The 57,671-nt window shown below is 68.7% G+C and carries 43 protein-coding genes and 1 pseudogene (1 of these 44 running past the window's edge); 30 read left to right on the forward strand and 14 right to left on the reverse strand.

Annotated features, from left to right (window positions below):
- Positions 1 to 516 (reverse strand): annotated as a pseudogene (locus tag VFZ09_RS00730) (hypothetical protein); the annotation flags it as partial.
- 105 nt (positions 517 to 621) lie between these two features.
- Between VFZ09_RS00730 and VFZ09_RS00735 the strand changes: the two are divergent.
- The 4 genes from VFZ09_RS00735 (at position 622) to VFZ09_RS00750 (ending at position 4,932) form a co-directional block, all read left to right on the forward strand.
- Positions 622 to 2,106 carry a class I SAM-dependent DNA methyltransferase gene (locus VFZ09_RS00735; protein WP_329725486.1) on the forward strand — a complete coding sequence of 495 codons (1,485 nt, stop codon included), beginning with the start codon at positions 622 to 624 and terminating at the stop codon, positions 2,104 to 2,106.
- Between the two features lie 115 nt (positions 2,107 to 2,221).
- Entirely contained in the window at positions 2,222 to 2,998 is a 777-nt protein-coding gene (locus VFZ09_RS00740; protein ID WP_329725487.1) for an enoyl-CoA hydratase-related protein, read from the forward strand.
- Between the two features lie 119 nt (positions 2,999 to 3,117).
- Complete coding sequence (locus VFZ09_RS00745; protein WP_329725488.1) at positions 3,118 to 4,203, forward strand: SGNH/GDSL hydrolase family protein; 1,086 nt, start codon at positions 3,118 to 3,120, stop codon at positions 4,201 to 4,203.
- 27 nt (positions 4,204 to 4,230) lie between these two features.
- Positions 4,231 to 4,932 carry a hypothetical protein gene (locus VFZ09_RS00750; RefSeq protein WP_329725489.1) on the forward strand — a complete coding sequence of 234 codons (702 nt, stop codon included), beginning with the start codon at positions 4,231 to 4,233 and terminating at the stop codon, positions 4,930 to 4,932.
- 109 nt (positions 4,933 to 5,041) lie between these two features.
- Here VFZ09_RS00750 and VFZ09_RS00755 read toward each other — a convergent pair whose 3' ends face one another.
- The 6 genes from VFZ09_RS00755 to VFZ09_RS00780 form a co-directional block, all read right to left on the reverse strand.
- Positions 5,042 to 6,670, reverse strand: coding sequence for a S8 family peptidase (locus VFZ09_RS00755; RefSeq protein WP_329725490.1), 1,629 nt, complete (start codon positions 6,668 to 6,670; stop codon positions 5,042 to 5,044).
- 46 nt (positions 6,671 to 6,716) lie between these two features.
- Entirely contained in the window at positions 6,717 to 7,514 is a 798-nt protein-coding gene (locus VFZ09_RS00760; protein WP_329725491.1) for a hypothetical protein, read from the reverse strand.
- Positions 7,515 to 7,600: 86 nt separating this feature from the next.
- Positions 7,601 to 8,731, reverse strand: a complete 1,131-nt coding sequence (locus VFZ09_RS00765) for a Hint domain-containing protein (RefSeq protein ID WP_329725492.1) — start codon at positions 8,729 to 8,731, stop codon at positions 7,601 to 7,603.
- A 279-nt stretch (positions 8,732 to 9,010) separates the two neighbouring features.
- Entirely contained in the window at positions 9,011 to 10,153 is a 1,143-nt protein-coding gene (locus tag VFZ09_RS00770) for a hypothetical protein (RefSeq protein ID WP_329725493.1), read from the reverse strand.
- 278 nt (positions 10,154 to 10,431) lie between these two features.
- Positions 10,432 to 12,411: a HEAT repeat domain-containing protein gene (locus VFZ09_RS00775; protein WP_329725494.1), complete on the reverse strand. Its 1,980-nt coding sequence runs from the start codon at positions 12,409 to 12,411 to the stop codon at positions 10,432 to 10,434.
- 160 nt (positions 12,412 to 12,571) lie between these two features.
- A complete protein-coding gene (locus VFZ09_RS00780) occupies positions 12,572 to 14,374 on the reverse strand; it encodes a pre-peptidase C-terminal domain-containing protein (RefSeq protein WP_329725495.1) in 1,803 nt (600 codons plus the stop codon).
- A 182-nt stretch (positions 14,375 to 14,556) separates the two neighbouring features.
- On the opposite strand from VFZ09_RS00780, the gene VFZ09_RS00785 reads away from it, so the two are divergent.
- From VFZ09_RS00785 to VFZ09_RS00795, 3 genes are all read left to right on the forward strand, one after another.
- Entirely contained in the window at positions 14,557 to 16,569 is a 2,013-nt protein-coding gene (locus VFZ09_RS00785) for a membrane dipeptidase (RefSeq protein WP_329725496.1), read from the forward strand.
- Between the two features lie 135 nt (positions 16,570 to 16,704).
- Positions 16,705 to 17,481: a hypothetical protein gene (locus VFZ09_RS00790; protein ID WP_329725497.1), complete on the forward strand. Its 777-nt coding sequence runs from the start codon at positions 16,705 to 16,707 to the stop codon at positions 17,479 to 17,481.
- A 69-nt stretch (positions 17,482 to 17,550) separates the two neighbouring features.
- Entirely contained in the window at positions 17,551 to 18,309 is a 759-nt protein-coding gene (locus tag VFZ09_RS00795; RefSeq protein WP_329725498.1) for a hypothetical protein, read from the forward strand.
- Between the two features lie 57 nt (positions 18,310 to 18,366).
- Here VFZ09_RS00795 and VFZ09_RS00800 read toward each other — a convergent pair whose 3' ends face one another.
- Positions 18,367 to 19,839, reverse strand: a complete 1,473-nt coding sequence (locus VFZ09_RS00800; protein ID WP_329725499.1) for a hypothetical protein — start codon at positions 19,837 to 19,839, stop codon at positions 18,367 to 18,369.
- A gap of 336 nt (positions 19,840 to 20,175) precedes the next feature.
- Between VFZ09_RS00800 and VFZ09_RS00805 the strand changes: the two genes are divergently transcribed.
- Entirely contained in the window at positions 20,176 to 21,468 is a 1,293-nt protein-coding gene (locus tag VFZ09_RS00805) for a hypothetical protein (protein WP_329725500.1), read from the forward strand.
- Positions 21,469 to 21,584: 116 nt separating this feature from the next.
- On the forward strand, positions 21,585 to 23,036 hold the full coding sequence (locus VFZ09_RS00810) for a hypothetical protein (RefSeq protein ID WP_329725501.1): 1,452 nt from the start codon (positions 21,585 to 21,587) through the stop codon (positions 23,034 to 23,036).
- A 55-nt stretch (positions 23,037 to 23,091) separates the two neighbouring features.
- Here VFZ09_RS00810 and VFZ09_RS00815 read toward each other — a convergent pair whose 3' ends face one another.
- On the reverse strand, positions 23,092 to 23,883 hold the full coding sequence (locus VFZ09_RS00815) for a hypothetical protein (RefSeq protein WP_329725502.1): 792 nt from the start codon (positions 23,881 to 23,883) through the stop codon (positions 23,092 to 23,094).
- 120 nt (positions 23,884 to 24,003) lie between these two features.
- Between VFZ09_RS00815 and VFZ09_RS00820 the strand changes: the two genes are divergently transcribed.
- The 7 genes from VFZ09_RS00820 to VFZ09_RS00850 all read left to right on the forward strand — a co-directional run bounded on the left by VFZ09_RS00820 (position 24,004) and on the right by VFZ09_RS00850 (position 32,971).
- Positions 24,004 to 26,232 (forward strand): sensor histidine kinase, encoded by a 2,229-nt coding sequence (locus tag VFZ09_RS00820; protein ID WP_329725503.1) that lies wholly within the window; start codon positions 24,004 to 24,006, stop codon positions 26,230 to 26,232.
- Between the two features lie 9 nt (positions 26,233 to 26,241).
- Positions 26,242 to 26,898, forward strand: a complete 657-nt coding sequence (locus VFZ09_RS00825) for a response regulator transcription factor (RefSeq protein ID WP_329725504.1) — start codon at positions 26,242 to 26,244, stop codon at positions 26,896 to 26,898.
- Positions 26,899 to 26,978: 80 nt separating this feature from the next.
- Positions 26,979 to 29,786 carry a protein kinase domain-containing protein gene (locus VFZ09_RS00830; RefSeq protein ID WP_329725505.1) on the forward strand — a complete coding sequence of 936 codons (2,808 nt, stop codon included), beginning with the start codon at positions 26,979 to 26,981 and terminating at the stop codon, positions 29,784 to 29,786.
- Between the two features lie 37 nt (positions 29,787 to 29,823).
- Positions 29,824 to 30,678: a hypothetical protein gene (locus VFZ09_RS00835; protein WP_329725506.1), complete on the forward strand. Its 855-nt coding sequence runs from the start codon at positions 29,824 to 29,826 to the stop codon at positions 30,676 to 30,678.
- A gap of 120 nt (positions 30,679 to 30,798) precedes the next feature.
- Complete coding sequence (locus tag VFZ09_RS00840) at positions 30,799 to 32,388, forward strand: PAS domain S-box protein (RefSeq protein WP_329725507.1); 1,590 nt, start codon at positions 30,799 to 30,801, stop codon at positions 32,386 to 32,388.
- A complete protein-coding gene (locus tag VFZ09_RS00845; RefSeq protein WP_329725508.1) occupies positions 32,385 to 32,837 on the forward strand; it encodes a response regulator in 453 nt (150 codons plus the stop codon). Before VFZ09_RS00840 ends, VFZ09_RS00845 begins: the two co-directional genes overlap by 4 nt.
- Positions 32,838 to 32,842: 5 nt before the next feature.
- Positions 32,843 to 32,971 carry a hypothetical protein gene (locus VFZ09_RS00850; RefSeq protein WP_329725509.1) on the forward strand — a complete coding sequence of 43 codons (129 nt, stop codon included), beginning with the start codon at positions 32,843 to 32,845 and terminating at the stop codon, positions 32,969 to 32,971.
- Between the two features lie 30 nt (positions 32,972 to 33,001).
- Here the strand turns inward: VFZ09_RS00850 and VFZ09_RS00855 are convergent, their stop codons facing one another.
- Together VFZ09_RS00855 and VFZ09_RS00860 are read right to left on the reverse strand one after the other, a co-directional pair.
- On the reverse strand, positions 33,002 to 35,353 hold the full coding sequence (locus VFZ09_RS00855) for a hypothetical protein (protein WP_329725510.1): 2,352 nt from the start codon (positions 35,351 to 35,353) through the stop codon (positions 33,002 to 33,004).
- A 42-nt stretch (positions 35,354 to 35,395) separates the two neighbouring features.
- Entirely contained in the window at positions 35,396 to 36,622 is a 1,227-nt protein-coding gene (locus tag VFZ09_RS00860; RefSeq protein ID WP_329725511.1) for a discoidin domain-containing protein, read from the reverse strand.
- A gap of 147 nt (positions 36,623 to 36,769) precedes the next feature.
- Between VFZ09_RS00860 and VFZ09_RS00865 the strand changes: the two genes are divergently transcribed.
- The 8 genes from VFZ09_RS00865 (at position 36,770) to VFZ09_RS00900 (ending at position 49,447) form a co-directional block, all read left to right on the forward strand.
- Positions 36,770 to 37,525, forward strand: coding sequence for an ABC transporter ATP-binding protein (locus VFZ09_RS00865; RefSeq protein WP_329725512.1), 756 nt, complete (start codon positions 36,770 to 36,772; stop codon positions 37,523 to 37,525).
- A 5-nt stretch (positions 37,526 to 37,530) separates the two neighbouring features.
- Positions 37,531 to 38,334: an ABC transporter permease gene (locus VFZ09_RS00870; RefSeq protein ID WP_329725513.1), complete on the forward strand. Its 804-nt coding sequence runs from the start codon at positions 37,531 to 37,533 to the stop codon at positions 38,332 to 38,334.
- A gap of 193 nt (positions 38,335 to 38,527) precedes the next feature.
- Positions 38,528 to 41,137, forward strand: a complete 2,610-nt coding sequence (locus VFZ09_RS00875; RefSeq protein WP_329725514.1) for a hybrid sensor histidine kinase/response regulator — start codon at positions 38,528 to 38,530, stop codon at positions 41,135 to 41,137.
- Positions 41,138 to 41,184: 47 nt separating this feature from the next.
- Entirely contained in the window at positions 41,185 to 43,293 is a 2,109-nt protein-coding gene (locus VFZ09_RS00880) for a M13 family metallopeptidase (RefSeq protein ID WP_329725515.1), read from the forward strand.
- A gap of 84 nt (positions 43,294 to 43,377) precedes the next feature.
- Positions 43,378 to 45,684: a VIT and VWA domain-containing protein gene (locus tag VFZ09_RS00885; protein WP_329725516.1), complete on the forward strand. Its 2,307-nt coding sequence runs from the start codon at positions 43,378 to 43,380 to the stop codon at positions 45,682 to 45,684.
- Positions 45,685 to 45,741: 57 nt separating this feature from the next.
- The gene (locus VFZ09_RS00890) at positions 45,742 to 46,689 is read left to right on the forward strand and encodes an ornithine cyclodeaminase family protein (RefSeq protein WP_329725517.1); all 948 of its coding nucleotides are present in this window, start codon (positions 45,742 to 45,744) and stop codon (positions 46,687 to 46,689) included.
- Between the two features lies 1 nt (position 46,690).
- On the forward strand, positions 46,691 to 47,899 hold the full coding sequence (locus VFZ09_RS00895; RefSeq protein ID WP_329725518.1) for an FAD-dependent oxidoreductase: 1,209 nt from the start codon (positions 46,691 to 46,693) through the stop codon (positions 47,897 to 47,899).
- A gap of 15 nt (positions 47,900 to 47,914) precedes the next feature.
- Positions 47,915 to 49,447: an aldehyde dehydrogenase family protein gene (locus VFZ09_RS00900; RefSeq protein ID WP_329725519.1), complete on the forward strand. Its 1,533-nt coding sequence runs from the start codon at positions 47,915 to 47,917 to the stop codon at positions 49,445 to 49,447.
- A gap of 26 nt (positions 49,448 to 49,473) precedes the next feature.
- Here the strand turns inward: VFZ09_RS00900 and VFZ09_RS00905 are convergent, their stop codons facing one another.
- Complete coding sequence (locus VFZ09_RS00905) at positions 49,474 to 50,550, reverse strand: hypothetical protein (protein WP_329725520.1); 1,077 nt, start codon at positions 50,548 to 50,550, stop codon at positions 49,474 to 49,476.
- Between the two features lie 62 nt (positions 50,551 to 50,612).
- Here VFZ09_RS00905 and VFZ09_RS00910 point away from each other — a divergent pair, with 62 nt between their 5' ends.
- The 4 genes from VFZ09_RS00910 to VFZ09_RS00925 all read left to right on the forward strand — a co-directional run bounded on the left by VFZ09_RS00910 (position 50,613) and on the right by VFZ09_RS00925 (position 53,824).
- Complete coding sequence (locus VFZ09_RS00910; RefSeq protein ID WP_329725521.1) at positions 50,613 to 51,500, forward strand: DMT family transporter; 888 nt, start codon at positions 50,613 to 50,615, stop codon at positions 51,498 to 51,500.
- Between the two features lie 47 nt (positions 51,501 to 51,547).
- Positions 51,548 to 52,138: a hypothetical protein gene (locus VFZ09_RS00915; RefSeq protein ID WP_329725522.1), complete on the forward strand. Its 591-nt coding sequence runs from the start codon at positions 51,548 to 51,550 to the stop codon at positions 52,136 to 52,138.
- Between the two features lie 225 nt (positions 52,139 to 52,363).
- Positions 52,364 to 52,957, forward strand: a complete 594-nt coding sequence (locus VFZ09_RS00920) for a hypothetical protein (RefSeq protein ID WP_329725523.1) — start codon at positions 52,364 to 52,366, stop codon at positions 52,955 to 52,957.
- Between the two features lie 33 nt (positions 52,958 to 52,990).
- Positions 52,991 to 53,824 (forward strand): hypothetical protein, encoded by an 834-nt coding sequence (locus tag VFZ09_RS00925; RefSeq protein WP_329725524.1) that lies wholly within the window; start codon positions 52,991 to 52,993, stop codon positions 53,822 to 53,824.
- 8 nt (positions 53,825 to 53,832) lie between these two features.
- Here VFZ09_RS00925 and VFZ09_RS00930 read toward each other — a convergent pair whose 3' ends face one another.
- Both VFZ09_RS00930 and VFZ09_RS00935 read right to left on the reverse strand, forming a co-directional pair.
- Positions 53,833 to 54,702 carry a GNAT family N-acetyltransferase gene (locus VFZ09_RS00930; RefSeq protein ID WP_329725525.1) on the reverse strand — a complete coding sequence of 290 codons (870 nt, stop codon included), beginning with the start codon at positions 54,700 to 54,702 and terminating at the stop codon, positions 53,833 to 53,835.
- Positions 54,703 to 54,708: 6 nt separating this feature from the next.
- A complete protein-coding gene (locus tag VFZ09_RS00935) occupies positions 54,709 to 55,467 on the reverse strand; it encodes an FKBP-type peptidyl-prolyl cis-trans isomerase (protein ID WP_329725526.1) in 759 nt (252 codons plus the stop codon).
- A gap of 114 nt (positions 55,468 to 55,581) precedes the next feature.
- Between VFZ09_RS00935 and VFZ09_RS00940 the strand changes: the two genes are divergently transcribed.
- A complete protein-coding gene (locus VFZ09_RS00940; protein WP_329725527.1) occupies positions 55,582 to 57,612 on the forward strand; it encodes a CHAT domain-containing protein in 2,031 nt (676 codons plus the stop codon).
- Positions 57,609 to 57,671, forward strand: partial view of an AAA family ATPase gene (locus VFZ09_RS00945; protein WP_329725528.1) — the beginning only. The gene runs 2,373 nt beyond the window's last position; the window shows 63 of its 2,436 coding nt (coding positions 1–63); the start codon lies at positions 57,609 to 57,611; its stop codon lies beyond the right edge, outside the window. The genes VFZ09_RS00940 and VFZ09_RS00945 overlap by 4 nt, the downstream gene beginning before the upstream one ends.

Raw genomic sequence — 57,671 nt, forward strand, 5'->3', positions numbered from 1 at the left:
ACGCAGGAAGGCCTCATAGGGAGCCTGGGGGAGGGTGGCCGAGAGCACCGGGCCGGTGGACTCCACCTCCTCCTTCCACATGCCCTCGCCCCGCCGCAGTGTCAGCACCACCTCGCCCCGCTGTCCCTTCACGTACCGGTAGAGCGCCCACTCCACCAGTCCGCGGAAGCGCTCGGCGTCCTCGTCCTGTGCCTCGGCACCGCTGCCTTCATGCGTGTGCAGCCCGAGCAGCCGCACCCGCTCGCCTTCCACGTGGAGTCCGAGTGCCAGCCATGCCCCTTTGCGCTCCAGCCCGCGCGCGGCTTCCCAGGCCCGGACACGCACCTCCCGTGTCCCCTCCAGCACCTCGGCGGCGGGGAGTGCCCGGGCCCCCGTTCCCGAGCCTGACTTCCTGAACGCGGGCGCCCGCGGGCCCGGTGACTCCAGGGCGAAGCCCATGCGGGCGCTCGGGTGAGCGCGGCACGCGGCCAGTGTCACCAGCATCACGGCTTGAAGAAGAATCGAGGGCGTCTTCATGGGCGCGGCATGGGGCGGCGCAGTCTACCCGCTGTCCGCATACGGCGTAGGAGGTGCGGCATGCCGCCCCGTCTGATAGGACCCGGTGCCGAGCGAGCACACTCCATGAGCAACCCTTCCCAGCAAATCGTCCAGAGGCTCTGGAACTACTGCAACGTCCTGCGCGACGACGGCCTGTCCTACGGCGACTACGTGGAGCAGCTCACCTACCTGCTCTTCCTGAAGATGGCCCACGAGCAGACGCGGCCTCCGTACAACCGCGAGTCTCCCGTCCCCAAGGGCTATGACTGGCCGAGCCTCATCTCCAAGGACGGGGACGCGCTGGAGACGCACTACCGCCACATCCTCGAGACGCTGGGCAGGAAGAAGGGGATGCTGGGCCTCGTCTTCCGCAAGGCCCAGAACAAGATCCAGGATCCCGCCAAGCTGCGCCGGCTCGTCGTGGATCTGCTCGACCGCGAGGAGTGGATGACGCTCGACGCGGACGTGAAGGGCGACGCCTACGAGGGCCTGCTGGAGAAGAACGCCCAGGACACCAAGAGCGGGGCGGGGCAGTACTTCACGCCGCGTCCCCTCATCCATGCCATCGTCGAGGCGGTGGCGCCCCAGCCGGAGGAGACCGTCTGCGATCCGGCCTGCGGCACCGGCGGCTTCCTCCTCGCCGCGCATGACTTCATCGCCCGGAACAAGCTGGACCGCGACCAGAAGAAGCACTTGAAGAAGGAAGCGCTCCACGGCTGGGAGATCGTCCCCAACACCGCCCGCCTGTGCGCCATGAACCTGCTGTTGCACGGCATCGGTGATGACGAGACCCCTCCCATCCGGGTGGAGGACTCGCTCAAGGGAGATCCGGGCGATCGCTTCGACGTCATCCTCACCAACCCGCCGTTCGGCAAGAAGTCGAGCGTCACGGTGGTGAACGAGGAGGGGGAGCAGGAGCGCGAGGCGCTCACCATCGTCCGGGACGACTTCTGGGCCACCACGAGCAACAAGCAGCTCAACTTCGTTCAGCACGTGAAGACGCTGCTGAAGGAGAACGGCCGGGCGGCGGTGGTGGTGCCCGACAACGTCCTCTTCGAGGGCGGGGCGGGGGAGACGATCCGGCGCCGGCTGCTGCACGACTGCGACGTGCACACCCTGCTGCGGTTGCCCACGGGCATCTTCTACGCGCAGGGCGTCAAGGCCAATGTGCTCTTCTTCGAGCGCAAGCCCGCCAGTGAGAAGCCCTGGACGCGGAAGCTGTGGATCTACGATCTGCGGACGAATCAGCACTTCACGCTGAAGACGAACCCGTTGGATCGCGGGGACCTGAAGGACTTCATCGAGTGCTACAAGCCGGGCAACCGGCAGGCCCGCCGGGCCACGTGGTCCGAGAAGAAGAACCCCACGGGCCGCTGGCGGGAGTACACCTATGAGGAACTGCTCCAGCGCGACAAGGTGAGCCTGGACATCTTCTGGCTCAAGGACGAGAGCCTGGAGGACTCGGCGAACCTGCCGGATCCGGATGTCATCGCCGGGGAGATCGTCGAGGACCTGCGCACGGCCCTGGAGCAGTTCGAGGCCATCCAGACGGACATGGCGCGCCGCTGAGCACGGTGCGAGTCCGGACAAGCCGTCGTTTCCACCTTGTCAGGCCCCGTCGAGTCGCCGCAGTCTGGGGGGCACGGATTCGCGGCCCGGCACAGGGCCCGGCAAGGGAGGGCACATGGCGGAGTTCAAGGTCGACGCACGAGGACCCATCGAGATCTGGACCATCGACGGCGAGGGGCGGCGCAACGCCATCAGCCGGGCGATGCTCCAGGAGTTCGAGGAGATGGTGACGCGCGTGTCCCGCGGGCACGACACCCGGGCGGTGGTCATCACCGGGGCGGGGGACAAGGCGTTCTGCGCGGGCGCGGACCTCAAGGAGCGCGGCACCATGAGCGAGCCCGAGGTGCGCGCCTTCCTCGACGGGCTGCGGCGCACCTTGCGCTCCCTCGAGAAGAGTGACTGCGTGTTCATCGCGGCCATCAACGGGGCGGCGTTCGGCGGGGGCACCGAGCTGGCGCTCTCGTGCGATCTGCGCGTGGCGGCCCCGGCGGCCGAGCTCGGACTCACCGAGGTGAAGCTGGGCATCATCCCCGGCGGTGGCGGAACGCAGCGGCTGGCGCGCCTGGTGGGGCCGGGCCGGGCCAAGGATCTGATCCTCACCGGCCGGCGGCTCAACGCGGCCGAGGCCTTCAGCATCGGCCTGGTGAACCGGCTGGCGCCCGAGGGGCACCTGCTGGACACGGCCTACTCCATGGCCGAGAGCATCGTGGAGAACGCCCCCATCGCCGTGGCCACCGCCAAGCACGCCATCGACGAGGGCCTGTCGCTCGAGCTGGACGAGGCGCTCGCCCTGGAGCTGCGCCACTACGAGAAGGTGCTCGCCACCGAGGACCGGCTCGAGGGCCTCAAGGCCTTCGCCGAGAAGCGCAAGCCCTCCTACAAGGGCCGTTGACGCACTGCCCCGGAAAACAGTCTAGGCATTATATTCTGCTTTCCATCGAAAATCCTTTTCACTCCGGGTAGAACGGAGGGCGCTTTCCGTTCCGGAAGCGGAGTGAAAAGGAGAAGCGCATGTCCGTTCGTTCCCAGTTGTCGAGCGCCGTGGTGGCCGTGGTCACGCTGGCGGGTGGCGCCGCCGCCGCCAGCACCATCAACCAGAACACCGCGTGGACCATCAATCGCCCCAACGCGGCCGCGACCTACCGGGTCGTGGCCTACGGGGACTCGCTCTTCGCGGGCTACAACGGTGCCCCCTACAGCGTGGCCCGGCGTGCCGCTCCCTACGTGGATGGCGAGTACCTGTCCACGAAGTGGAACGCCCACATCGAGGTCATCCGTCGCACCAAGTCCGGCGCCAGGGCCGACGACATCTACAACAACAAGATCGTCGCCGAGCGCTCGTACATGCAGGCGAGCAACACCCGCGCGGTGATGTTCGAGATGTGTGGCAACGACTACCTCCAGGCGCGCTCGGCCTTCATGCAGCAGACGGGCACGTGCAGCTACTTCGAGCTGGACTCGGCCCTCTTCAACTGCACCCTCTACATGGAGCGGGCCATGCAGGCCATCAACACCTACGCCACCTCGGCCAAGGTGAAGATCATCTCCACCATCCACTACCCGGGCTTCGACGCGGACAACGTGCTCACCCCCTGCACGGACTCCACCACGGGCACCCGGGTGAACAAGCGCGCCAGATTCCTGCCCTACCTGGCCAAGAGCAACTGGCGGGCCTGCAACCTGGCGGAGAAGTATGGCTTCAAGTGCGCCGACTCCTTCGCCGAGTACATGGCGGCCGACTACGACTCCAACGGCGACGGGCTGATCGACCGCGACGCCATCCGCTACCGCCCGGGCGAGACCGAGGCGAGCTACGTCCACCGCATCACCACCACCCTGGGCTCCACGCTGCGCGACGCCAACTTCCACCTCGCCAGCCCCGGCGTCAGCTACGACTACATCCAGTCGGACAACACCCACCCCACCTACTACGGCTCCAGCACCATCGGCATCAACACCTCCGGGAATGGCTCGGGCTCGGGCGCGTCTGACTTCAGCGACAGCCAGTTCCTCAACGGGAAGAACCCGGTGTGGAACACGTCCGGCCACGAGCGCATGGGGTGGATCATCTCCACCTTCGATCCCCCCGCGCCCTGACCTTCACGAGCTCCGGAGACATTCCCCATGATTCGCAATTCCATCCATTCTCCTCTGTATGTTCTGGGTTTGATGCTGACGGCTTGCGGGCCCGTGCCCGAGTCCTCGGAGCCGGTGGAGCCGGAGGCGCTCGGCGTGGCCAGGTCCGCCATGTGCTCCAGCTCGGCCGTCACCGGCCTGACGCTGTCGGGAGTGAGCACCTACGCGGGGGAGATGGCGGCGGCGGGAACCTATGCGGTGTCCTACCCGGCCAACGCGGCGTTCGTGGCGTTCTTCATTGACGGGGTCGAGCAGGCGAGCGGGAGGGCGAGCGGCGGCGCCACGGGCACCTGGTCCTTCAGCAAGTCGCCTGTCACCTGCGGCACGCACTCCTTCAAGGTGACGGCCTGGCCCATGGTCGTCTCCAGTGATGGCTCCTGGACCGCGTGCACGGGCAACCCCAGCATGACGATCACCCAGAGCGTCTCCGAGCCCTGCCCGGGCAAGTGCGAGATCAACGGCAGGACCTATTCCAACGGGCAGGTCAACCCCTCGAGCGGGTGCCAGATCTGCGACGTCACCCAGAGCCAGACGTCCTGGTCCTTCTACAGCGCCGGGTATGTCAACAAGAACGGGTACTGCAAGTCGCTCGTCAGTGGCGGGGCGGTGTGCGCGGGCACCTCGTCGAAGGTGGGTGAGCCCTGCACGGTCAACTCCGACTGCTGGTTGAGCTGCTCCGAGCTGCTCTGAGGACCGGGTCCGCGGGCATTCCAGCCGCAAATGAAAGAGGCTCCCGCTCGAGAGCGGGAGCCTCTGGGGTTCCGCCCCCTGGAAGCAGGGGGCGGGAGGGCACAACGGCTCAGTACTGGCCCTTGAGCGTGGTGCTGTAGGCGGTGAAGCCGCGCAGCTGCACGAACCAGTTGACCGTCTGGCTGGAGGCGCCGAGGCTGAAGGTGCAGGTCTCGTTGTTTCCGGCGCGCAGCGGACGGCAGTTGTAGACGTGCGTCTCCGGAAGGTCGCCGGCACGCACGTACATGTCTGCATCACCCGTGCCACCGGAGATGGTGAAGACCAGCGTCCGCGAGGTGGTGCTCGGCGGGACGGCGAGCACGTAGTTCTTGATGCTGTTCGCGGCACCGGAGACGGCCACCGCCACACCATTGGAGAGCGGGGTGGACGGGGGCTTCTTGTAGAGGAGCCGGTTGGGGGAGCCAGTGCCGGGATCGGTGACGAGGTTCTTCAAGCTGTCGTCGATCAGCCGCTGCTTGATGCTCGAGGCCGGCACGCCCTGGGACAGGAGGATCGCCGCCAGGCCCGTCACGTGCGGCGCGGCGAACGAGGTGCCGCTGTTGGCATAGCCAGCCGACCCATCACTGAGCAGCGAGGGGACGTCCACGCCGGGGGCGAAGAGGTCCACGCAGGGGCCGTAGTTGGAATAGAGTGCCCTACCGGCCTCCGTCAGGGCGTTGGGATCGGGGAACATCCGCCGGTCGTTCTTGTCCGTCGCCGCCACCACGATGATCTTCTTGGCGGGGGTGTTGTTGGGCGAGATGTTGCAGGCGTCGGTGCCAACGCTTCCGCTGCCCGGCTGCGGCAGCGTGTTGCCCGCCGCCGACACGAGCACGATTCCCGGCTTGTCCGCGAGGGCGGCGGCGGCCGTGTCGATCGAAATGCTGGGGAACGTGTTGACGCTGAGGTTGACGACGGCCGGCGTCTGGGCATTGGCCACGAGCCAGTTCAGGCCCTCGTTGAGGTGGGCGGTGTCGATGAAGCCCGTGTCGTTGGCCACCTTCACGGAGTGCAGCCGCACCCGCTTGGCAACGCCATACGTGTGGCTCCCGATGATGGCGGCGACGAAGGTGCCGTGGCTCTGCGGCGAGGAGTCCGCGCTGCCCACGCCCATCTCGTCCCAGGCGATGAAGGCCGAGTCGACGCGGGATTCGAAGTTGAACTCGTCGAGGGCGAACTCATCGCTCTGGCCCGAGACGCCCGTATCGACGACGTAGACGTGGGTGCCCTCGGCGGTCTGCTCGTAGGCATACGTGTTGTTGTAGGCCCGCGTCCCCTGGTCGATGCGATCCAGGTTCCACGGCGCGCCCGTCTGCGGGTTCGCCGGGAGGGGCGCGGACAGCATGACGGCGGCGTTCTCCTCCACGGACGCGACGAGCGGATGCTCCGCCAGCGCCAGCGCCTGGGCCTCGGTGGCGCGGATGTGGAAGCCGCGCATGGCGTGCTCGTACGTGTTGAGGATCTCCACGCCATGCAGCCGGGCGAGCTCCGCCCCCTGCCTGGCCACCGGCGGCAGCGCGGCGTTGGGCTTCTCCTTCAGGACGACGATGTACTCCCCCTGTACCGCCCTGCCCGCCTGCGCCCGGAAGAACTTGCCCTGGATCACCGGCGCGGCGGCCTCCTGGGGCTGCGCCGCCATCGCGCTACCCGCGGCCAGTGTCAGGCCGGCCGTCATCAACAATCCCTTCAAGTGTCTCATCTTCTCTCCTGTTGCTCGAAAAAACGGGTTGAACGGGGACTTCTCCTCAAGGCGTGCGGGCCCGCTGCGCCTGAAGGCTCATTTCCTTCTCCTTCGCCACGATTCCCTGCGCGCGCGTGGCGATGTACTCCATGAGCTTCTCGAGCCGCGTTCCCCGGGCGGACTCCGCCAGGGCCAGGGCACGCTCGGGATCCTGCCGGTAGAGGAGCTCGAACAGCTCGAACTTCGTCGCCGCCAGCGAGCGCTTCACGTCCGGCGCCATGTCCGGGCCAAAGGAGTCCTCGAGGATGATGCGCTCCACCTCGGACAGCAGTGGCTTGCGCTCGGGGTTCTCCTTCCACGCGAGCGCCTCGCGCAGATAGTCCACCTGCATCAGGCGCTTGACGTTGGCCGGCATCGAGTCCTTGGCGGACTCGGGGTGGAGCAGGGACTGCCGCGTCTGCTCGTACATGGCCCTGTCCGCCAGCAGCGCCTGGTAGTCCTTGCGGCCGTTGGAGTCGAGCAGGACGTGCTCGCGGAAGTAGTCGAACTGCGCGAGCTTGGGCTCCGTCTTGAAGATCTTCTGCTTCATCAAGTCGGTGTTGGTGGTGAACTCCCCATGCTCTCCCTCCTCACCGGGGATCTCCTCGGGGGCCGCCAGCAGCTCGGGAGGCTGGGGCAGGGCAGCGGGCCGGGCCTGCGCCGCGGGCGGCGCAGCCGAGGCCTGCACCGGGGAAGCGGGCGGCAGCGGAGCGGCCGTCTCGCGCGCGGCGGCTGGCGGCGCGTCTCCCCGGGTGAGCCACATCGCGGTGAGCCCGAGCACCCCGAGTCCCGCGACGACGAGCATGTTCTTGATGGCCTTCATCGGACTTCGGACCTCATGAGAGCGGACGCTGGAGAATCAGGCGGTGGCGCCGGCCCGCCCGGGGGCCGGCGTCTGCGGACGGCTCGTTACGGAATGACCTCGGCCGGCATCCCCCGGTAGAGGATGATCCGGTTGATGTAGGCCACCTCGTCGTTCTGGAAGCGCACGGAGCCCACCAGGTAGTCCTGCGCCACCAGCACGTTGGACACCAGGTCCGTCGTCTCCGGGGCGATGTTGTAGACCTTGCCGTAGTGGAGCGTCTTCTGGACGTCCACGATGGGATCCAGGCTGCCGTCGCTCTTCACCAGCTCGTCGCCCACCTTGAGCGTCTGCGCCTGCACCATCCGGCCCTCACCGTTGATGACCGGGTGCTCGTGCGTGACGCGCAGCTGGCCACCGGACCGGGTGGTGATGACGTAGATGGTGTGCTCCGCGTCGCGGATCTCCTTGGTGTAGCTGTAGGTGCGGTTCTGCTGCAGCTTGAGGTTGTCGAGCGTGGAGTCCGAGGAGAGGGTGATCAGATCCTCGCGCAGCCCGTTGAACGCGTCGAGGATGGACACGTACCCGTCCGAGAAGAGGATCCGCTGCTCGGGGGTGTAGCACGCCGACTCGCAGTAGCCGTTCACGTGCACGGGCGTGGTGGTGGGGATCTGGCCGTTCTTGTCGGTGTAGAGCTGGCAGGTCGCCTGCGCGCGCACCGCCGGATCGGACGACATCACATTCGGGTGGGGGAAGAGCTGGACGTTGTCCTGGGCCTCGATCACCGACGTGGTGCTGAAGGTGGGGTAGAGCGCCCGGCCCTTCTTGCGCCACGAGTCCCGCAGCCAGTAGTAGTACCCGCGGGAGTCCTGGTACTGGTAGGTGGGCCCGGACAGGTACAGCGCGAACATGGTGCTGTAGTTCACCTTGAATTCGTAGAGCGGGCCGGTGAACGCCCCCTCTCCCGTGGGATTGCGGATGGGATCCGACTCCCGGTAGTCCTTCAGCGTCCCGCCGGTCGCGGCGGCCTGCGCCGTATCGAACCAGGCGGCCGGATCTCCCACGTTCTGGATGGTTCCGCACTTGCGGGCCCACTCCACGCGCCACTCCGCCTTCTGGTTCGTATCCACGTTGTCGACGGTGCAGCGCGTCGAGATGATGACCTGCGCCTCCGCCTGCATGGGCAGCAGCACCGCGGCCGCCGAGATGACGATGCCACCCCAGATTGTCTTAGTCATACGCATGTCCTCACTGGGCGCCTTGCCCTCAACCGGGGGCAGGCCCTTGCTTGCCAGTACCGCTTCATGCGGCACGCGAGTCTTCCGAGTGCTCCCTCTGGACTCGACCGCTCGAGTCCCCGGAGTGGCAGCATACCTCAGTAGTCGCTGATATTGGATTATGCACGATTTCCGTGGTGTTGTCTTGCGTCCCCAGAAAAAAAAAACGGCCCCGCGAGAGCGGAGCCGTTTGTCGTTGAGACCGGCCCGGGAAGCGGGCCGGCCCACGGGCTACGGGAATCAGCAGATGCCGAGGTTGAGCGACCCGAAGATGTTGAGCAGGCTGATGTTGCGCGTCCAGCCCGGCCAGGAGGCGATCTTGATGGTCCAGGTCTTCTTGAAGAAGAGGATCTTGACCTTCACGAAGCCCTGGAGGGTACCGGACAGGTAGTTGAGCTGGAGGTCGGACTTCAGCTTCCAATCCAGCGTGCAGAGGGGCCAGAAGAGCTCGCCCACGGCGGGCAGGTTGACGTTGATCAGGCGCAGGTCGGAGGACACGCCGAAGCTGGCGATCACGATGTTGACGCCGGCCGAGGCGGACACGTTGGCGGAGCCACCGGCCGTCGCCGTCAGGCGGGCCACCGTCGGGCCGACCTCACCGGTCAGGGAGAAGCGGGCGGCGCCGGACAGGGAGGCGCGCACCGTCACGGGCACGGGGCCGATCATGAACGTCTTGGAGACGTCGAAGAAGGTGCGGCTCCAGTTGAGCGGCGCGGGCGCGAAGGTGGCGTAGAGGTTGGTGGACCAGATCGTCTGGCCCATGGCGTACAGCGCGGCGGTGCCGCTGTTGCTGCCGCCCTGCTGGCCGTTGATGTAGGCGCGGGCGCGGACGAGCTCCTTCTCGACGTTGAAGGCCTTGCCATACACATAGCCCTCGGCGAGCGCCTCGACCGTCTTGGGCGTGGTGGTGGCCGTGGTGGCCTTGATGAAGGCGTTGATGACGTAGCCGGCACCAAAGATGTTGTTACCGACCTTCTCGTTCTTGTTCCAGCTCTTCTCGAAGACCTGGGCGGTCTGGGTCGTCGGCTGGCCCTCGGTCGGGGGCGGCACGAACTGGGTGGTGGCCTCCGGGATGACCGCCTGGAGGTAGTTCACGTCGCGCAGGCCGTCCGAGAAGTCGAAGTACACCGGCGCGTTCAGGATGCGCGACTCGTCACTGACGACGGTGTCCTGCTCGGGCGTCGAGTAGACCCGGGTCGGGCTGAACGGCATGACGACCGTGTCCCAGGGCACCGTGTTGTTCATCACGTAGCTGGAGGGATACACGGCGGCCGGATACTTCGGCTCCACCACGTACGTGCTCGAGTCGGTGAACTGCGCGGCGGCCAGGGTGGGAGCGGCTACCGCTACCAGCGCGGCAAAGCGAAAGGCAGTCTTCAACATGGATAGTCTCCAATTCCCGTCAGCGGGGAACGAAACTATTACCCGGAGTGCGGGCGAAAAAAAAGCCCTCCCTTTCATTTTCTCTCGGAATACAGGAGTTCCATATCGCCCGGAATGGTCTGGAAATCATCTGGTTGATATGTTTTAAATCATCTGGCTGATATGTTTTACGGTGGTGATGCAGTATTCTACTGCATTTGGAATCCGATGGCAAAAACAAAACCGCCGGCGGGGGGCCGGCGGTTTCGGAGGGGGGAGGCGGAGCGGAGAGGAGGCGGCTACGGCGTGGCGGGGCCCGCCTGCGGGACGGGAGTGGCGGGGGTGTTGACGTACATGAGGGCCATCTGCCGGATATCCGCGTTGGGATCGTTCTGGCTGGACCAGGCAATCAGGGCCATGGCCTCGGGCAGCACGCCGCGCACGGCGCCCAGGAGGCGGATGACGTCGGCGCGCACGCCATCCACGGCGTCCTTGCGCAGGGCCTGTCCCAGGGCGGGGAGCAGGGGCGGTAGGGGCCGGTAGCTGGCGGAGAAGACGGCGGCGCGGCGGACCTCGGAGGCGGGATCCGCGAGGAGGTACTGGGACAGGAGTTGGTCGGCGTCGGTGCCGGGCACGTTGCGCAGCGCCTCGATGGCGGCCGTGCGGATGCGCGGATCCGGCGAGCCGAGCGCCTCCTGGAGGGTGGACATCATGGTGGGCGAGCGGGTGTTGCCCAGGGCCCGGAGGGCCAGCGCCTGCTGCTCCGGGGTGGAAGCCGTGCGGTAGCTGTTGTTCAGCTCGAAGACGAGCGACTCCGCGTCGCGCGCGTTGTCATCCCCCATCTGGTAGGCGGCGTTGCCGAGCCCCAGGACGGCGGTGTCGCGCAGCATCGGATCCGGGTTGCGCGTCATCTCGCGCAGCGCGTCCACACCCTGGCGGTTGGGCTCACCCGCCATGCCCATGGCGGCCACGGAGTCCATGCGGATGTCATGGGGGAGGGAGCCATCGCCCATGACGGTGGACAGGGCCTGGATGGACTCCTTGTTGCTGGCCGCGGACAGCGCGCCGAGCATGGGGCTGGCCGCGTCCGGCTCCATTCCGGAGCGGATGATCTCCGGGACCTTGAGGGCCTCGCCCGGCTGGAGCATGAAGAGCGCGCGCATCTGCTCCAGCGCCCGCGCCCGCGCGTCGTCGCGCTCGAGCGGATCCTTGGGCAGGGTGCGCAGATCCTTGACCAGCGTGTCGAAGTTCTTGCCGCCCAGCACCTGCCGGTACTGGTCCAGCGGATCCTGCTGCACGCCACCGAAGCTGGCCATGGGCGCGGAGCTCAGGGCGCCCTGGCGCGCCTTGAAGGAGTTGAAGAGCGAGGGATCGTACATGCGCTGCTGCAGGCGCAGGCGCAGGGTGTTCTCATAGGTGGCGGCCATCAGCTCATCCGCCGAGTCCACGTCCAGCTGCTCCGTGGCGTCCACGGAGCGGGCCCACAGATCCTTCTCCAGCTCGAAGGTGGCGCCCGCGCGCACCTTGAGGCTGATCTTCCCCGACATGGGCTCGAGGCCCTGGGGGGTGATCAGATGGGTGTAGGACTTCTTGTTCTTCTCGAAGCGCTCGGGCGTCTGGCGCACGTACTCGGCCACGTAGCGGCCGGTGGTGTCGAGCTCCTCGGTCTTCCAGGTGTCCTGGGGGACGCCGGCCACCACGAACTGGGAGCCCGCCACGAGGGCGCGGTGGATGCCGCGCACCAGCGAGTCCGCGTCGTTCTCGAAGTGGGTGAGCACCACCATGCCCGTCTTGTCCATGGAGAAGAAGAAGGGCAGCTCCATGGCCCGGGTCATCGCCTCGCGGGCGTCGGGCGCCACCGGGTTGCCCTCGACGAGGACGGACAAGGTGGACAGCTTGAGCTGCACGCGGGCGTCCACCCGGGTCTCGGTGGCGGAGACGACGCCCACGTTCCACTCGCCCTGGAGGTTGAACTTCATCTCCGGCATGGTCTGCGCGTCCGCCCGCTTCTTGCGGAAGGCGATCTTCTGGTCGGCGCTCAGGGAGTAGCGGTAGAGCGTGCCGGGGACCCAGGCGCGCGTGCCGTCCGCCGTCTTCTGGGCGGGCGGGGCCGGCGTGGCCGCGGGCGTCTGGGCCGCGGGCGCGGGCTGGGAGGGGCGGACCGCTTCCTGGGGAGGCGCGGGCTGCTCCGGCCTGGACAGGCCCCACCAGGCGCCCAGCCCGCCCAGCAGGACGAGCGGTATCAACAGCAGCATGGTACGTGAACGCTTCCCAGACATGATGGCTCCCCTGATTTCTGCGGCCCCGTGCGGCGGGTTTCCCCGTCTACCACGGTTTATTCGCTTATAGGGAGGACGACTGGGAGGGAAATCGATTGCACGCACCGTCAGGGCAGGGGAGCGGCGGCGCGAGGGCCACCGCCCCCCAGGGGGCCGGAGACTACGGCCGGACGTAGGTGATGTTCAGGTTGTAGGTGGAGCTGGTGCTGACGCCCCGCACCATGATGTAGGCCTTGTTGGGGGCCCCCGGGGGGACGAGCACGTTGCACGTCTCGGAGGCGCCGGAGAGGGCCGGGCGGCAGTAGTAGCTGGTGGTGGTGGGGTAGGCCCCGAAGCTCACGTAGAGGTTCGGGTTGCCCGTGCCGGTCATCACCACCTTGAAGTAGGTGCCGGGGGCCACATCGTACGCGCCGTGGTAGGCGTTCTGCCCCTGGGACAGGGTGCCGCTGGCCGTGCCGGACGCCGGCCCGCTGGGCATGGGCTTGGTGTAGGAGATCTCCAGGGAGTACGTGTCGCCGCCCAGGAGGGTGGCGACGGAGGAGGAGCCCTTCACCATGATGTAGGCCTTGGTCTGGCCCGCCGGGACGAGCACGTCACACGTCTCGACGGCGCCGGAGAGGGCCGGGCGGCAGTAGTAGCTGGTGAGCGTGGGGTACGCGCCGAAGCCCACGTAGAGGTCCGGGTTGCCCGAGCCGGTCATCACCACCTTGAAGTAGGTGCCGGCGACCACCTCGTAGGCGCCGTGGTAGTCATACTGGCCCGAGGACAGGCTGCCGCTGGCCGTCTCGGTGATGGTACCGGTGGTGGTGGGCTTGGTGTACATGAGCGCCAGGGTGTAGGAGGCGCTGGTGACCGCCGTCACCATGATGTAGGCCCGGGTCTGGCCCGCGGGGACGAGCACGCTGCACACCTCGGAGGAGCCGGAGAGGGCCGGGCGGCAGGTGTACTGGGTGGCCGTGGGGTACGTGCCGAAGTGTACGTAGAGATCCGCGTTGCCCGTGCCGCTCATCTCCACGTTGAAGTAGGTGCCGGCGACCACCTCATAGGCGCCGTGGTAGGCGCTCTGTCCCGCGGACAGGGTGCCGCTGGTGGCGTCGGTGGGAGGAGGCGGGGGCGGCGGGGGAGGGGGAGGAGGCGGGGTGCCCGGCGTGCCGTAGAGGCTGGCGGCGCCCTGGGCGTCCAGGAGGGACAGGTTCAAGGACAGGCCCGCCGTGCCATTGCACTCCGGGTAGTGCATCACCGAGTCGGAGTCATAGCTGGTGAGCGAGCGGTAGGTGAAGTTCTCGCTGCATCCCTCGGGGGCGTTGGTGCCGAGGAGGATGTGCTCGTGCTCGAAGCCGAGCACGTGCCCCAGCTCGTGGCGGAACAGTCCCACCACGGGGTACGGCGAGCTGGTGAAGGTGACCGGGTTGACGAGGATGTTGCGGGAGTCGCGGGGCGTGGCCGGGCCGAAGGCGCGCAGCCAGTACGAACCGCTCAGCGGCCTCACGTCGAAGAGGACGTTGAGGTTGGTGGCGGTGCAGTTGGCGTCCTGATCGCTCTTGTGGATGAAGTTGACGTTGGCCACGGCCTCCCAGGCGGCGGTCGCGTCCGCCATCGCCTGCACCGTGGCGCTGTATTGGGCGCTGGTGAAGCTGGTGCTGCTCACGCAGTAGGTGAGGTTGAGCTTCTGCGTGTCGTCCCACTTCACGTCCACGCCCCCCGAGGTCCCCACGATCAGCTGCCCGTTCTTCAGGCGCCTGTCGAAGAACTCGCGCAGCGTGTTCTCGTCGTGGATGGCGACGTCCCCGTCGAAGACGAAGACGCCCTCGGGATCCTGGTACACCCGGGCGCGGAACTCCTCCCACGTGAGTCCCTGGCCCACGGGGCCGGGATGTTGGATCTCCTCGGGTCCTCCTCCACAGCCGGTGGCGGCCAGGAGGGAAAGCCCTGCAAGTGAGGCGGCGAGGCGGCGATTGAACATTCGGATTCGTCCTTCTCGGCGTTTGGAGAAAGTCAGACGCACGTGACTCTAGAGGATAGCCCGGAAATACAGGGGAATACAATGAAAGGCAAGCTTTCTATGAATGCTTGATTGTCGGCTTGCTCATTCCTGGAACAAGAAGTGGGATGGCGGCTTGCTTCAACCGAAAGGAGTTGCCGCGTATGTCACGACGCCCCTTGTCCCTGCTGTCCGCGTTCGCCTTGCTTCAGGCCTGTACCCCGGTGACGGAGGAGCCCCCGGCGCCCGGGCCCACCGCCGCCCTCGAGCAGAAGGCGGTGGTGCCGGGTTTCGCCGAGCTGCACCACCACATGTTCGCCGAGCAGGCCTTCAGTGGCGGCTGGTTCCACGGCGGCCACACCGGCACGCTGACCAACTGTGATGGAGGCGAGCCCGAGAGCGATCATGCCCGGGTACGCATGGACCTGAGCAACATGCTCAAGTTGTGCCCCAACTCCGCCAACGTGGACCTCAGCAACGTGCCCCTGCTGAAGGAGCTGTTCAGCATCGGCGGGGCGGTGGCCTCGGAGGCCATCGGCATGGTGGAGGGCACGGATGGCGACACCGGGTTGCACCTGGGCCGCAAGGAGGTGAACACGCAGTGGCCGCGCTGGGACACCATCGCCCACCAGCAGTCGTGGGAGGGCTGGCTGCGCAAGGCCCACCAGGGAGGCATGTCCCTGGTGACGGTGTCGCTGGTGAGCAACGGCTTCCTGTGCAGTGCGTTGCCCTACCAGAACCTCAAGCGGCCCTGCGACGAGATGGCGGACGTCGAGGTGCAGCTGCAGATGGCGCGGGACTTCGACGCGCGCACGGACTGGGCGGAGATCGCCCTGTCGCCCGCGCACGCGCGGCAGATCATCGCGTCCGGCAAGCTGGCCATCGTGCTCTCCATCGAGGTGAGCAAGCTGTTCGGCACCAAGGACTGGCGCTCGGAGCTCAACCGCTTCTATTCACTGGGAGTGCGCTCGCTGCAGCCGGTGCACCAGCTGGACAACCGCTTCGGCGGCGCGGCCATGCACAACGCCGTCTTCCATGTCGCGCAGTTCCTGGAGAACTGCCACATCGACTACGACTGCGGCGTCACGGGCAACGGCTTCACGCTGGGCTTCGACGTGGCCCGGGACGCGGCGGGCAACTGCCGCAACACCAAGGGCCTCACCGCGGAGGGCAAGGCGCTGGTGCAGGAGATGATGGCCAAGGGGATGCTCATCGACATGGCGCACATGTCCGAGCGCTCGGTGCAGGACACCTTCGAGCTGGCGAAGACCAACAGCTACTACCCGCTCTTCATCTCGCACGGCCACTTCCGCGAGGTGGTGGCCCCGAAGGTGGCCGCCGAGGAGAAGACGACGCCGGCGTGGGTGGTGGGCTACCTGCGGCAGACGGGCGGCATCTTCGGCCTGCGCACGGCGCCCGACGAGATGCGGACGTACACGAAGACGGCCGTGGCCAACACCTGCCATGGCTCGTCCCGCTCCTTCGCGCAGATGTACGAGTTCGGCCGCCAGGGGCTGAAGGTGCCCATGGCGTTCGGCGCGGACTTCAACGGCTTCATCCAGCAGACGCGGCCGCGCTTCGGTCCGTACGGGGCGTGCTCGGCGGGCTTCCAGGCCGAGGCGGACGCGCAGGCCAGGCAGCAGCGCACCTCCGGGCCCGCGCGCCTGAACACGGACTTCGACGAGTACGGCCTGGCGCACGTGGGCCTGCTGCCGGATCTGCTGAAGGAGCTCAAGAACCTGGGGGCCAACACCACGGGCCTCGAGGGCTCCTCGGAGTCCTTCCTGCGCACGTGGGAGCGCGGCCTGTCGCCGCGCACGGGCATGGCCAACGCCGCGACGGACATCGACACCAGCGGCGTGGCGGCCTACGTGGAGAAGTCCACCCGCGAGGCGCAGTACCCCATCGCGTGTGGCGAGCGCTATGCCCCCAACGCCCGCGTGGTGGGCCAGACGTGTGAGCTCAACGTGCACTGCGCCAGCGGCAAGTGCTCCGAGAACAGCTGCGACTTCCTGGGCACCTGCCTCTGCAACTCGGACTCGGACTGCCCGTCCACCCAGTACTGCGACTGGGGCTGGACCAACCTGTGTGTGAAGAAGAAGCCGGCGGGCGCCGCGTGCTTCACCGGCACCGAGTGCCTCTCCGGCTGGTGCGGCTGGTACTCCACCTGCACCTGAGCACGGGCTCCACCGTTGCCCGCCCACGCACGCGGGCAACGGCGGGGGGAGGGCAGGAAAAAACGCCGCGAGCACTGGATTGGCGGAAAATTATCATCTAAGCTGAATTTCACCTCTCTCCGAGAAAACACGCCTATGCGCTTCGACCCGACCCGTTCTGTCGTTGGTGCCTTGCTGTCCGGACTGGTGCTGTCTGGCTGTGGGGGTATCCCCGGGGAGACCGGGCTGGAGCCGGCCGGCGCGGAGGCCCTGGGTACCCAGGAGTCCGCCCTGGACTGCGCCGGGGCGGCCGTCACCTCGCTCAACATGGGCGTGGTCAGCTCGTGGGGCGGCACGCTGTCCACCGGCAGCGGGACGTGGTCGGTGGTCTATCCCGCCAACGGCATCATCCTCGAGTACTACGTGGATGGTGTCCTGCGCGGCACCCAGCCCATCCTGGGCGACGCCAACCGCTCGGGCACGTGGACCTTCAATGACAGCCCCGTTGCTTGTGGCAGCCACACCTTCGAGGTGAGGGGCTACCCGGCCGTCTTCGACAGCGCCACGCCCGCGCCCGGCCGGTGCACCACCGGCTCCATGGTGAAGTCCACCACCTTCTCCGAGGCGTGCCCCACCGCCGCCTGGTCCTGCTCGCGCACCTCCACGACGACCATCACCTGCACGGCGAGCGGCAGCGGCGGCACCGGCGGGCCCTTCACGGCGTTCTGGAGCGAGATCGAGGAGAACAACGACACCGGCGCGGTGTACCAGACCGGCTGGTACCAGGGCCCCCTGACGAACTCCTTCTTCTGCCCCCAGAAGACCAACATCCAGTACCCCTACAACGGGGACCTGACGATCAAGCTCAAGATGCGTGACGCCAACGGCCTGGAGTCCGCGGTCCTCTCCCGTTCCTACATCTGCGTGTTCTGAGCGCCCGCATCCCCGCGCTGCTTCCCTCGCTGAAGTCCGTGTGATCCCCCCTGTCTGGAGAACTGCCTCATGTCGTGGAAGACGATTCGCCTGCCCCTGTGCTCCCTGGTGTCCGGATTGATGATGACCGCGTGTGGCGGTGCGACTGACGAGGCCGGTTTGGAGCCGGCCGGCGCGGAGGCCCTGGGCACCCAGGAGTCCGCCCTGGACTGCGCCGGGGCGGCCGTCACCTCGCTCGACACGGGCGTGGTCAGCTCGTGGGGCGGCACGCTGTCCACCGGCAGCGGGACGTGGTCGGTGGTCTATCCCGCCAACGGCATCATCCTCGAGTACTACGTGGATGGTGTCCTGCGCGGCACCCAGCCCATCCTGGGCGACACCAACCGCTCGGGCACGTGGACCTTCAATGACAGCCCCATTGCCTGCGGCACGCACACCTTCGAGGTGAGGGGCTACCCGGCCGTCTTCGACAGCGCCACGCCCGCGCCCGGCCGGTGCACCACCGGCTCCATGATCAAGACCGCCAGCTTCACCCAGGGCTGCCCCACCGCCACCCTGACGTGCTCGCAGTCCGGTACGACGATCAACTGCACCGGAAGCGGCAGCGGGGGCGAGGGCGGCCCCTACGTCTCGTACTGGCGGGAAGGCATCCAGGCCGACTGGGGCTCGAGCTACTCCGACTGGGAGCAGGGCTCCAATTCCTTCGGCGTCTACTGCATGCCGGCCACCACCCGTGACAACTTCTACCGGCAGTACATCTATTACAAGGTGATGGACGCGAGCGGCATGGAGTCGCCCGTTCGCACGTACACCCGGCTCTGCCAGTAAGCAGGCCAGGTACCGCGTGCGGCCGCGCCAGACGCGTGGCCGCACGCAGCGGGCCCGTCAGCGCAACACCTGCACGGGCGCGGGAGCGGTCCGGGTCGTCCCATCACCGAGCTGCCCCTGGGCGTTGTTGCCCCAGGCGAGCGCGTTCCCGTCCTGCGTCTTCACCAGCGAGTGGTTGGCGCCCGCGGAGAGGATGCTGACTCCGGAGAGTCCCGACACCAGCACGGGCGCGGGGCTGGACGTGGTCGTCCCGTTTCCGAGCTGCCCCTGGGAGTTGTTGCCCCAGGCCCAGGCGAAGCCGTCCTGCGTCCGGGCCAGCGTGTGGGTGACGCCACCGGCGACGGAGGTGATGCCGTAGAGGCGCGCCACCGGCCCCGGGCTGGTGCGGTTGGTGAAGCTCTCGTCTCCGAGCTGGCCGTGGGTGTTGCTGCCCCACGTCCAGAGGCCGCCGTCCTGCCTCACGGCCGCGGTGTGCTGGGCGCCCGCGGCGATGGCGACCACGCCACTGAGCCCCGCGACCGGCGTCGGCGCGTAGCGGACCGTCGTCGTCCCATCCCCGAGCTGGCCATAGCCGTTGTAGCCCCAGGCCGAGACGGTGCGATCCTGCAGCAGCGCCACCGTGTGGTTGGCGCCGGCCGCGATGGCCATGGCGTTGCCGGCGCGCGACTGCACCGGCGTGAAGCGGGGCGTGGTCGTTCCATCTCCCGTCTCACCGTAGGCATTGGAGCCCCAGGTCCAGACGGTGCCGTCCGCCTTCAGCGCCACCGAGTGGTAGCCGTTGGCGGCGACGGCCACCACGTCCGTGAGCCCGGCGATCCGCATCGGCCTGGCGAGGCTGGTGGTCGTCCCGTTTCCGAGCTGTCCCTGGACGTTCTGGCCCCAGGCCAGCACGGTGCCCGTCTCCTCCAGGGCCAGCGTGTGGTAGTAGCCCGCGGCGATGGCGACGATGCCGCCGAAGCCCGAGACCTGCGCCGGCGTGGAGCGGCCGGTGGCCGTCCCGTCGCCCAGCTGGCCGAAGGAGTTGCCGCCCCAGGTCCACAGGGTGCCGTCCGCCTTCAGCTCCACCGAGTGCACGCCGCCAGCGGCCACGCTGGGGCAGCCCTGAACGAAGAGCCGGGTCGTCACCCTGGGGTTGAGGAAGCAGGTGGTGCGCACACCCTGGCTGTCCACCACCATCGGGTAGGCCTTCACCTGGAAGAGGCTCGCCCCGCACGTCGCCTTCTGCTCGCTGAAACGCCAGTCGTTGTCGGCGGAGGAGCCAGGGTTGTTGGGGCGCTCCTCGCTGGTGAGCAGCTCTCCATTGACGAGGTACTCCAGGCGCGCCCCCGTGGCGCCCGTGGAGACCTCGAAGGTGCCTCCGCCACCAATCTCGTTCTGGTACGAGCTGACGCCCTGGATGACGAGGTTGGTGATGCTCAGGCCACTGCACAGCTGCGCCGTGCTCGAGCCAATGGGGTCCTCGGAGGAATTGTGCGTGGGTTCCGGGGCGGGTCCACAGTCCACCAACGTCACGCCCAGCAAGGCAAACAAGGTGGGTCGAATCCAATCAGGCCGCATCAAGTATCCTCCAACGAGTCAATGGGGAGAATAATGAATATATAGTAAAACGAGAGAAATGGCTCCTACTTGTTTCACTCCTCGTCCTGGTCTGGCGGGGGCTGGTTCCGGGGGGCTTTTACATTGGAGCCATGATGTTTCTCGGGGATTCGCGAGGAATCCAGGAGGGGGTGAACGGGGCGAATCTCAAAATCTCAAGCGGCGTCAAAGTATGTCGTTGACGGAGCGTGAAAACGTGGTTTACCTTGAAAAATAATCTTCTGGGGAAGAGGCGTCTCCAAAACCGCGAAGCCGAGCAGGAGCTCTGCAATGAGGAAATGCAACAAGCTGGTTGTGGGCCTGGCCGCGACTCTGATGTCTGGTACCAGTGTCGCGGGCACGGTGACCTACGAGGTCAACTTTCCGCCGACACTGACGACCGCGGATATCAATGGCAGCCTGGGCGCCGGCACGGCGAGAAGCTTCATGGGCGCCTCGCGGATGTCCATCCAGGCCTTCCGGAACGTGACTCCGCCGGATGAGAACTCCATCCTCAATTCCTGTCGGGCCAACTCGCCCATGAACTACTGGCCGGAGCAGTGCAATCCGGACGGGATGAAGACCTCGCTCATCCAGGGCGGATGGGGCAACTGGATCAGCTCGCTGTATACGGATACGCAGCAGTCCGCCGCGCTGAGCCAGCAGATCAGCACCCTGCGCAACTACCGCTCGCCCAACATCGTCCCCATCTATGGCCAGGGCGACCACTGGGTGATGGTCCACAAGATGGTGGTGGACGATGTGTCGGGCAACATCCTCGGCGTCATCTTCCGGGATGGCGGGCCCGGGGGTGACTGGGATTCCAGCTTCAACTCCTACGACGATGGCCAGCGGAGCGCGTCCGGCTCGACCTGGAGCGCCACGTACTACCGGGTGCTCACCAGCATCGGCCCCTCGGATACGTACTACAACAAGTACGTGGTCCTCTGGGATCCGCCCCCGGATGCGCCTCCCGCGGCGATGCAGCCCTTCCGCGCCAAGGAGCCCGCGAGCCCGCTGGCGCAGGGCCAGCGCTCGACGGCCCGCCTCGCCCAGCAGAACGCCATCGAGTCGCTGCGCCTCGGCGGCCTGGATGTGACGGATTCCGAGATGTGGAACGTGCTGTCCAAGGCCACCCCCTGGCACCCCTACGAGGTGAAGGGCGTGTACCCGGATGGGCGCGAGTGGAACTACTACCTGGTGCCCTTCCTCGACACCCGGCGGATGCTGGTGGGCATGGCCATGCTGGACATGGAGACCGCCGCGTACCAGCAGGCGTGGGTGCTGCCGCAGGCGCGCCGCTTCACCGGGATTGATCTCGTCCAGGCGCGGGGCCTCGCCCAGGTGCATGCCGGTCTGAAGGCGGAGGAGACCCTGGACGAGGGCATCCTCACGTGGGATCCCACGACGGAGGGCGCCGTCTCCCGCTCGCCCATGCGGCCCTACTACGAGTTCCGCATCAATGGCCCCAATGGCGAGGATCGTGGCTCGATGGCCGTGCGGCTCGACTCGGGCAACGTCCACCGCCTGAGCCCGTGCAAGGTGAGCCGCCGCGCCGCCCGGTCGCTGGCCTGCGCGGAGTAATGCCAGCCATACCGTAGTCCACGAGGACTCCTCGCGTATCCGCCCGGTGGACAGGGTGGGACGCCGAGGGGTCCTTCGTGCTTTGGTGGAAGGGTCAACCGGAAAGAGGAAGCCTCATGGTCTTTCAGGTGAGCGGAAGGAAGCGGACCGCCCGTGCCTCCCGATGGGGCGCGCTCTTCTGTGGCATGACGCTGCTCTTCGCCCTGGGCTGCCGCATCCCTCCACCCAAGCAAGATCCGCCCGATGGCGGCGAGTTGCCCGATGGCGGCGAGTTGCCCGATGGCGGCGAGCTGCCCGACAGTGGCGAGTTGCCCGACGGGGGGGAGCTGCCCGATGGGGGGGAGTTGCCCGACGGGGGCGACGTGGGGCAGACCGCGACGCTGGTGTCCCCGAGGCCGGCGCAGGTGGAGAAGTTCGGGGCCGCCGTGGCGGTCCATGGCGAGCGCGTGCTCATCGGTGCTCCGGGCAGCGCGACGTCCGAGCGCCTGTCCTCGGGTGCGGCCTATGTGTTCGAGCGCGGGCCGGAGGGGGGATGGGGGGCGGGTTGCCCGCTGATTGACAGCCAGGTGAGCGCCAACGCCACCTTCGGTCAAGCGGTGGCCATGGCGGGCGAGGTGATTGTCATTGGCGCGCCTTTCGGCAAATCGGAGGGGAGCACCACCACCGGAGCCGCCTCCATCTTCGAGCGGCGGGGCCCGGGCTGTGACTGGGTGGAGCGCGCCAGGCTCACGCCTGGGGAGGCGGGGGTCGGGCTCTTCGGCACCGCCGTGGCGACGGATGGGATCCGGGTGGCGGTGGGCGCCTTCGAGACGGGCAGCCGCAAGGAGGGGGCCGTGTATGTGTACTCGAAGCAGGAGGGCACCTGGACCCTGGAGGCCACGCTCTTCGCGAGCGATCGCGTGGCCTCTGCGCACTTCGGCATCTCGGTGGCCCTGTCTGGAGACACCCTCCTGATCGGCGCGGATGCGGATGGCACCCAGGGCGACGCCGCGGGTGCCGCCTACGTCTTCGTGTTCAAGGACGGGCGGTGGTCCGAGCAGGCCAAGCTGCTGGCCAGTCAGGGGGACGAGTTCGACTTCTTCGGCTCTTCCGTGGCGCTGCACCAGGAGACGGCGGTGGTGGGCGCCCAGCTGGATGAGGACAAGGCAGGCACCCGGTCCCCGGGAGCCGTGTACGTCTATTCCAGAAGTGGCGAGCGCTGGCTCGAGCAGGCCCGGCTCGTTCCCGGTGGTGAGCCTTCGGCAGGCGCCTTCGGCATATCCGTGGCGCTCGTGGGGGACACCCTCGTGGCGGGGGCGTACCAGGATGCGGACAAGGGCCGGAACGCCGGGGCCCTGTATGTCTTCCAGCGGGCCGGGGGCGCGTGGAACGAGGGGACGAAGCTCTACCGCGAGGGAGCCTCGGCCGAGGAAGAGTTCGGCTATCAGGTCGCGTTGTCCGGGACGGGCCTCCTGGTGGGCGGGGCTCCCGGAGTGGATGCGCCGGCCGCCAACGCGGGGGCGGTCTCCCTCTCCCGGTTCCCCCTGGTGCCGTCCGTTCGCACGCCCACCTGGAGCGGCCCGCCCTGAGGCCGCGGGGAGGGAGCCCCGGAGGATCCGGCGGCTCCCTCGTCCACGAGGGACGTCATGCCACCGGCATGCACTTGAAGACCGGGCTGGAGCTGACGGTCGACGGCATGCCCGTGCTGTCGATCACCCGGAAGTGGTACTGGTTCTGATCGTACCAGGTGGTCGAGGTGGTCTCGACGCATTGGAAGTCCGCGGTCCACGGGCGCTGGTACCAGTCGAAGAGGTACTGCTCCTGGTAGATCTCCGAGTCCCAGGACTCCTGCCAGTAGGGCGTATAGGTGCCGGAGCCGCCGCTGGCCGTCCCCGTGCAGCGGATGGTCGAGCGCGAGATGCGCTGGCAGGACACGGACGTGGTGGGCCGGCAGGCCCCGTCCTGGATGACGGTCCGGGTGAGCGTCTTCGGAGTCGGGCAGATCTCCTCCGCCCCGTTGCTGCTGATGTGCCGGGGGTAGGCATTGATCACCACCGTGTGTCCACCGCAGCTGACGTTGCCGATGCTGTAGGACCAGGTGCCGGAGGTTTTTCCCGTGGATGGATCATACGTGCCGGGAAGCCACTGCCGGGTGGGGGTCGGATTGTTGTCGAGGAAGTACTCCATGTACACGGAGTTGGCGTTGGGAGAGACCGTCCAGGTTCCGGCCCCGGCGATGACGCCATCGTACGAGTCCATGCCACTCACCGTCAGGTCGGTGACGCTCATGAGGGAGCACATGGCGGACTCCCGGGTGCCCACGGGCTCCGCACCGGCGGGCACCGGTCCGTCTTCATCGGGAACACCTCCACAACCGGTGAGCAGCAGGCCGGACAGCAGCGCACGGAGGAGGCAGCGGGTCGGGGGCGACGTCATGGTCTGGGTTCCTCTCAGCAGGTGGGAAATCCAGGGTAACGCCTGATTCCAGAATATTCCACTGTGGCCACTATTCCTCCGTGGGGTGCCTCCTTCGCGCCGGGTATCATGCGGTCCGTGATGCGTGTGCTGGCCTTGCTGCTCCTGCTGTGGGCGGCTCCTTCGGTGGCGGAGGAGCGGGCGAAGACGGTGCTGCTCTTCGTGCCGGAGGACGTGACGGTCCCGGCCACCGCGGACTTCACCCGCAACTTCCGGCAGGTGATGCAGAGCGAGTGGCGGGAGTCCGTCACCGTCAACGTGGAGCACCTGGAGATGGCCTGGTTCGGCAGCGCCGGGTACAAGCGGGCGCTGCGTGACTTCTATGTCGCCAAGTACCGCGACCGCCGGCCCGATGCGCTCGTCGTCTTCGCGGATGCCACCCCCTTCGCGCTCGAGCTCCAGCAGGAGCTGTGGCCCCAGGTGCCGCTGCTCTCCGTCCAAAACGACGACTTCCTGGCGGAGGCCCTGCCCGCGAGCCCCTACGTGCGGGGCAACTGGGCGGACTTCGACGTCCCGGCCACCGTGCGCACGGCGCTGCGGCTCCTGCCGGACACGCGCCATGTCGTCCTCGTGCTCGGCTCCAGCCAGCGGGAGCTGGAGGCCTGGGACTTCGTGGAGCAGGAGATCCGCTCCGCCGCGCCGGACCGCGGGTTCATCGGGCTCCCCGGGCTGACGCTGGAGGAGCTGCGGCGGTGGATGCGCGAGCTGCCCGCGGACAGCGTGGTCTTCCTGATCGGCTTCATGCGGGATGCGCAGGGCCGCAACCTCAGCGCGTACGACGTGCTGCGGATACTGCACGCCGATGGTGGCAGTCCCCCCATCTTCAGCGTCCACAGGACGATGCTGGGCAGTGGCATCGTCGGAGGCATGCTGCTGGATTACCAGGAGCTCGGCCGGCAGGTGGCGCGGCGGACCTTCCGGCTGCTCGAGGGCGAGCGGGCCTCGAGCCTCCCCCCCGGTCCCTTCGAGGTCAACCAGCTGGCCTTCGACGCCCGGGAGCTGCAGCGCTGGAACATCCCCGAGAGCAGGCTTCCCCCCGGCAGTGTGGTGCACTTCCGCCAGCCGGGCCTCTGGGAGCGCTACCGCGGGTTGGTGACGGGCGTGCTGGTGGCCGGTGCGCTGCAGGCGGCGCTCATCGTCGTGCTGTTGGTGGAGCGCCGGCGGCGCATGGGCGCCCAGCGGTTGCAGCTGGCGGTGCTGGACTCGCTGCCGGGTGCGGTGGCCATCCTCGACAATCACGGGGTGGTGCTGCGGGCCAACCCGGTTCCGGCCGGGCTCCAGGTGCTGGAAGGATGGACCGCCGAGGCGCTCTTCGCGCCGGGCATCGCCTACCTGGAGCACTTCCGCGAGGCGGCGCGCACCGGCAACCCGGACATGGCGCCGGTGGCCGCGCTGCTGCTGGACGTGCTCCGCGGCCACGCCCACGAAGGCGTGGTGGAGTTCCGCGGCTTCGCGGAGGACACCTGGTTCGAGCTGCGCGCCCGGCACCTGGAGCTGCCCGAGGGCGGCGCCGTCGTCTCCCTGGTGGACGTCACCCCCCGCCGGCGCGCCGAGCTGGAGGCTCGCCGGGCCCGGGACGAGCGGGCCCACCTGGAGCGCGTGGCCGCCGTGGGCGAGCTGGGCGTCTCCATCGCCCACGAGCTGAACCAGCCCCTGGCCGCCATCCTCACCAACGCGGAGATGGCCCAGCGCCTGTTGACGCGCTCACCCACGGATCTCCCCCTGCTGCGGGAGATGCTCCAGGACATCGTCTCCGACAACAAGCGGGCAGGGGAGGTCATCCGCCACATGCGGGCGCTGCTGAAGAAGGGCGAGGTCTGCTTCGGCGAGTACGATCTCAACGAGCTGATCCAACGGGTGATGCGCCTGGTGAGCAACGACGCGCAGCTGCGTGGGGCCACGCTCACGCTGCACCTGGCCGAGTCGCCCCTGCCCGTCAGGGCGGACGGCGTGCAACTGCAGCAGGTGGTGCTCAACCTCGTCATGAACGCCCTGGACGCGGTGGGCGCCTGCCCTCCCGGCGAGCGGCGGATCTGGGTGCGCACGCGCCCGCTGGAGGATCGGGCGGAGCTCGTCGTGGAGGACACGGGCCCGGGCCTGAGTGACGAGGTGCTCGCGCGTCTCTTCGAGCCCTTCTTCACCACCAAGGCCAAGGGCCTGGGCATGGGGCTGTCCATCAGCCGCTCCCTGCTCGAGGTGCACCAGGGCCGCCTCCAGGCCGAGCGAGGGCCGGGCCGTGGCGCGCTCTTCCGCTGCACGCTTCCGCTCGTCCCCGAGCGCCATGCTACCGTGGAGCCACTGGCTGGATAGGGGGCCACCTTGGACGGCACGTCGATTCCATCGCCTCCCACGGTGTTCGTCGTGGATGATGATCCCTCGGTGCTGCGCAGCCTCACGCGCATGTTCCAGGTGGAGGGGTACGCGGTGGAGGGCTTCGCCCATCCGCGGCAGATGCTGGCGCACGGACCCGGCAGGCGCCCGGGGTGCGTGGTGATGGACCTGCGCATGCCGGAGCTCAACGGGTTGGAGCTGCAGGAGGAGCTGCGGCGCGTGGGGTGGCTGCACCCCATCATCTTCATCAGCGGGCATGGGGACGTGCCGGCGGCGGTGAAGGCGATGAAGGCCGGCGCCGTGGACTTCCTGCCCAAGCCCTTCAGCACCGGGGAGCTGCTGGCCGCGGTGGAGCGGGCGCTGGCGCAGGATCGCGCGGCGGCCGCCGCCGAGCAGGAGCTCGAGGCGCTGCGGGCCCGCTTCGCCTCCCTGTCTCCCCGCGAGTGGCAGGTGTGCCGGATGGTGGCCCGCGGGCTGCTCAACAAGCAGATCGCCGCCGAGCTGGGCACCGCCGAGCAGACGGTGCGCCTGCAGCGCGGCCGCGTCATGGACAAGCTGGCCGTGGACTCGGTGGCGGAGCTGGTGCGGCTGCTGGAGCGCCTGGATCGCTCTCCGGCGGCCAACGCCAAAGATCTTCCAATTTAGTAAAATTCCAGAGTTCCTGTCAATTCAACATAGATCTCATGGGCATCCCGTGAGGCGATGGCCTAACTCTGGGGATCCCCATGTGGACGAAGGATCTCCAGAGCGAGCCCGGACTTGCCCCGACCTTGATGAAGGACGGGAGGGAGCCGTCCATCGAGCGCAGGAGGATCCCTCCGTCCCTGGCGGCGCGGTACCCGGACCTGCGGTTCGCTGGCGAAGGCGCGATGGGGACCGTCTACCGGGCCGTGGATCCCCAGCTCGGCCGGCCCATCGCGCTCAAGCTGCTCAAGAGCGGGGAGCCGTCGCTGTACCGGAGGTTCATCGCGGAGGCCCGGGCCCAGGCACGCATCCAGCACGAGCACGTGTGCTGTGTCTACGAGGCCGGGCTGGCGGATGGCGAGCCGTACATCGTGATGCAGTACATCAACGGTGAGCCGCTGTCGCGCGTGAGCGAGCACCTGACGCTCGAGCAGAAGGTGAAGCTGCTGGAGCAGGTCGCCCTGGCGGTGCACGAGGCGCACCGGGAGGGGATGATCCACAGGGATCTCAAGCCGGGGAACATCCTCGTGGAGCGGTGCGAGAACGGCACGTGGAAGCCGTACGTCGTGGACTTCGGGCTGGCGCGCGAGGTCGCGCAGCGGGGGCAGACCCAGACGGGCGAGGTGCTCGGGACGCCGGCCTACATGTCACCGGAGCAGGCCAATGGGGACGTGCACCAGTTGGATCGCCGCTCGGACGTGTACTCCCTGGGCGCGACGCTGTACGACGTGATCGCCGGGCGGCCGCCCTTCGTCTCGGAGCACCCGTGGAAGTTGCTCCTGATGTCGGCGCTGGAGGATCCGCCGCCCCTGGGGCAGGTGAAGCCGGGCGTCCCGAAGGATCTCGAGCTCATCGTCATGAAGTGCCTCGAGCGGGAGCCGGGGCGCCGCTATGACTCGGCGCGGGCGCTCGCGGAGGAGCTGCGGCGCGTCCTGGACGGAGAGCGGATCCACGCGAAGCGGGCCTCCTGGGGATACCGGCTGTGGAAGAAGGCGCTGCGGCACAAGCTGCTCACGGTGAGCCTGGGAGCGCTCGTGCTGGGCGCGCTCGCGCTGGGCGCCGTCTGGGTGGGGAGCCAGCGGCACGCGGCGGAGCAGGCCCGGCTGGCGCGGGAGCTGGGCGAGAGCGTGAAGGAGATGGAGTGGTTCCTCCGCGCGGCGTACGGGCTGCCCCTGCATGACGTGGAGCGGGAGCGGGACGTGGTGCGCGCCCGGCTCGAGGAGATCTCCCGGCACATGGACGCCCTGGGCGAGGCGGGAAGGGGACCCGGACACTACGCGCTCGGGCAGGGGTACCTCGCGCTCGGCGAGCCCGCGCGGGCCCGGGAGCACCTGGAGCAGGCGCGCGCGGCCGGGTACTCGCCGGCGAGCCTCGGGTACGCACTGGGGCGGGCGCTCGGCGAGCTCTACCGGCGCGCCCTGGAGGACACCCGGCGCATCACCCACCCGGGCGAGCGCCAGAAGAAGGTGGCGCAGCTCGACCAGGAGCTGCGCGAGCCCGCGCTCCAGCACCTGCGGGCGGCGATGGGGGCGAGGCTCGAGGTGCCCGAGTACGTGGAGGGGTTGATCGCCCTGTACGAGGGCCGCCACGAGGAGGCGATCGCGAAGGCGAGGGCGGCCTTCACCCAGGCCCCGTGGATGTACGAGCCGAAGAAGCTCGAGGGGGACGCGCTGTTCGCCGAGGGCAGCAGGTACCGGCATGACGCGGCGTTCGACCACGAGAAGATGAAGGGCTACTTCGAGCGGGCGGCGGAGGCCTACCGGGAAGCGGCGGAGGTGGGCCGCAGCGAGCCGGCCATCCACCTGGCCCAGTGCGAGCTGTGGGAGAAGCGGGGGTGGGCGGATGCCTCGAAGGACCTGCCGCCCGACCCGGCTTTCGATGCCGCCCAGGCGGCGTGCGACCGCGCGGTGAGCGCGAGCTCGAGGAATGGCGAGGCCCTGGTGCGGCGGGCCCTGGTGCTGCTGGCGCGGGTGCATGTGCGGAGTGACGACGCCTCGGAGGAGGGGATCCGCCGGGTGGAGGAGGCACTCGAGGCCGCCGAGGCGGGACGGCGGGTGCTCCCCCAGGAGGTCATGGCCCATTACGCGGTGGCCCAGGCCCACTTCCTTCGAACCTCCCTGCTCTACAAGCTGGGCCGCGAGGCCTCCATGGAGCAGGCCATCGCGGCCTACCAGGCGGTCATCGCCCTGGAGCCGGGTTTCACCTGGGCGCACAACGAGTTGGGGGAGGCGTATCTCGAGGATGCCAGGAGGGTGCTCGCGCGGGGAGGGGAGGCGGCACCGCTGCTGGACACGGCGGTGCGCCAGTACGAACGGGCCCTGGCGATCGATCCGGCATTCGCGCTGCCCGTGGGCGGCCTGCTGGAGGCCGCGAGGGTCCGGCTCGAAGCGGAGATCTCCCGGGAGCGCGAGGCGCCCGAGGCGTTCCAGGCGCTCTCCCATGCGGTGGCCCTGCTCGAGCGGACGGGCTCCAGCGCCTCGGTCGTGGCGCTCTGGAAGGCGCGCGCGCACCGGCTTCGTGCCCACCACGCTCTCGTGCTCGGCCGGGATGCTCATTCCTCATTGGTGGCCGCCGTCGAGGTGATCCATGCCGCCGCCGGAGAATCGCCGGAGGACTCCCGGCTGCTGAGGGAGTTGGTCCTGGATCGCCTCCTCGAAGCCGAGAACGAGCGGCGCCAGGGACGGGAGCCGGAGCTGGCGCTGCGGAAGGCACGGGCCGCGATGCGCAGGGTGAGTGCGGTGAGCACGACGCGCGCCGACCTGACCTGCAAGGCGGCGGGCCAGATGAGTCCGCCCTTGTCCAGGGAGTGCCAGCGCCTCCTGCGCGAGGCCAAGGCCTCCCTCCGTTGAAACAAAGACATACACGTTGTCGAACCCGGAGAACCCCATGCAGATGAAACGCACCCACCTTCTGTCCCTGCTCGTCCTCATGGCCGGCCTCGCTGGCTGTGGCAGCACCGAGGAGGGCCTCGAGCAGGGTCATCCACTCCCGGCCGCCGGCCAGACACTGTTGGGCGACGAGCGCGATCCGCCCAAGGGACTGAATGGCACGACCCCATCCTGCTTCTGGGCTCCGGGCTCCCAACAGGCGCTCAGGACCCTGGGCGCCGCCGCCCTCGATCAGGGCGCGGGGTTGCTGCCAGGCATCCCGCTGAGCCAGGTCTCCGCGTCATGCCGGCACGTGCTCCGCTCGGCCGTCGAGTGTGCCCTCACGCCCGAGCAGTCCGTGAGGGATCCCGTGACGGACGAGCTCTACACCGGGTGGTGGGGGCTGGCCCCCTCGTGGTCCAGCGGGGTCCTGGACACCGCGGGCCGCCGGTATGTGACGGCGTGCATGGTCCAGCGGCTGAACTACTACGGGGCCTCCGTCCCCATCCTCCTCGAGGGCCCTCACTCCGCCATCACGCGCAACACGTCCTATGACGCGCAGTACGCCATCGAGGAGTCCACCGTCTTCGGCGATCTGTTCTCGTCCACCGCGCCCCTGTTGGGACTCCTGCCCGCGTTCAACGTGTACGTGTGCTGGGAGTCCTTGCTGCCCCAATCCTGTGGCCTGCTGGGGCTGCCCCTGCTCGAGAAGCGCATCTGCGACGATGCGCCCCTGTGCGGCCTGGTCACGCTGGGGCCGTGCGACCTGTCCTGCGTGGAGAATGGTCCCTACTGGAAGTGCCGGTCGGGTCTGCTCTCTCCGTGGTGGACGGAGACGGTCCGGGTGAAGCTGGAAACCGCCACCTGCCAGTGAGTCCGGCGTCCGTTCAGAGGATGGCTCGGGATCGTGAAAGTCTGTACGCTTTCACACGCCCGCCCCCCCTCATGACGACCCCGCCGAGCCCTACATGGGGGAGGCTCCTGGCCCCTCCCCATGACCGCTCCGTCTCCGCAGAATCCCCCCCTCCAGGCGCTCGCTGACAGCATCTTCCAGGTGCAGCACCAGCCCCTGCTGCGCGCCTTCCTCGACAACTCCTCCGAGGGGCTGGGCATCGTCGATCCGAAGGGCCACCCGCTCTACATGAACGTGCGGGTCCAGCAGATCCTCGGCATCGGGTTGGCGGACGCCCGCCCGGAGGAATGGAGCGAGCGGTACGGCGTCTTCTACCCGGACTCCGAGACGCTGTTCCCCTCCGAGAAGCTCCCGCTCTACCGCGCCCTCCAGGGGGAACAGGCGGCTGATCAGGAGATCTTCGTCCGCAACGCCATCATTCCGGAGGGCCGGCACTTCCTCGCGCGCGCCTGGCCCGTGCGCGACGGCGAGGGCCAGCTCCTGGGCGCCATCCTCATCCTGCGCGATACCGAGATCGAACGCCGGGCCGAGGCCGAGCGGCGCCGCACCGAGCAGCGCTTCCAGCGCATCGTGGAGGCCGCCCAGGAGGGCCTCTGGACGCTCGACGCGCAGAGCCGCACCACCTACGTCAACCGCCACGCGGCCGGCATGCTCGGCTACTCACCCGAGGAGATGGTGGGAAGGCACGTCCTCGAGTTCGTCGATCCGGCGGACCACGGCCAGGCCCTCCAGGCGATCGAGCGGCAACAGCGCCAGGGCCTGAACTCCCTCCTGGATGACTTCAAGTTCGTGCGCAAGGACGGGACGTTCCTCTGGACCAAGGTCTCGGCATGTCCCGTCCATGACGACAGCAATGGCCAGTACACGGGCTCGCTGGCCATCGTCGTGGACATCACCCGGCGCCGCGAGGCCGAGGAGCAGGTGCGCCGGCTCAACGCGGAGCTGGAGCGCCGCATCGCCGAGCGCACCGCCCAGCTCGAGTTCTCCAACCGCGAGCTGGAGGCCTTCGCCTATTCCGTCGCGCATGATCTGCGCGCGCCCCTGCGCAGCATCTCCAGCTTCAGCCTCGCCCTGACCGAGGACTGTGCCGGGCAGCTCGACGCCACCGGCCAGCAATACCTGCAGCGCATCCGCGCCTCGGCCCATCGCATGGCCGAGCTCATCGACGGCATCCTCGCGCTCTCCCGGGTCAACCGCGCCGAGCTCGTGGTGAAGGACGTCCCCCTGTCCGACATGGCGCGCTCCATCTCCGAGCAGATCCAACGCTGGAAGCCCGGGCGCACCGTGAACTTCCGCATCCAGGAGGGCCTGGTGGCCCGCGGGGACGCGCAGCTGCTGCTCCTGGTGCTGGAGAACCTGATGGGCAACGCCTGGAAGTTCACCCGTGACACGCCGGTGGCGGAGATCGAGTTCGGCACGTTGCCGCGGACGGGGAAGGGACACATCTACTTCGTCCGGGACAACGGCGCGGGGTTCGATATGGAGTACCAGAAGAAGCTCTTCGGCGTCTTCCAGCGGCTGCACACGCAACAGGAGTTCGAAGGCCATGGGGTGGGACTGGCCACCGTGCAACGCATCATCCGCCGCCATGCGGGCCGGGTCTGGGGCGAGGGCCGGGTCGGGGAGGGTGCCACCTTCTACTTCACCCTCCACGAGGAGAGCGTCTCATGACTCATCCGAACCAGCGCGTCATCCTGCTCGTCGAGGACAACGAAGATGACGAGCTGATCACCCTCCGGGCGTTCCGCAAGAGCAACATCCACAACCCCGTGATCGTCGTCCGGGATGGAGCGGAGGCGCTGGACTACCTCTTCATCCAGGGCCGGCACGCGAACAGGGATCCGGAGATCCAGCCCCAGATCGTCCTGCTGGATCTGCACCTGCCGCGCATCGACGGCCTGGAGGTGCTGCGGCGCATCCGCTCCGACGAGCGGACGCGGACCCTGCCCGTGGTCATCCTCACCTCGTCCAAGGAGGAGCGGGATCTGGTGGAGGGCTACCAGCTCGGCGTCAACAGCTTCGTCCACAAGCCCGTGGACGTCACCGACTTCTTCGAGTCCGTGCGGCAGCTGGGCATGTACTGGCTCGTGCTCAACGAGCTTCCCGCCAAGAGAAAGTAGAACCCATGAAGGGACCCGAGCCGGAGCTCCACGCGTTGATGGAGCGCGAGTGGCTCGACGGCTCGCTCCCCCTGGACATCCTCGAGCGGCGGGTGGACGCCTGGGTGGAGCGGAGCCGGGCCGGGACGGCCTGAACCGCCATCCCGGCGGCGCGCTGACGAGACTCAGAGGGACGCGTCGGTGAGGAGGTAGCTCACCGTGCCGTTGCAGCTGTTGCTCGACCAGCAGCCGGCGCGCAGCTGGTGCGTGCCGTTGGTGCCCCACGGGACGACGTACTCGAAGGTGGAGAGGAGCCCACCGCACGCGTCGTCGTTGTAGGTCACCTGCGCGCCCGCCGCGGTGAACAGCCGCAGGTAGGTGTCTCCGGTGCCCGAGGCCCCCGTCACGTCGCAGGTGCCCACCTTGAGGCGCTGGCCCTCCACCAGGGAGAGATCGCGGTTGCTGGTGTTGACGGTGGCGCTGCTGGTGTTGCTCGCGCTGTAGGAGAACGAGCCGCGGATGTTCCACACCGCCGTGCCGCCGCAGCTGGTGCTGGACCAGCAACCGGCGCGCAGCTGGTACGTGCCGCTGGCCCCCGCCGGGACGGTATAGGCGAAGTTGGACAGGGCCCCGCCGCACGCGTCGTCGTTGGCCACCACCTCCGTGCCCCAGGGCGAGAACAGCCGCAGGTAGGTGTCTCCGGTGCCCGAGGCGCCCGCCACGCCGCAGGTGCCCAGCGTGATCGTCTCGCCGGCCATCAGGGGGATGTTCCGGGTGACGAAGTTGGCGGTGCTGCTGCCCGTGGCGCTCGCGTTGTAGGTGAGCTTGTTGCCGCCCACGCCGCACCACGCCTTGAGCTGGTTGAGCCGCAGGGCATCCTCCACCGCGTCGCCCGTGTTGTTGTCGTAGAGGTCACCCGTCTGCTGCATGAAGAAGCGCGTGTACAGCATGCAGTCCTGCGCGATGAACATCTTCTTGGGCACCGCGAACTGGTTGTCCCAGTCCATGGAGCGGATGAAGCCGAGCAGGAACTGGCCGTTGAAGCCGTTGGGCGCGTCATAGCCGTTCATCATCGCGTCCGAGGGGCTCGAGCCCACCGCGCCGAGCACCGACTGCCACTGGGGCCGCGTGTCGAGGAAGGACATCTTGATGGCGGCGTACGTGTTGTAGGCCGGGGCGAACCGGAACATGTCGAAGTGCCCGGCACCGTTGACCCACATCAGCTGATCCAACTGCTGGCTGGAGTAGGGCGTGTTCGCGGGATTGGCGGGTACCTCCTGGTCCACCTGGTAGGGCTCCGGATCCATGAGCGTCTTCCAGTAGTCGAGCTCTTCACCCGTGGCCTTCTTCACCACGTAGTTGAGGATGGCCTCCTTGAGGGCCTTGAACAGATCGATCTTGAAGGTGATGGCGGAGATGATGTTCTCGATGATGGCGGAGAGGGTGCAGATGGCATCCGGCGCACCCATCATCGAGCAGAGGTAGCGCTGCTTGTAGGTGCCCACGACGGCCTTGGCCGTATCGATGTCGGCCTTGTGGTTGGTCTGCATGAACAAGGCGCGCGCCACGTCGGTGCTGGCGGCCGGCCAGGCCTTCAGGCCGCGGTTGATGTCCCGGACCCAGGCCTCCATGTAATAGACGGGCAGACCGGCGATGACGTTGTAGGCGATGAGGAGCGCCTTGTAATAGGCGGCCTTGAGGCAGGCGCCGGGGCGGTACCAGGTGCACCGGTCCGCGTTCTCCTTGTACTTCTGCTTCAGCCAGCGGACGTGCTCGTAGTAGCCGTCGATCTTGTCCTCGAGGCCGGCGCGCAGCTCCGTGAAGAGGCGCGGCAGGCTGGCGGACTGGGTGTTCCGGGTGAGCTTCCAGACGTCGTTGCTCCAGCTGCCATCCCGCGAGCGCCGGGCGTCGATCATGTTGTCGTAGATGAAGGTGTTCACCGCCGAGGTGTCGATGGAGTAGTCGCTCAGGGCGGGGGTGCGGCGGCCCACGTGGCCCTCGGCGACGACGTGCCTCTTGGCGTTGCCGTCCGCGAAGTTGAAGGGCCCGCGCGCGTAGTGGTTGATGAAGGTGTGGCCGAACATGTCGCCGGCCGCGTGCGAGAGGAAGCCCATCACGAAGGCGCGCTGCTGCGGGGTGCTCGCCCGGGTGTAGAGGTGGCGCATCCAGGGATCCGAGTCGCTGCCGCTGTCCTCGCGGGCCGGGTGGATGACGCTCTGGCCGAAGAGCAGGTCCGGGTAGGCATCCGGACCCAGCACGCCCGCGCGGTAGTACGCCGGGTAGTCACGCAGCGCCTGGTAGATGCTGCTGGACACCGCGTAGGTGCCGATGAGGCCCGCCTGCTGGCGGTTGTAGAAGTCCACCTGGTTCAGCGAGATGGAGCCGTTCTGCGCCATGAGCTCCGCGCGGGCCTTCTCCGCGAGGTAGACGTGGGTGATGGGCTTCCACGCCCATGCCGGAAGCGAGACGCAGAGCACGGACAGGATGATGCAGGCCGCGAGCCGCGCCCGGGCAGCGGTAGAGAATGAAGTCTTCATGGAGAGATCTCTGAAGGAAGAAGAGGGAAGGGGAGTGGGGCCTTACGGGAGCGGGCCGCCGCTGCCGTCGCAGTTGGCGCCGGTGAGCGTGATGTTCCCCATGGAGACGGCGACGATGGGGGCGCGCGCGTCGTTGTCCTCGGTGACGTACAGGCGGTACTTGCCGTAGGAGCCCGGCGTGCTCACGGTGTAGTGGCGCTCCTCGTTGCCACCCCAGTTGATCTCGTTGGTGCGGCTGTCCACCGTCACCCAGGTGTCGCCGCCGTTCGAGCCCTGCAGCTGGAAGTCACGCGGGGCGCGCGACGTGAGCGTGCCGTTGATGAAGCGCAGCGAGTACCGGGTGATCTGCCGCGGCCCATCGCTGAACTCGTAGCCGATCCACACGGGGTTGCTCGTCCACGTCTCGGAGATCCACTGCGTGCCGTTGGGGTTGGAGTCGAAGGCCTGCCACGCCTCGTCCGTCGAGGTGTAGATGCCCGAGCGGGTCACGATGCCGCGCGGCGTGTTGGGGCCCGTCATCACCGGCACCTGGCTGGAGGCCGTGCAGCTCCAGGCGGACGTCACCGTGCGCGAGCCGCCGGGCCCGGGGGTGAGCGACAGCTCGGCCCGCGCCGACTGCGAGGCCGCGCCCAGCACCACCGCGGCGCCCTTGCCATCCGAGCGCGACACCACCTGCCAGTTGTCCATCCAGATCAGATCATCGCCGAGCGGGCTCGCCCGGCCCGCCCCGAGCACGGCGTGCGTCTGATCCGCCATGAGGAAGGCGACGCCCGACTTGTCGCTCGCGTCGTCGGCCACCTGCACCACCAGGTCGCGCCGGCCGTCCGCGTCGAAGTCGCCGTACTGGATGCAGGGCCGGGTGAGGCAGCTCACCGTCATGTCCGCGCCGTAGAGCGCCTTGACGCGCGCGGCCGCCCACTCACCGTCCTCGATGAAGGAGTTCCCCATGGGCGCCTCCACGCTGGGATCCACCGCCACCAGCGTGCTGGGCCGCGCGTAGGTGAACGTGCCCAGCTCCGCCTCCACCTCCTGGAGGGCCTGGGTCTCCTCGGGCGTGTCCACCGGATCGCGCAGGCTCGCGCGCAACCGCTCCATGAGCTCGCTCGGAGCCGGGAAGGACTCGAAGGTCGGTTCGGTGTCCATCGCCAGCGCCGCCGCGCTCTTCGCGGGGGCCACGGACGATGCATCCACGGGGGTCCGGCTCTCGGTGCAGGCGGTGATGCCCACGCACAGCGGCATCAGGAGGTACCAGGTGTTGGATCGAATCACGGGCACTCAGGGGGTCAGGGGTGAAATGACGCGGCGTACGAGGCGCCAGCGACGTCCTCCTGTGTGCCAGAAATACAGTCTGGTCTCAAATGTCCATTTTTGTCGAAATGTCCCACCTGGGGTGCTGGAGGTGGCGTAGAAGGCCGCATGCCCACGACGCATGAACGGGTCCTCTCGGTGCAGGCGCTGCGCAAGCAGTACGGCGCCACCGTCGCGGTGGACGGCATCTCGTTCGACGTGGGCCGCAAGGAGATCGTCGGGCTGCTCGGCCCCAATGGCGCCGGGAAGACCACCACCATCAACATGATCCTCGGCGTCCTCGAGCCCACCGCGGGGACCATCCTCATCGAGGGCGTGGACCTGGCGAAGCGCCGCTCCCAGGCGCTCGAGCGCACCAACTTCGCCGCCGTCTACTCGCCCCTGCCCGGCAACCTCACCGTGCAGCAGAACCTGCGCGTCTCCGGCCTCATCTACGGCGTGAAGGGGCTCTCCGCCCGCATCGAGGAGCTGCTCGTCCAGTTCGATCTCGTCCGCTTCCGCCACACCAAATCCGGCGTGCTCTCCTCGGGCGAGCAGACGCGCGTGGCCCTCGCCAAGGCCATGCTCAACCGGCCGCAGCTGCTGCTGCTCGACGAGCCCACCGCCTCGTTGGATCCCGCCACGGCGCAGGACATCCGCGCACGCATCCGCGACTTCACCACCCAGGGGACGGGCGGCGTGCTGTGGACCTCGCACAACATGTACGAGGTGGAGGAGGTGTGCGACCGCGTCCTCTTCGTGTCGCGCGGGAAGGTGTTGCTCGAGGGGGACCCCAAGGCCCTGCCGCGCGAGCACGGCAAGGCGACCCTGGAGGAGCTGTTCATCACCGTGGCGCGGGAACCGCTCGCGCTGGAGCGAGTCTGAGCCCCATGGCCTTCAACCGCGCCGCCGCCATCGTCCTGCGCCAGTTCTATCTCATCCGCGGGAGCCCCTCGCGCATCTTCCCGCTCTTCGTGTGGGTGGCCATCGACATGGTGCTGTGGGGCTTCATGTCCCGCTACCTCAACAGCGTCACCGCGCCCGGGCTCGACTTCGTCCCCGCGCTGCTGGGCGCGGTGCTCCTCTGGGACTTCCTCACCCGCGTCATGCAGGGCGTCACCATGGCGTTCTTCGAGGACGTGTGGTCGCGCAACTTCCTCAACGTCTTCGCCACGCCGCTCTCCATCACCGAGTACGTGGGCGGGCTCGTGCTCTCCAGCATCGCGACGAGCTCCATCGGGCTCATCGTGATGGTCCTGGTCTCGGGCGCGGCGTTCGGCCTGTCCCTGCTCACCTACGGTCTGCTGCTCGTGCCGTTCCTGCTGGTGCTCTTCCTGTTCGGCATCGCGCTGGGCATCTTCGGGGCCGCCGTGGTGCTCCGGCTCGGGCCGTCCGCGGAGTGGTTCGTCTGGCCCATTCCCGCCGTGGTCTCGCCCTTCGCGGGCGTCTTCTATCCGCTCTCCACGCTCCCCGAGTGGATGCGGGCCATCTCGCACCTGCTGCCACCCTCCTACGTCTTCGAGGGCATGCGGACGATCGTCGCGGGCGGCCCCTTCTCGGGCACCTCGCTGCTGTGGGGCGTGGGGCTCGCCGTGCTCTACATCCTGCTGGCGAGCTGGTTCTTCACCCGCGTCTACCGCTACGCCGTGCGCACCGGCCTCATCGCCCGCTACAGCGCCGAGAGTGTGAGCTAGGGACGTCCTCCTCGCGAGGAGCTGTCCGCTAACGGACGGGCCCGCCGGATGCCTCGGAACGAAGCATCCGGGAAATAGTATTTTCCATGTGACGGCTGCGCTGATCCAACAGGAGGACGGCCATGGGTGACGTCACCGAGAATCCGTTCTACGTCCCGCCGCGGTCCTGAGCGAGGAAGGCCTGCCATTGGCCATGGAGCGCATCAACTCCCGCCTGTCGGAGCTCGTCGAACAGGAAGCGCTCGCGCTTCGCAGGCAGCTCAATGACCTGCACGCCCTGTTCGAGCTGCCCTCCGCCTGGCAGGGGCGGGAGCCCGAGGAGCTCGCTCGGAGCACCCTCGAGCTGCTCGTGTCCCGGCTGCGTCTGGATGTCGCGCTCCTGAAGCTCCAGGGGCCGGAGGGGCCCCTCGACTGCTGCTTTCCTCCGGACCTGGACCGCGAGGCGCTCCTGGCCGCGGGCGGTGAGGCGAACCCGGGCCCGCCGCCCACCTTCGAGCTGCCCCGGCCGAACGTCCTCGGCCGCACCACGGTCCGCCTGGCCACGGCCTCGCCCCTGGGAGAGCCCGGGACGATCGTCGCCGGCTCCTGGCGGGAGAACTTTCCCACGCCGCACGAGCAGCATCTGCTGCGGTTGATCGCCAACCAGGCCGCGCTCGCGCTGCAGTCGAGCCGGGAGGCACGGGCGCGGCAGAAGCTCGCCGAGGAGCGGGGCCGCCTCCAGCGCGTGAACTCCGTGCTGTCGATGCTCCACTCCGTCTCGGATGGGCTGTCGCGGACGCACACCTTCGCCCAGGTGGCGGACGTCATCCTCTCCTGGGGATTGGACGCCATGGGCGCCCACGCGGGGGGCATGTTCCTGGCGGACGAGACCGGGAGCGGGCTGCGGATGATCCGCGCCGTGGGCTACCCCGAGTCGATGCTGCGCGACTACGAGTACATTCCGGTGGATGCGGAGCTGCCGCTCGCCGAGGCCTTCCGGCAGAAGCGGGGCCTCTTCAGCAATGACTACCGGGGCAAACCGCGCTGCTACGCCGCCGTGCCCCTGCTGGTGGATGACCGGTGTCTGGGCGCGCTCGGCTTCAACTTCCCCGAGCCCCGGCCCTTCGAGGACGACGAGCGCGCCTTCATCCAGGCCCTGGCCCATCAAGCGGCCCAGGCGTGTGATCGCGCCCGGTTGCTGGAGGCCGAGCGGCGGGCCCGGCTCATGGCGGAGGCCCGGCAGCAGCGCGCGGATCTCCTGTCGGAAGCCAGCGCGATGCTCGGCTCGTCGTTGGATCTGGAGGCGGCCCTCACCTGGGTGGCCAACCTCCTGGTGCCCGGCTTCGCCGACTGGGTCGTCATCCAGATGGTGGAGCGCACCCCCTCGGGGGCCGACGAGACGAAGACGCTGGCCGTCCACCGCGAGCCGGTGAAGGCCGGGCTCGCGCGGGAGCAGGGCCTGTCGCTGCTGTCCACGTGGAGCGAGCCGCGCTCCTGCATCACCAACAACTCGGTGCTGGCTCCGATCGCGGCACGGGGCCGGGTGCTCGGGGCCATCGTCCTGGGCGCCGAGGAGGTGGGCCGCTACGACACCGAGGCCCTGGAGCTCGTCGAGGAGCTGGGGCTGCGCGCGGGCGTGGCGCTCGACAATGCCCGCCTCTACCAGGAGGCGCGCGAGGCGGATCGCCGCAAGGACGAGTTCCTCGCGATGCTCGGCCATGAGCTGCGCAATCCGCTCTCGCCCATGGTCACCGCCCTCCAGTTGATGCGGATGAAGGACGGCTCCACCTCCGAGCGGGAGCGGACCATCATCGAGCGCCAGGTGGAGCACCTCACCCGGCTCGTGGATGATCTGCTCGACGTGTCGCGCATCACCCGGGGAAAGGTGCAGCTCAAGCGGGCGCGCATCGATCTCATGGCCGTGCTGCTCGAGGCCGCCGAGATGGCGAGCCCCCTGTTGGAGCAGCGCGCGCACTTCCTGGAGCTGCCCCCGCCGGCCGGACCGCTCATGGTGGACGGGGATCCCGCCCGGCTCGCGCAGGTGCTGGCGAACCTGCTCAACAACGCGGCGAAATACACGGATCCCGGCGGGCGCATCGTCGTCACCGCGGTGGGGGAGGGCGAGCAGGCCGTGGTGCGGGTCCGGGACAATGGCGCGGGCATCGCGCCTGGCATCCTCCCGCGCGTCTTCGACATGTTCGTCCAGGAGGGCCGGTCCATCGATCGGTCCCAGGGAGGGCTCGGCCTCGGGCTGGCCATCGTCCGCAGTCTGGTCGAGCTGCATGGGGGCACCGTCTCGGTCCACAGCGAGGGCCTGGGCCGTGGGAGTGAGTTCGTGGTGCGCCTGCCGCTCGCCGCACCGCAGCATGCCGGTGCCGGGGGGGAGGATCGGAGCCCGCCGCCCGAGGTCCCCACCATCCAGGGAGACCCCGGCTCCTTGCGGCTGCTCCTGGTGGATGACAACCGCGACGCCGTCGAGCTGCTCACCGAGTTCCTGGGCTCGAAGGGGTACGTGACGCGGATGGCCCTGGATGGCCCCAGCGGGCTCGAGGCGGCCAGCGCGTTCCAGCCCCACATCGCGCTGCTGGACGTGGGCCTCCCGGTGATGGATGGCTACGAGCTCGCGTCGAAGCTGCGCCAGGAGCCTTCCTTGAAGGGCATCAAGCTGGTGGCCATCACGGGGTACGGACAGGACTCCGACCGCCACCGGGCGCATGCGGCGGGGTTCGATCTCCACCTGGTCAAGCCCATCGATCCCGGCCAGCTGCTCCGGATCCTCCGCGAGCTGGCCCAGGCGCCCGTGGAGGCCGAAGTCCGGGATTAAGTTCGGAGCTTCGCTGTTGGGGCGCGGACTTTTTTCCAAGGGCTCGTATGACCTCCCAGAACCGACGTTTCCCGGGTGCCGCGCGACGCGTGGTGCTCACGGCCAGTGCATCCGCTCTGCTCGCCGCGTGTGTCACCTCCGCACCCATGGACAAGAAGGCCGCCGCGCCTCCCGCCCATGGCGGCTTCGGTGTCGACACCGCCGGCATGAACACGGCCGTGGCGCCCGGCGACAACTTCTACCGCTACGTCAACGGCACGTGGCTCGAGCAGACGGAGATCCCCGCGGACCGCTCCAGCTACGGCATGTTCACGAAGGTGGCGGAGGAAGCGAGCCGCCGCACCCGCGCCCTGATCGAGGAGGCCGCGAGCACCAACGCCCCCGCGGGCAGTGAGGTCCGCAAGCTGGGAGATCTCTTCGCCAGCTACATGGACGAGGCGGGCATCGAGGCGAAGGGGCTGGCGCCCATTCAGCCCGAGCTCGGGCGCATCGCCGCCATCACCACCCGGAAGGAGCTGTCCGCGGCGCTCGGGGACACGCTGCGCGCCGACGTGGACGCGCTCAACACGGGCGATGTCACCACGGACCGGCTCTTCGGCCTCTGGGTGACCGAGGACATGAATGATCCCTCGCGCTACGCCGCCTACCTGCTGCAGGGGGGCCTGGGCCTGCCGGATCGCGACTACTACCTCGTGGACAACGCCCGGTTCACCGAGGTGCGCCAGAAGTACCAGCAGCACATCGCCGCCATGTTGAGCCTGGCGGGCATCCCCGACGCGGAGGCCCGGGCGAAGCGCATCTTCGAGCTCGAGCGGGAGATCGCCCGGGTGCACTGGAACCAGGTGGACACGCAGGACGTGGCCAAGGTCAACAACCCCTGGCCCCGGAGCGAGCTCGCGAAGCGCGCCCCGGGTCTCGACTGGGATGCGTACCTGGAGGCCGCGGGGCTCGGGAAGCAGCAGGAGCTCATCATCTGGCAGCCGAGCGCGCTGACGGGCATCTCGAAGCTCGTGGGCAGCGAGCCGGTGGAGACCTGGAAGGACTACCTGGCCTTCCACGCCCTCGAGCGTGGCGCGCCCTTCCTGACCAAGGCCTTCGTGGACGAGAACTTCGCGTTCACCGGCCGTGTCCTCACCGGCACGCAGCAGTTGCGCGAGCGCTGGAAGCGCGGCGTGGACGTCACCGGCGCCGCGATGAGCGAGGCGATCGGCAGGCTGTACGTGGAGAAGTACTTCCCGCCGGAGGCCAAGGCGGAGGCTGACAAGATGGTGCGCAACATCGTCAAGGCGTTCGGCCAGCGCATCGACGCGCTGGCGTGGATGTCCCCGGAGACGAAGGCGCGCGCGAAGGAGAAGCTGGGTACCCTGCAGGTGGGCATCGGCCACCCGGCGAAGTGGCGGGACTACTCGGGGCTGGAGATCGTCCGGGGGGATGCCTACGGCAATGCCGAGCGCGCCTCGCGCTTCGAGTACCAGCGCAACCTGGCCAGGCTGGGCAAGCCGGTGGACCGGTCCGAGTGGTTCATGCCGCCGCAGTTGGTGAACGCGCTGAACTCGCCGCAGCAGAACTCCATCATCTTCCCCGCGGCCATCCTGCAGCCGCCGTTCTTCGATCCGAACGCGGAGCCGGCGGTGAACTACGGCGCCATCGGCACCGTCATCGGGCATGAGATCGTGCACAGCTTCGACGACGTGGGCGCGCAGTTCGACGCCCGGGGCAAGCTGGCCAACTGGTGGACGAAGGAGGACGCGGAGAAGTTCAAGGCCGCCGGTGAGGCGCTCGTCGCGCAGTACAACACGTACCGCCCGTTGCCGGACCTGGCGGTGAATGGCGAGCTGACCCTGGGAGAGAACATCGCGGATATCGCCGGGGTGGCGATCGCCCTGGATGGCTACCGGATGTCGCTGGGCGGCAAGCCGGCGCCGGTGCTCGAGGGCTTCTCCGGTGAGCAGCGCTTCTTCCTCGGCTTCGGGCAGATGTGGCGCAACAAGTACCGCGAGCCCTTCCTGCGCCGCATCCTGATGACGGACGGGCACTCGCCGGGCGAGTACCGCGTCGCGACGGTGCGCAACATCGACGCCTGGTACCAGGCCTTCGGGGCCACGCCCGGACAGACGCTCTACCTCACGCCCGAGCAGCGCGTGCGCATCTGGTAGAGCAGGGCGGGGGGGATGCGGTAGACCGTTCCGGCATCTCCTGCGTTGAAGCGATCCTGGGACTCCCAGAGGAGAAGAATCACCGTGTACGCCCCCCTACGCCTGCTGCTGCTCGCCACCCTCCTGGTGCCTGTTCTCGCCTCGGCCCAGGGCATGCTGCTGCCCACCACACCCAACACCCGGCCGCTGGCCATCAAGAGCCAGCGCGTGAGCGTGGAGCTCCAGGACGGCACCGCCATCACCCGCGTGGAGCAGGTCTTCCAGAACGACGGCCCCTCGCAACTGGAGGCGCACTACATCTTCCCCCTCCCCAAGGGGGCCGCGCTCTCCGGCTTCTACCTCTGGGTCAACGGCAAGAAGACCCGGGGCGAGGTGCTGGAAAAAGAGAAGGCCACCACCATCTACGAGGGCATCGTCCGGAGGCTGGCGGACCCCGGGCTCCTGGAGTACGTGGACTCGGACGTGTTCCGCATGCGCGTGTTCCCCGTGCCCGCACGCGGCGAGCAGCGCGTGGAGCTGACCTTCAGCCAGGTGCTGGACTACTCCGCCGGCCTGTACCACTACCACTACCCGCTGGGTGCCACCGCCAAGGGCCAGCCCGCGGACTGGCGCGTGGTGGAGGCCAAGGCCACCCAGGACTTCACCTTCAGCGCTCGCGTGTCCACGAAGACGCCGCTGCGCAGCATCTACTCGCCCACCCACCGCATGGACGTGTCCCGCCGGGGTGAGTCCAGCGCCGTGGTGGGCCTGGAGCAGGGGGGCGGGGCCGATCTCTCCAAGGACCTGGATCTCTATTTCTCCGTCTCCGACAAGGCGGTGGGGTTCTCGCTGCTCACCTACAAGGAGAAGGACGAGCCCGGCTACTTCCTCGCCCTGCTCGCCCCGAAGGCGGAGGTGAAGCCCGACGAGATCGGCTCCAAGCGCGTCACCTTCGTCATCGACACCTCGGGCTCCATGCAGGGCGAGCGGATGAAGATCGCCCGGGACGCGCTCAAGTACTGCGTCACCCGGCTCAACCCCCAGGACACCTTCAACGTGGTGCGCTTCTCCACGGACGTGGAGCCCCTCTTCCCGGGGCTGAAGCCCGCCAACGAGGAGAACATCCAGAAGGCCGTGTCCTTCGTGGAGCAGCTGGAGGCCATCGGCGGCACGGCCATCGACGACGCGCTGGTGCGCGGCCTCCAGGACAATGACGGGCAGTCTCCCACGCCGCACCTGCTGCTGTTCATCACCGACGGACAGCCCACCATCGGAGAGACGGACGAGGCGGTGATCGCCCAGCACGCCAGGAGCGGCCGGAAGAACAGGACGCGTCTGTTCACCTTCGGCGTGGGCGACGAGCTGAACGCGCGCCTGCTGGACAGGCTCTCCGCGGACGGCAATGGCACCTCGGACTTCGTCCGCGACGGCAAGGAATTCGAGACCAAGGTCTCCAGCTTCTACGACGCGGTCAGCAACCCGGTGCTGGCCGACCTGTCCATCGATCTGTCCTCCATCGACGCGTACGATCTGTACCCGCGCAAGCTGCCGGATCTCTTCAAGGGCTCGCAGGTGGTGGTGATGGGCCGCTACCGCAAGCCCGGGGACGCCAAGGTGGTGCTCACCGGCCATGTGAACGAGTCGAAGCGCACCTTCGAGTACGGCACCACCGCGCCCCGCGAAGCCACGCGCGACGACTTCATCCCCCGGCTGTGGGCCATCCGGAAGGTGGGCTTCCTGCTGGAGGAGATCCGTCTGCGCGGTGAGCGCCCCGAGCTGCGCGACGAGGTCGTCACCCTGGGCAAGAAGTTCGGCATCGTGACGCCCTACACCAGCTACCTCGTGGTGGAGGACGAGCCGATGGTGGCCAACCGGCCGCCGCAGCCCGTCACGCGCCCCTGGCGGGATGACCGGAGCCAGGAGGAGTCCCGGTCCGCTCCGCGCAAGTCCGCGCGGTCCGAGGAGGACGTCGATGGCGTGTTCTCCGGTGGGCCCGCGAGCGGGGCGGGTTCGGGTGGCGCCATGGCTTCCGCGGCGCCCGCGGCGCCCGCCGAGTCCCTGTCCGTGGCCGAGGGCAAGGGCGGCGTGGCCGTCTCCCGCGCGACCCGGAAGATGAAGGAGCAGGAGCGCGGGCCGTCCGCCAGCGATCCCGTGCGCGTGGCCGCCGGCCGCACGTTCCTCTACCGGGATGGCGGCTGGATCGACTCCGAGGCGCTCTCCAACCCGGGCAAGCAGCTCAAGGTGAAGTTCCTCTCCAAGGCCTACTTCGAGCTGCTCAACGCCCGGCCCGAGCTCAAGGCCGCCTTCGCCCTGGGCGATCGGGTGATGGTCCAGGTCGCCCGGGGCAAGAGCATCATCGTCGGCCAGGAAGGTGAGGAGGACGCCGCCAAGGTCCTCGCCTTCCTCAAGTAGCCCTCCGAACGGGTGTGGTGCGGGCCACGCGAGCCTGGATGCGATAGCCTGCGCGGCATGACGCCCCACACCCCCACGCTGTACCTGGATGATGCCGCGGTGCGTCGGCTGCTGCCCCTGGGCAAGCTGCTCGAGGGGATGCGCCGCGCGCTGATCGATCTGTCCGAAGGCCGTGTCGTGCAGCCGCTTCGCAGCGTGATGGAGTTGCCGCAGGTCGAGGGCATGCTCTTCCTCAAGCCGGCGATGACGGGCGAGGCGCTCGCCACCAAGCTGATCACGCTGTATCCGGGCAACCCGGCGCGGGGTCTTCCGACCCTGCTCGCCACCATCGTCCTGATGGATCCACGGACCGGCCGGACCCTGGCCGTCATGGACGGCACGTGGATCACCGAGCTGCGGACCGCCGCCGTCTCCGCGGTGGCCGTCGACGCGCTGACCACGCCAGGCCCCAAGGTGGTGGCGATGCTGGGCAGTGGAGCGCTGGCACGCAGCCACGCGCTCGCGCTGCGCGCGGTGCGGCCGGTCTCGGAGATCCGCGTCTGGAGCCGCGATCCGGCCAACGTCGCGCGCTGCGCCGCCGAGATCGCTGGCCGTGCCTGCGCCACCGCCGAGGAGGCCGTGCGAGGCGCCGACATCGTCTGCACCGTCACCAACGCGACCGAACCCGTGCTGCGCGGCGCCTGGCTCGAGCCGGGTGCCTTCGTGGCGGCGATCGGCGCGCCTCGCCCCAACTGGCGGGAGCTCGATGACGAGGCCATGCGCAACGTGGTGGTCGCGGACAGCCGCCACGCCGCCCAGCACGAGGCGGGCGACGTCATCCACACCGGCGCTCCGATCCACGCCGAGATCGGTGAGATCCTCGGGGGGAGGGCACCGGCCCCGGCCGCGGGCCGCACGGTGATCTTCAAGGCGCTGGGTCAGGCCGTCGAGGATGCGGTCGCGGCGCACCTGGTCTACAGCGCGGCCCTGGCCGAACGGAACGCCGCCCACACGGGGGAGGGTTGACGTGGGAACCGAGGATCTGCGCGCGGACGTCGCCATCGTCGGGGCCGGCATCGCTGGTGCCTCGATCGCCTGGTGGTTGACCCGCCTGGACCCCAAGCTCTCGGTCGTGCTGCTCGAGCGGGATACCGGCTTCGGGTCTTCCTCCTCGCAACTCTCGGCCAGCTCGATCCGCCAGCAGTTCAGCACGCCGGTCAACATCCAGATGTCGCAGTTCGGTCTGGAGTTCCTGCGCGGCGTTCCCTCCCTGCTCGCCGTCGAGGGCGAGGCGGTGGAGATCGGCCTGACCCTGCCCGGTTACCTGTTCCTCGCCTCGCCAACGCAGGCCGAGGTGCTGCGCGCCCAGAACGTGATCCAGCGCGCTCATGGCGCCCGCATCGAGCTGCTCGGGCCGGATGCGCTCGCCGCGCGTTTCCCCTGGCTGAACACCGCCGATCTCGCGCTGGGCTCGCACGGTGTCGATGTCGAGGGATGGTTCGACGGCCCGGCGCTGCACTCGGCGCTGCTGCGCTCGGCGCGCGCCCAGGGCGCCCGGCTGGTGCGGGCCGAGGTGTCGGACTTCGAGTTCGCGCCCAGCGCGCCCGGTGCCTCGCCGGACTCGAGGCGGGTCGCCGCGTTGCGCCTGGCGGACGGCCGCAGGGTCGTCTGCGGTCAGGCCATCAACGCGGCGGGGGCCTGGTCGAGGCGCCTGGCGGCGGCGGCCGGCATCGAGCTGCCGGTGCATGCCCGCCGGCGGACGGTCTTCGTGCTGTCCTGTCCGGCCTCGCTGCCCGGATGCCCGCTGGTCATCGACCCGGAGGGATTCTGGTTCCGGCCCGAGGGCAAGCACTTCATCTTCGGCACCACCCCGGACCCCGATGCCGATGATCTGCCGCTCGAGCCCAACCTGACCGAGTTCGACGAGGAGGCGTGGGCGGCGCTCGCCCACCGTGTCCCGGCCTTCGAGTCGCTGCGCGTCGAGCGCGCCTGGGCCGGCTACTACGAGATGAACCAGTTCGACCACAACGCGCTGCTGGGCCTCCATCCCGGCTTCGCGAACCTGTGGTGCGCCACCGGCTTCTCCGGGCACGGCATGCAGCAGGCCCCGGCCGCCGGCCGCGGGATCGCCGAGCTCCTGCTGTACGGCGCGTTCCGCACGCTCGACCTGTCCCCGCTCTCCGTCGGGCGGATCGCCGAGGGCCGCCGGGTGCTCGAATCCAACGTGATCGGCTGATATCTAGAGACCCCCATGACCCACGCCATCCTCGACGTGCTCGGCCTGTCCGAGCGCAACCCCGGTACCTACCTCGGCAACGGTGAGTGGTCCGGCACCTCCCCGGACGCCGACATCCAGGTCGTCAATCCGAGCAACGGCCAGCCCCTGGCCCGCGTGTCCTCGGCCAGCGCGGAGGATTACGAGACCCTCGTGCGCAGGGCGGCGCAGACCTTCGCCACCTGGCGCTCGATGCCCGCGCCCCGGCGCGGCGAGGCCATCCGCCTGTGCGGCGAGGCGCTGCGCCGGCACAAGGACGCGCTCGGCTCGCTGGTCTCCCTGGAGATGGGGAAGATCAAGGCCGAGGGTGACGGCGAAGTGCAGGAGATGATCGACATCGCCGACTTCGCGGTGGGCCAGTCGCGCATGCTCTACGGCCTGTCCATGCACTCCGAGCGCCCCGGCCACCGCATGTACGAGCAGTGGCATCCGCTGGGCATGGTGGGCATCATCAGCGCCTTCAACTTCCCGGTCGCCGTGTGGGCCTGGAACGCGTTCATCGCCGCCGTCTGCGGCAACATCTCCCTGTGGAAGCCCTCGCCCAAGACGCCGCTGACGGCCATCGCCGCCACGCGCATCTGCAACGAGGCGCTGAAGGCGGGCGGCTTCCCCGAGGTGTTCTTCCTCCTCAACGACGGCGGCAACGCGCTGGCACAGCGGTTGGTGGATGATCCGCGCATCGCGCTGGTGAGCTTCACCGGCTCCACCGCCGTGGGCCGTCAGGTCGGTGCGCGCGTGGCCCAGCGGATGGGCAAGAGCCTGCTGGAGCTCGGTGGCAACAACGCCATCATCGTGGACCGCACCGCCGACCTGAAGCTGGCGATTCCGGCCATCGTGTTCGGCGCGGTGGGCACCGCCGGCCAGCGCTGCACCACCACGCGCCGGCTCATCGTGCACGAGTCCATCGTGGATGACGTCGTGGCCAGGCTGAAGGCCGCCTACGCGCAGGTCGAGGCCCGCATCGGCGATCCGCTCCAGCCCGGCACCCTCATGGGGCCGCTCATCGACGCGGAGGCCGTGCGGCGCTTCGAGGCCGCGGTGGAGAAGGCCCGGGCGTCCGGCGGCACCGTGGTGAGCGGAGGCAAGGCGCGGAGCGGCCCGGGCCACTTCGTGCTGCCCACCCTCATCACCGGCGTCCAGCCCACCGACGAGGTGGTGCGGACCGAGACCTTCGCGCCCATCCTCTACGTCATGCCCTACCGGACGCTGGAGGAGGCCATCGCCATCCAGAACGGTGTGCCGCAGGGGCTCTCCTCGGCCGTGTTCACGCAGGATCTCAAGGTGGCCGAGCAGTTCCTGTCCGCGGCCGGCTCCGACTGCGGCATCGCCAACGTGAACATCGGCACCTCGGGTGCGGAGATTGGCGGCGCCTTCGGTGGCGAGAAGGAGACCGGCGGTGGCCGCGAGTCCGGCTCCGACTCGTGGAAGGCCTACATGCGCCGGCAGACCAACACCATCAACTACTCCGACGCGCTGCCGCTGGCCCAGGGCATCAAGTTCGATCTCTGACACCGCCACCGGCGTAGCCCGGCGCGCTACTTCCCGGTCGACCGGAGGACGCGGGCGAGGGCGGCGAAGTCGAAGTGCTCCATCAACTGCGTCCGGTGGTTGTGGTTGTGTTCCGCCTCGGTGGAGTGACGGCCGTCGAGGACCTCGATCACCAGGTAGCGGAGCGTCCCCTTGTCCGCCCCGGGCTTCGACAGCGCCGGGTTGAGGGCGAACAAGCCCAGGGCAGGAGCCACACACCTTCCGCCCGTCACGTTCTCCTCCAGGCCGCCTTTGAGGAACTCCAGGCAGGCCGGTTGGGCGCGCTGCTCCGGGGACAGCGAGGCCAACCGGCCGCGGAGCTCGTCACGGGGCGCTTTCGCCTTGGCGAGGAGCTCCTGGTTCTGTTTGTCGGCCTGCTGGATGTTGGTTGCGAGCATGGAGCGCATCTTGGCGTCGGCCTTCTCCAGGTTGCGCCCGTACTGCGAGTGCATGTCGTTGACCCATTCCTCGTGCCGTTGCCCGGCCTGCTCCGCTTCCTCCACCTGCTGCTGCGCCTTGCGCTCCGCGGACTTCAGGTAGCGCTCCATCGTGACGGGAACCAGTGCCGGCTCACGGTCGCGCGTGATGACGTAGTAGCGGCGGCTCCTGATCTGGATGAGGAACAGGCCGTCATCCAGCTTCGTATACGTCTGCGGCGCGAGCATCCAGCCCGCGTCGTCCTGGCTGTAGCCGGCGTTCTGGTTGTGGAAGGGGGCGTAGTTCAGGTTCATCTCGACACTGCTGTTGACGATCTTCGCCGCGCGGCAGGTCTGACCGGACATCTGCGCCAGGTAGGAGATGTTCACCTTGCCCTGGGCCTGGTTGGGGGTCAGCGGCACGCGGAAGACCTCGCGTTGGAGCGCGATGCACACGGGCGGAGCCGGCGTGTTGACGGCGGGGATGGAGGCCAGATGATTCGTGATCGCATCCACGCCCGCGTAGAAGGTGGCGATGTCCTTCGCGGACAAGCCCTGGATCTTCACCTTGGCCAGGGGATCGATCCGGAATCGAGCCGAGGACTCGGCCGCCACCGGTTGCGCGGCGAGAAGCAGCAGGACCAGGGGAAACAGGTGGGTTCGGTGCATGAGGGGTGTCTTAGCCCAATCCGGGAGGGCATTGGCGCCGGAGAGCGGGTAGGGTGCCGCGCATGAGTGAAGCACCCCCGGTCCGTCCCGCCCGGACCTTCCCCCCCATCCCCGCCGTGCTCCTCGCCGTCGTGAGCGTGCAGGGCGGCGCCGCCTTCGCCAAGGATCTGTTCCCCGCGCTCGGCTCGGCGGGCACCGCGGGCCTGCGCATCGGGTTGTCCGCGCTCCTGCTGTGCGCCGTGTTCCGTCCGCCGCTCACCCGGCTCACCCGCGCGCAGTGGGCCGCCGTCATCCCGTATGGCGTGGTGCTCGGCTCGATGAACCTGAGCTTCTACAAGGCGCTCGAGCGGATTCCCCTGGGCCTGGCCGTCACGCTCGAATTCGTGGGGCCCCTGGCCGTCGCGGTGCTCGGGTCTCGGCGTGCCTCGGACTTCCTGTGGGCCGTGCTCGCGGCGGCCGGCATCGCCCTCATCGCCCCGTGGCGAGGTGAGGCCAGTGCGCTGGATCCGCTCGGCGTGCTGCTGGCGCTCTTCGCGGGGGCCTGCTGGGGCGTCTACATCGTGCTCGGCGGGCGCCTGTCCCGCGTGTTCCCCGGAGGGCGGAGCGTCGCGACGGGCATGGTGTTCGCCGCCCTGACGGTGCTGCCCTTCTCGCTCGCGGAAGGGCTCGCGGCCCGCGTGACGCCTCCGTTGTTCGCCGCGGGCCTGGCCGTCGCGCTCCTCTCCAGTGCGATTCCGTACACCCTGGAGATGCTGGCGCTGCGGGAGCTCTCGAGCCGCACCTTCGGCATCCTGATGAGCCTGGAGCCCGCGGTCGCCGCCCTCGCGGGCCTGGTGTTCCTGCGTGAGCGGCTCGCCGTGACACAGTGGCTCGCGCTGGTTCTCGTGAGCGCCGCGTCCGCCGGAGCCGCACTCACCGCACGGCGCGTTCCTCCACCCGTGGAGGCCTGAGCGCCACGAAGGGGCGGGGTCCCCGGTGCTGTGCCACAATGGGATCCATGCCCTCCCAGCCCGCCATCCGTGGCTTCGCCTGCAGGGTGCTCCTCGACGGTGCCCGGGCCCTGCCCGCCGACAAACAGCAACGGGTGCTGTCGCGAGTCCCTCCGCAGACGCTCGCGCTCTTCGAGTCCGCTCCCCGGATGGGGTGGGTTCCCATCGAAGAGAGCATGAAGCTCACCGAGCCCCTCCACGCCGTGCTGGGCACCCCCGGCTTCCGTCAGTTCCTCGCCACCCAGGCGGACCGCATCGCGGCCTATCCGCTGCTGCAGACCTTCTTCGACGGCGCCGTGCGGCTGCTGGGCCTCACGCCCCAGGCCCTGCTCAAGTGGTCCACCTATGCGTGGGAGCAGGCATTCCGCGACTGCGGCCGGCTCGTGTTCCAGCCCCTCGGCGAGTCGGATGAGGGCCGCCGGGTGGAGATGCGGCTGGAGGACGTCCCGCCCATCCTGCTGATCGAGGGCACCTTCGCGCAGGCGCTCGCGGGGGCCTTCGAGATGTTCCTGCACCGCTGCAATCGCAAGGGACGGGTGGAGCTGCGGCCCGTCGGCTCGCGCGCCACCCGTTTCGTGTACGACGTCTCCTGGGAGTAGGGATTTCCCACGAGCGCGAGCACTGGTCCAGGGTGCTCGAAGGGCTCGCGCCTACCAGGTGACCGCTCCGGGTGACTCGAGCGGTGCCGTGCCCCCCACCGGACCGGTGGGGTAGGCGCACGCACGTCCCGGCCGGGCTCCGCCGAATTCCTGCATCAATTTCCAACTCACGGGCTCATCTGCATTGAGGCGGGTCGATGAGGACCAGCCCAAGGGGGGAACCCGATGATTCCTGTCGTCATGGCGCTGTCCATGTTGCTGTCGAGCATTCCGAGTGAAGGGCGAGCTCCATCGAGCGCGAGCCTTCCCTCGACACCTGGCGTGTCGCTTCTCGAGCCCCGGGACACGCATCCGGCCTTCAACCACTCACTCCTCGCGCAGGCCGGCGCTTCCCCTCGGAAGACCTACAAGAAGTTCCTCATCATCCGTCAGGGAGGCGAGCGCATCGAGGGCAGCGAGGGGGTGCTGCAGGCGAATCGCCTCACCGGCAAGACGCTCTCCGGTGAGTCCGTCGACATGGCCGTGGGGGACATCAAGACGCTGTACTCCAGCCAGGGCTCGCCGGTCGGATCCGGGGCCTTGTGGGGTGGAGTCACCGGGCTGGTCGTCACCGGAGTGTGCGCGCTGCCCCTGCTCAGCATCCCCCACTTCTTCTCGTATGACGGCGCCATCCTCGGCACCGCGATTGGCCTCGGCGCGGGGACCCTGATCGGCGCCGGGCTCGGCGCATGGATCGGCTCGATGGGGGATGGCTGGCAGGTCGAGCCCATCGTCGCACCCGGCAAGCTCTATGTGCTCCAGCTCACCTTCAAAGTGTAGTCCCCACCCCACGACGACTCCTTGGACAAGACCATGAACTCCCATTCCGCTGGCCGGATCATGATCGCGGCCTTCGCGCTGCTCTTCTTCGGATGCGTCCCCGCGCGCGTCTCCCTCAGGCAGGACTTCTGGAAGGACTCTCGACACACGGTCGGCGTCGCGGTGGGGCAGATGCCACCCCTCCATGTCTACCCCCTCCCCGAGGCCGAAGCGGCCGCCATGGGCCCGCTCCAAGGGGCGGTCTACATGGAGATCCGCCATCAGAAGACCGGAACCCTGGAGTCCCACCTCCAGCTCGTCGACGTGAGCAGGTTCGGAGCGGTTGCCGACCACTACGTGGAGAAGCTGCAGGCGCTCGGCTTCTCGGCCAGGAAGCTCTCCGGGCCGGTGAACATGGAGAGCCTGCCCCCGTTCCAGGCGAAGGAGTCCGGCGAGTTCGCGCGGAAGGACATGCGGTCACTCGCGCAACAGGAGGGCATCGACATGCTCGTCCTGCTCTCGGTGGACCGGTGTGGAACCAAGATGCTCCCGTTCTGGGAGATGGAAGCGATGTGCGTGGCCAGCGGAGAGCTGATCGACTTGAGGACGAACCGGGTCGAGTGGCGGGCACGCATGGAGGAGGAGGAGGGGACGAAGCCCATCAAGGAGTGGAATCAGGCCCCCGACTTCCCCGGTGTCAGCAAGAGCCTCGGCGAGGCGGTCACCCAGGCCCAGCAGTACCTGGTGAGGGACTTCTTCCGGGGCACCCCGGGCGCCCCCCCGCCTGGCTGCTCGGAGACACCGGAGTTCCGGGCGGCCTCGGCCGTGGAGAAGAAGCGGCTGCTCAGTGAGTGCGCCAAGGCGAAGTCCGCTTCAGCCGCCCCCTAGCGCCAGACTCACGTCCGGGCCATCACGGGGAAGCGGTGGGGCTGGCGGGACAGGGGCAGCTTGCGCACGAACAGGTCCGCCTCGAGGTCCTCGCCGGCCTCCTCCGCGCCGGGCCACCAGCGCTCCGGCGTGAAGCCAAACCGGATGCTCCGGATGGGCCGATCAATCAGGCGCGGAACCTGGGCGCGCAGATCGAAGGGCTCGCGGGCGAAGATGTCGTCGAGGTACAGCGTGTCGCCCTCGACGTCCGCGAACACCCACGCGTCGGCACCGAGTCTCCGCAGGGGCCGGGCGAACCCGGCCGCCGCGTACCAGCTCGCGATCGCCGCGTAGTCCCGCGCGCCGAAGCGCTCCGTCACCGGGAGCCCCTCGCGCGAGAGCGTGGCGAGCTCCGCGCGCACCTGTGCGTCCTCCAGGTCGAGCGTCGGCGCTGGCGGGCCTTCGGGGACGGCCTCGTGCCTGGCGGCGAAGAGCGTCTGCGGCCAGGGCTCGAAGCCGAAGCGCGGGTAGAACTGGCGCACCTTCGGGTTGGCGAACAGCAGCACCGGCGCGTCGCCACACGCGTCCAGCGCCGCCGTCATCACCCGGCGCGACAGGCCCCGCCCCCGGTGCGAGGGCACGCAGCCCACCGCACCGAATTGGAAGGCCCGCACCTCGTGGCCCTCCAGCCGCAGCCGCATCCGCGTCACCGAGGCATTGGCCACGACGCGGCCGTCCTCGAGCACCACGAACGCGCGGTAGTCGTCGGTCCACTCGCCCCAGTCACACCAGCGCCGGAAGTCCACGGTGCGGAACACCTGGGGCACGTAGTCGCAGAAGGCGTTGCGCAGCGCGGTGTCGCGAGGACCTATTTCGGTGACTGGCGGGACGGGGCTCATGTGTCTCTACTCCGTGGGCGGCGCGTCCTTCTGCACGTCGAGCAGCTCCACCTCGAACACCAGCGCCGAGCCAGCGGGGATGCCCGGCGTGCCACGGTCGCCGTAGGCCAGGTCGGGCGGGCACACCAGCTTCGCCTTGCCGCCCACCTTCATCCTCTGCACGCCCTCGGTCCAGCACTTGATGACGGCGCTGAGCGGGAACTGCGCCGGCTCGTTGCGCTTGTACGAGCTGTCGAACTCCTTGCCGTCCGGCAGGGTGCCCCGGTAGTGCACCTCCACGGTGTCGTCCGGACCCGGCTGCGCCCCGGTGCCCTCCTTCAGCGACTGGTAGATGAGACCGGACTCGGTGCGCACCGCGCCCGGCGCCTTGGCGGCCTGCTCCAGGAGGTCCTTGGACTTCTCCTTCTCCGCGCGGGCGGTGGAGCGGGTGCGCGCCAGCTCCGACAGCTTGGGCCCATAGACCTCGAGGTCCACCGCGGGCTCCTCGCCCGACACCTGTGCCCGGAGGCCCGCCTGCATGGCCTGCAGCTCCTCGGGCGACATGTCGAAGATCTGGAGCTGCCGGCCCATCGTGAGGCCGAGCGCGTAGAACGTCTTCAGCTCCTCGGACTGGGGCACCCCCTTCACGGCCGCGCCGGAGGACGGCGCTTCCGCCCTGGCGGGCTCCTCCGAGGACGTCTTCTGTGCCCCCTGCTGCGACGCGCAGCCCCCGAGGGTGAACAGCATCACGGCCGCACCTGCCCACGACGACACTCGCGAGTTCATCCGTCTCCTCTTTCCCGGGCTCCACCGCTCCCGACGCGGTCCCCCTCGTAGCGCGCTCCTCCCGTTCACACCAGAACGCAAGTAAACTCCGCCCATACAACCAGGGGTGGACCGGTGGCTTCGGAGCTGTGGCTGGAGATTGACATCAACCGGGTGGGGGAGGAGCTCAGCACCACGGCCCGGGGAGGCCAGAACGTGCAGCTTCCCGCCCACTCCCTGGGGGCACGGTTCTCGTCGGAGCGCGTGCGCCAGTTCGGTGAGTGGGTGAAACGGGCCGCGGCGAAGACCGCCTCCCTGACGCACTCCCCCCCAGAGGACAAGCCAGAGGGCAAGGCACTCCGCGAGGCGCAGGAACTCTACCAGGCGCTCTTCCAGCCGGGGCTGCTGGAGATCCTGCACAAGCTCCAGGGCGCCGCGGGGAGCGAGCCGGTGTTGCTGCGGCTGAACCCCCAGGAGCTCGAGCTGAAGGCCATTCCCTGGGAAGCCCTCTGCCGGCCGGGCTCGACGCTCGACTTCCTGGGCACCTCGCAGGAAGTGCTCCTCGCACGCGGCGTCGAGTCGACGCGCTTCTTGCAGCCACGCGAGGTGAAGGGGGCCGTCCGGCTGCTCGTCGTCTCTCCCGCGGACGAGGACGCACCCGCGCGGCTGCGCGCGAAGCTGCACGAGAGCATCCAGTCCGGAGAGCTCGAGTGGCTGGAGCCGCTCACCGGCCTGCGTGCGAGCAAGTCCTTCCTCCAGGAGCGACTGCGGCTGCAGCCCGTCCCGCACATCCTCCACTTCATCGGGCACGGGGGACTGGATGAGGAGGGGGCTCCCAGCCTGCAGATGGTGAGCAGGGCGGGGGAGTCGCCCGGGTTGAAGGTGGAGCTGCTGGCCCTGGAGCTGATGGCCGCCTTCCGCACGGATCTGCGCCTGGTCGTCCTGGAGTCCTGCGAAGGGGCGCAGCCCGGGGAGCTGGTGAGCGCGGCGGAGCTGCTGGCCCGCTCCGGGGCCGCCGCGGTGGTGGCGCACCTGTGGCCCGTGAAGACAGACGTGGCCCGGCACTGCTCGACGGCCTTCTACCGCTCGATCACCCAGGCCGCGGCGCAACGGGGAGATGTGGCGCGCAGCCTGAACGACGCGCGGCGCAGCATCCTCGGGCATTACGACCAGAGCGCGGAGGCCTTCTCCCCGGTGCTGTACCTGAGGGGGCACGAGTCCACCCTGTTCGACTTCAAGCGCCGCAAGGTCGTCCCCCCGAGCCCGCCCACCCAGGTGAAGCCGGCGGCTTCGACGGATCCCGGAGTGGGGGCGCTGCTGGAGCTGCTCCAGCAACCCTTCTCGCTGCTGCTGGGAGACCACTGGAGCGGCACCTTCGAGACCCTCCACAAGCTGCTGCGCGAGCAGCTCCAGGAGGCCCCCTGGACCGCGCCCGAGCACCTGCCGCTGAGCGCGCTGGCCCAGCGGTATGCGTTGCAGTCCGGGGAGGACGAGCTGCGCCTGCGCTTCCAGGAGGCGGTCAACCGGGACGTGCTTCCGTCGATGCCGCTCGTGGAGGCCCTGGCCCCGTGGCTCGGGCCCGGGTTTCACATCACGCTCTTGCGGCAGCCCGTGCTGGAGCTGGCGCTCGCCGCGCGGCGGCCCGATGTGCCGCTCTATGTCATCCAGCCCTCGAAGCTGAAGGAGCGGCCCCTCATCCGCCAACACGTGGCCGGGAAGGGCTGGGTGCCACTGGCCGAGCCGCCGGCCTCCTTCGATACGAAGCGGGATGTGGTGCTGGTGCGGCTCTACCGCGGCTACATGCCCGACCCGGTGTTCGCCCCTCCGCTGCTCACCGAGGACGACTTCCTGCGCCATGTGCGCGAGCTCGAATCCGTGCTGCCCCAGACCCTGGCCGACAAGATCTTGAGCACCCTGGCCAACCAGCCCACGCTGCTGCTGGGCATGTCCCTGCTGTCGTGGGATCACCGCCACCTGCTCCAGTGCCTCTTCCACCGGGCGCTGCCGGGCAGGAGCACCGTGCTGCTGGAGCCGGAGGACGCCACGGGCAACGCCTGGTACGAGGGTCGCGGCCTGCCCAGGGGCGTGGGCATCCAGACCGTCCAGGCCGCGTCCTCGGGACTGGCCGGGCTGCTCACCGGGCTGAGGCCTGGGGAGTCCTCATGAGCGGCAATCCCTTCCTGGGCCCCCAGCCCTACCGCTCGGGGGACCGGCACCGCTTCTTC

The sequence above is a fragment of the Archangium sp. genome, from assembly GCF_036277355.1.
Taxonomy (GTDB): Bacteria; Myxococcota; Myxococcia; order Myxococcales; family Myxococcaceae; genus Archangium.

Coding starts and splice junctions, on each gene's coding strand:
- VFZ09_RS00735 (WP_329725486.1), top strand. CDS start 622: ATGAGCAACCCTTCCCAGCAAATCGTCCAGAGGCTCTGGAACTACTGC.
- VFZ09_RS00740 (WP_329725487.1), top strand. CDS start 2,222: ATGGCGGAGTTCAAGGTCGACGCACGAGGACCCATCGAGATCTGGACC.
- VFZ09_RS00745 (WP_329725488.1), top strand. CDS start 3,118: ATGTCCGTTCGTTCCCAGTTGTCGAGCGCCGTGGTGGCCGTGGTCACG.
- VFZ09_RS00750 (WP_329725489.1), top strand. CDS start 4,231: ATGATTCGCAATTCCATCCATTCTCCTCTGTATGTTCTGGGTTTGATG.
- VFZ09_RS00755 (WP_329725490.1), bottom strand. CDS start 6,670: ATGAGACACTTGAAGGGATTGTTGATGACGGCCGGCCTGACACTGGCC.
- VFZ09_RS00760 (WP_329725491.1), bottom strand. CDS start 7,514: ATGAAGGCCATCAAGAACATGCTCGTCGTCGCGGGACTCGGGGTGCTC.
- VFZ09_RS00765 (WP_329725492.1), bottom strand. CDS start 8,731: ATGACTAAGACAATCTGGGGTGGCATCGTCATCTCGGCGGCCGCGGTG.
- VFZ09_RS00770 (WP_329725493.1), bottom strand. CDS start 10,153: ATGTTGAAGACTGCCTTTCGCTTTGCCGCGCTGGTAGCGGTAGCCGCT.
- VFZ09_RS00775 (WP_329725494.1), bottom strand. CDS start 12,411: ATGTCTGGGAAGCGTTCACGTACCATGCTGCTGTTGATACCGCTCGTC.
- VFZ09_RS00780 (WP_329725495.1), bottom strand. CDS start 14,374: ATGTTCAATCGCCGCCTCGCCGCCTCACTTGCAGGGCTTTCCCTCCTG.
- VFZ09_RS00785 (WP_329725496.1), top strand. CDS start 14,557: ATGTCACGACGCCCCTTGTCCCTGCTGTCCGCGTTCGCCTTGCTTCAG.
- VFZ09_RS00790 (WP_329725497.1), top strand. CDS start 16,705: ATGCGCTTCGACCCGACCCGTTCTGTCGTTGGTGCCTTGCTGTCCGGA.
- VFZ09_RS00795 (WP_329725498.1), top strand. CDS start 17,551: ATGTCGTGGAAGACGATTCGCCTGCCCCTGTGCTCCCTGGTGTCCGGA.
- VFZ09_RS00805 (WP_329725500.1), top strand. CDS start 20,176: ATGAGGAAATGCAACAAGCTGGTTGTGGGCCTGGCCGCGACTCTGATG.
- VFZ09_RS00810 (WP_329725501.1), top strand. CDS start 21,585: ATGGTCTTTCAGGTGAGCGGAAGGAAGCGGACCGCCCGTGCCTCCCGA.
- VFZ09_RS00815 (WP_329725502.1), bottom strand. CDS start 23,883: ATGACGTCGCCCCCGACCCGCTGCCTCCTCCGTGCGCTGCTGTCCGGC.
- VFZ09_RS00820 (WP_329725503.1), top strand. CDS start 24,004: ATGCGTGTGCTGGCCTTGCTGCTCCTGCTGTGGGCGGCTCCTTCGGTG.
- VFZ09_RS00830 (WP_329725505.1), top strand. CDS start 26,979: ATGTGGACGAAGGATCTCCAGAGCGAGCCCGGACTTGCCCCGACCTTG.
- VFZ09_RS00835 (WP_329725506.1), top strand. CDS start 29,824: ATGCAGATGAAACGCACCCACCTTCTGTCCCTGCTCGTCCTCATGGCC.
- VFZ09_RS00840 (WP_329725507.1), top strand. CDS start 30,799: ATGACCGCTCCGTCTCCGCAGAATCCCCCCCTCCAGGCGCTCGCTGAC.
- VFZ09_RS00845 (WP_329725508.1), top strand. CDS start 32,385: ATGACTCATCCGAACCAGCGCGTCATCCTGCTCGTCGAGGACAACGAA.
- VFZ09_RS00850 (WP_329725509.1), top strand. CDS start 32,843: ATGAAGGGACCCGAGCCGGAGCTCCACGCGTTGATGGAGCGCGAGTGG.
- VFZ09_RS00855 (WP_329725510.1), bottom strand. CDS start 35,353: ATGAAGACTTCATTCTCTACCGCTGCCCGGGCGCGGCTCGCGGCCTGC.
- VFZ09_RS00865 (WP_329725512.1), top strand. CDS start 36,770: ATGCCCACGACGCATGAACGGGTCCTCTCGGTGCAGGCGCTGCGCAAG.
- VFZ09_RS00870 (WP_329725513.1), top strand. CDS start 37,531: ATGGCCTTCAACCGCGCCGCCGCCATCGTCCTGCGCCAGTTCTATCTC.
- VFZ09_RS00875 (WP_329725514.1), top strand. CDS start 38,528: ATGGAGCGCATCAACTCCCGCCTGTCGGAGCTCGTCGAACAGGAAGCG.
- VFZ09_RS00880 (WP_329725515.1), top strand. CDS start 41,185: ATGACCTCCCAGAACCGACGTTTCCCGGGTGCCGCGCGACGCGTGGTG.
- VFZ09_RS00890 (WP_329725517.1), top strand. CDS start 45,742: ATGACGCCCCACACCCCCACGCTGTACCTGGATGATGCCGCGGTGCGT.
- VFZ09_RS00900 (WP_329725519.1), top strand. CDS start 47,915: ATGACCCACGCCATCCTCGACGTGCTCGGCCTGTCCGAGCGCAACCCC.
- VFZ09_RS00905 (WP_329725520.1), bottom strand. CDS start 50,550: ATGCACCGAACCCACCTGTTTCCCCTGGTCCTGCTGCTTCTCGCCGCG.
- VFZ09_RS00910 (WP_329725521.1), top strand. CDS start 50,613: ATGAGTGAAGCACCCCCGGTCCGTCCCGCCCGGACCTTCCCCCCCATC.
- VFZ09_RS00915 (WP_329725522.1), top strand. CDS start 51,548: ATGCCCTCCCAGCCCGCCATCCGTGGCTTCGCCTGCAGGGTGCTCCTC.
- VFZ09_RS00920 (WP_329725523.1), top strand. CDS start 52,364: ATGATTCCTGTCGTCATGGCGCTGTCCATGTTGCTGTCGAGCATTCCG.
- VFZ09_RS00925 (WP_329725524.1), top strand. CDS start 52,991: ATGAACTCCCATTCCGCTGGCCGGATCATGATCGCGGCCTTCGCGCTG.
- VFZ09_RS00930 (WP_329725525.1), bottom strand. CDS start 54,702: ATGAGCCCCGTCCCGCCAGTCACCGAAATAGGTCCTCGCGACACCGCG.
- VFZ09_RS00935 (WP_329725526.1), bottom strand. CDS start 55,467: ATGAACTCGCGAGTGTCGTCGTGGGCAGGTGCGGCCGTGATGCTGTTC.